The 57671-nt window shown below is 40.7% G+C and carries 55 protein-coding genes (1 of these 55 running past the window's edge); 26 read left to right on the forward strand and 29 right to left on the reverse strand.

Annotated elements, in window-relative coordinates; genetic code table 11:
- Nucleotides 1-437 precede the first annotated feature (437 nt).
- A complete protein-coding gene (locus ACH8JV_RS10085; protein ID WP_396521052.1) occupies nucleotides 438-1916 on the forward strand; it encodes a sodium-dependent transporter in 1479 nt (492 codons plus the stop codon).
- 12 nt (nucleotides 1917-1928) lie between these two features.
- Nucleotides 1929-2072: a methionine/alanine import family NSS transporter small subunit gene (locus ACH8JV_RS10090; RefSeq protein WP_151762191.1), complete on the forward strand. Its 144-nt coding sequence runs from the start codon at nucleotides 1929-1931 to the stop codon at nucleotides 2070-2072.
- A 43-nt stretch (nucleotides 2073-2115) separates the two neighbouring features.
- Here the strand turns inward: ACH8JV_RS10090 and rsmB are convergent, their stop codons facing one another.
- Together rsmB and fmt are read right to left on the reverse strand one after the other, a co-directional pair.
- Nucleotides 2116-3420, reverse strand: coding sequence for a 16S rRNA (cytosine(967)-C(5))-methyltransferase RsmB (gene rsmB / locus ACH8JV_RS10095; protein WP_396521054.1), 1305 nt, complete (start codon nucleotides 3418-3420; stop codon nucleotides 2116-2118).
- A complete protein-coding gene (gene fmt, locus ACH8JV_RS10100; protein WP_396521056.1) occupies nucleotides 3417-4379 on the reverse strand; it encodes a methionyl-tRNA formyltransferase in 963 nt (320 codons plus the stop codon). Before fmt ends, rsmB begins: the two co-directional genes overlap by 4 nt.
- A gap of 348 nt (nucleotides 4380-4727) precedes the next feature.
- On the opposite strand from fmt, the gene ilvD reads away from it, so the two are divergent.
- The 3 genes from ilvD to ACH8JV_RS10115 all read left to right on the forward strand — a co-directional run bounded on the left by ilvD (nucleotide 4728) and on the right by ACH8JV_RS10115 (nucleotide 8972).
- Nucleotides 4728-6557, forward strand: coding sequence for a dihydroxy-acid dehydratase (gene ilvD / locus ACH8JV_RS10105; protein ID WP_022576132.1), 1830 nt, complete (start codon nucleotides 4728-4730; stop codon nucleotides 6555-6557).
- A gap of 314 nt (nucleotides 6558-6871) precedes the next feature.
- Nucleotides 6872-8161, forward strand: coding sequence for a hypothetical protein (locus tag ACH8JV_RS10110; protein ID WP_396521058.1), 1290 nt, complete (start codon nucleotides 6872-6874; stop codon nucleotides 8159-8161).
- Nucleotides 8162-8240: 79 nt separating this feature from the next.
- A complete protein-coding gene (locus ACH8JV_RS10115; protein WP_019458620.1) occupies nucleotides 8241-8972 on the forward strand; it encodes a sulfite exporter TauE/SafE family protein in 732 nt (243 codons plus the stop codon).
- Between the two features lie 9 nt (nucleotides 8973-8981).
- On the opposite strand, the gene ACH8JV_RS10120 is transcribed toward ACH8JV_RS10115, so the two are convergent.
- The 4 genes from ACH8JV_RS10120 to ACH8JV_RS10135 form a co-directional block, all read right to left on the reverse strand.
- Nucleotides 8982-9872 (reverse strand): LysR family transcriptional regulator, encoded by an 891-nt coding sequence (locus ACH8JV_RS10120; protein WP_396521060.1) that lies wholly within the window; start codon nucleotides 9870-9872, stop codon nucleotides 8982-8984.
- Nucleotides 9873-9951: 79 nt separating this feature from the next.
- Nucleotides 9952-11247 carry a solute carrier family 23 protein gene (locus tag ACH8JV_RS10125; protein ID WP_343570350.1) on the reverse strand — a complete coding sequence of 432 codons (1296 nt, stop codon included), beginning with the start codon at nucleotides 11245-11247 and terminating at the stop codon, nucleotides 9952-9954.
- Nucleotides 11248-11545: 298 nt separating this feature from the next.
- The gene (ppc, locus tag ACH8JV_RS10130; RefSeq protein ID WP_396481592.1) at nucleotides 11546-14230 is read right to left on the reverse strand and encodes a phosphoenolpyruvate carboxylase; all 2685 of its coding nucleotides are present in this window, start codon (nucleotides 14228-14230) and stop codon (nucleotides 11546-11548) included.
- Nucleotides 14231-14401: 171 nt separating this feature from the next.
- Complete coding sequence (locus ACH8JV_RS10135; RefSeq protein WP_209045381.1) at nucleotides 14402-15025, reverse strand: TetR/AcrR family transcriptional regulator; 624 nt, start codon at nucleotides 15023-15025, stop codon at nucleotides 14402-14404.
- 149 nt (nucleotides 15026-15174) lie between these two features.
- Between ACH8JV_RS10135 and ACH8JV_RS10140 the strand changes: the two genes are divergently transcribed.
- The 4 genes from ACH8JV_RS10140 to dnaJ all read left to right on the forward strand — a co-directional run bounded on the left by ACH8JV_RS10140 (nucleotide 15175) and on the right by dnaJ (nucleotide 21137).
- On the forward strand, nucleotides 15175-16281 hold the full coding sequence (locus ACH8JV_RS10140) for an efflux RND transporter periplasmic adaptor subunit (RefSeq protein WP_396481590.1): 1107 nt from the start codon (nucleotides 15175-15177) through the stop codon (nucleotides 16279-16281).
- Entirely contained in the window at nucleotides 16278-19403 is a 3126-nt protein-coding gene (locus tag ACH8JV_RS10145) for an efflux RND transporter permease subunit (protein WP_396521063.1), read from the forward strand. Before ACH8JV_RS10140 ends, ACH8JV_RS10145 begins: the two co-directional genes overlap by 4 nt.
- Nucleotides 19404-19542: 139 nt before the next feature.
- Complete coding sequence (locus ACH8JV_RS10150) at nucleotides 19543-19920, forward strand: hypothetical protein (protein ID WP_002053984.1); 378 nt, start codon at nucleotides 19543-19545, stop codon at nucleotides 19918-19920.
- 104 nt (nucleotides 19921-20024) lie between these two features.
- Nucleotides 20025-21137, forward strand: coding sequence for a molecular chaperone DnaJ (gene dnaJ, locus ACH8JV_RS10155; protein ID WP_263612597.1), 1113 nt, complete (start codon nucleotides 20025-20027; stop codon nucleotides 21135-21137).
- Nucleotides 21138-21249: 112 nt separating this feature from the next.
- On the opposite strand, the gene ACH8JV_RS10160 is transcribed toward dnaJ, so the two are convergent.
- Entirely contained in the window at nucleotides 21250-21615 is a 366-nt protein-coding gene (locus tag ACH8JV_RS10160) for a hypothetical protein (protein ID WP_396521065.1), read from the reverse strand.
- 184 nt (nucleotides 21616-21799) lie between these two features.
- Here ACH8JV_RS10160 and dapB point away from each other — a divergent pair, with 184 nt between their 5' ends.
- Nucleotides 21800-22621, forward strand: a complete 822-nt coding sequence (gene dapB, locus ACH8JV_RS10165; protein WP_396521067.1) for a 4-hydroxy-tetrahydrodipicolinate reductase — start codon at nucleotides 21800-21802, stop codon at nucleotides 22619-22621.
- A gap of 51 nt (nucleotides 22622-22672) precedes the next feature.
- Nucleotides 22673-23326: an START domain-containing protein gene (locus tag ACH8JV_RS10170; RefSeq protein WP_396521069.1), complete on the forward strand. Its 654-nt coding sequence runs from the start codon at nucleotides 22673-22675 to the stop codon at nucleotides 23324-23326.
- Nucleotides 23327-23365: 39 nt separating this feature from the next.
- On the opposite strand, the gene ACH8JV_RS10175 is transcribed toward ACH8JV_RS10170, so the two are convergent.
- Together ACH8JV_RS10175 and dkgB are read right to left on the reverse strand one after the other, a co-directional pair.
- Nucleotides 23366-24556: an MFS transporter gene (locus ACH8JV_RS10175; RefSeq protein WP_396521071.1), complete on the reverse strand. Its 1191-nt coding sequence runs from the start codon at nucleotides 24554-24556 to the stop codon at nucleotides 23366-23368.
- Nucleotides 24557-24560: 4 nt separating this feature from the next.
- Nucleotides 24561-25364, reverse strand: coding sequence for a 2,5-didehydrogluconate reductase DkgB (gene dkgB, locus ACH8JV_RS10180; protein WP_396521073.1), 804 nt, complete (start codon nucleotides 25362-25364; stop codon nucleotides 24561-24563).
- Between the two features lie 120 nt (nucleotides 25365-25484).
- Between dkgB and ACH8JV_RS10185 the strand changes: the two genes are divergently transcribed.
- Entirely contained in the window at nucleotides 25485-26387 is a 903-nt protein-coding gene (locus ACH8JV_RS10185; RefSeq protein ID WP_396521075.1) for a LysR family transcriptional regulator, read from the forward strand.
- Here the strand turns inward: ACH8JV_RS10185 and ACH8JV_RS10190 are convergent.
- Entirely contained in the window at nucleotides 26371-26745 is a 375-nt protein-coding gene (locus ACH8JV_RS10190) for a hypothetical protein (protein ID WP_396521077.1), read from the reverse strand. The genes ACH8JV_RS10185 and ACH8JV_RS10190 overlap by 17 nt on opposite strands.
- Before the next feature lie 90 nt (nucleotides 26746-26835).
- Between ACH8JV_RS10190 and ACH8JV_RS10195 the strand changes: the two genes are divergently transcribed.
- Nucleotides 26836-28260 (forward strand): PLP-dependent aminotransferase family protein, encoded by a 1425-nt coding sequence (locus ACH8JV_RS10195; protein WP_396521079.1) that lies wholly within the window; start codon nucleotides 26836-26838, stop codon nucleotides 28258-28260.
- 2 nt (nucleotides 28261-28262) lie between these two features.
- Here ACH8JV_RS10195 and ACH8JV_RS10200 read toward each other — a convergent pair whose 3' ends face one another.
- The 8 genes from ACH8JV_RS10200 to ACH8JV_RS10235 form a co-directional block, all read right to left on the reverse strand.
- Nucleotides 28263-29291 (reverse strand): NAD(P)-dependent alcohol dehydrogenase, encoded by a 1029-nt coding sequence (locus tag ACH8JV_RS10200; RefSeq protein ID WP_111855314.1) that lies wholly within the window; start codon nucleotides 29289-29291, stop codon nucleotides 28263-28265.
- A 38-nt stretch (nucleotides 29292-29329) separates the two neighbouring features.
- A complete protein-coding gene (locus ACH8JV_RS10205; protein ID WP_396521081.1) occupies nucleotides 29330-29890 on the reverse strand; it encodes a DNA-3-methyladenine glycosylase I in 561 nt (186 codons plus the stop codon).
- Between the two features lie 30 nt (nucleotides 29891-29920).
- Nucleotides 29921-30166 carry a hypothetical protein gene (locus ACH8JV_RS10210; protein WP_001287364.1) on the reverse strand — a complete coding sequence of 82 codons (246 nt, stop codon included), beginning with the start codon at nucleotides 30164-30166 and terminating at the stop codon, nucleotides 29921-29923.
- Nucleotides 30167-30175: 9 nt separating this feature from the next.
- The gene (locus ACH8JV_RS10215) at nucleotides 30176-30712 is read right to left on the reverse strand and encodes a M23 family metallopeptidase (protein WP_396521083.1); all 537 of its coding nucleotides are present in this window, start codon (nucleotides 30710-30712) and stop codon (nucleotides 30176-30178) included.
- Nucleotides 30713-30759: 47 nt separating this feature from the next.
- Complete coding sequence (gene mutY, locus ACH8JV_RS10220; protein WP_396521085.1) at nucleotides 30760-31794, reverse strand: A/G-specific adenine glycosylase; 1035 nt, start codon at nucleotides 31792-31794, stop codon at nucleotides 30760-30762.
- A gap of 141 nt (nucleotides 31795-31935) precedes the next feature.
- The gene (locus ACH8JV_RS10225; protein WP_311087303.1) at nucleotides 31936-32298 is read right to left on the reverse strand and encodes an HIT family protein; all 363 of its coding nucleotides are present in this window, start codon (nucleotides 32296-32298) and stop codon (nucleotides 31936-31938) included.
- A gap of 187 nt (nucleotides 32299-32485) precedes the next feature.
- Nucleotides 32486-33223 (reverse strand): dienelactone hydrolase family protein, encoded by a 738-nt coding sequence (locus ACH8JV_RS10230; protein ID WP_311087302.1) that lies wholly within the window; start codon nucleotides 33221-33223, stop codon nucleotides 32486-32488.
- Nucleotides 33224-33393: 170 nt separating this feature from the next.
- Nucleotides 33394-33552, reverse strand: coding sequence for a DUF1328 domain-containing protein (locus ACH8JV_RS10235; protein WP_000490267.1), 159 nt, complete (start codon nucleotides 33550-33552; stop codon nucleotides 33394-33396).
- A 194-nt stretch (nucleotides 33553-33746) separates the two neighbouring features.
- Here ACH8JV_RS10235 and ACH8JV_RS10240 point away from each other — a divergent pair, with 194 nt between their 5' ends.
- The 3 genes from ACH8JV_RS10240 (at nucleotide 33747) to ACH8JV_RS10250 (ending at nucleotide 36857) form a co-directional block, all read left to right on the forward strand.
- Nucleotides 33747-34205 (forward strand): YcgN family cysteine cluster protein, encoded by a 459-nt coding sequence (locus ACH8JV_RS10240; RefSeq protein WP_396521087.1) that lies wholly within the window; start codon nucleotides 33747-33749, stop codon nucleotides 34203-34205.
- A 108-nt stretch (nucleotides 34206-34313) separates the two neighbouring features.
- On the forward strand, nucleotides 34314-35486 hold the full coding sequence (locus tag ACH8JV_RS10245; RefSeq protein ID WP_396521089.1) for a PQQ-dependent sugar dehydrogenase: 1173 nt from the start codon (nucleotides 34314-34316) through the stop codon (nucleotides 35484-35486).
- Between the two features lie 105 nt (nucleotides 35487-35591).
- Entirely contained in the window at nucleotides 35592-36857 is a 1266-nt protein-coding gene (locus tag ACH8JV_RS10250; RefSeq protein WP_396521091.1) for a replication-associated recombination protein A, read from the forward strand.
- Nucleotides 36858-36873: 16 nt separating this feature from the next.
- Here ACH8JV_RS10250 and ACH8JV_RS10255 read toward each other — a convergent pair whose 3' ends face one another.
- The 5 genes from ACH8JV_RS10255 to dapA all read right to left on the reverse strand — a co-directional run bounded on the left by ACH8JV_RS10255 (nucleotide 36874) and on the right by dapA (nucleotide 40680).
- Nucleotides 36874-37710, reverse strand: coding sequence for a formate/nitrite transporter family protein (locus ACH8JV_RS10255; protein ID WP_209045348.1), 837 nt, complete (start codon nucleotides 37708-37710; stop codon nucleotides 36874-36876).
- A gap of 312 nt (nucleotides 37711-38022) precedes the next feature.
- Nucleotides 38023-38226, reverse strand: coding sequence for a hypothetical protein (locus tag ACH8JV_RS10260; protein ID WP_263614885.1), 204 nt, complete (start codon nucleotides 38224-38226; stop codon nucleotides 38023-38025).
- A 189-nt stretch (nucleotides 38227-38415) separates the two neighbouring features.
- Entirely contained in the window at nucleotides 38416-39135 is a 720-nt protein-coding gene (purC, locus tag ACH8JV_RS10265) for a phosphoribosylaminoimidazolesuccinocarboxamide synthase (protein WP_108679651.1), read from the reverse strand.
- A gap of 36 nt (nucleotides 39136-39171) precedes the next feature.
- Nucleotides 39172-39771 (reverse strand): lipoprotein-34 precursor (NlpB), encoded by a 600-nt coding sequence (locus ACH8JV_RS10270; protein ID WP_209045401.1) that lies wholly within the window; start codon nucleotides 39769-39771, stop codon nucleotides 39172-39174.
- 15 nt (nucleotides 39772-39786) lie between these two features.
- Nucleotides 39787-40680 carry a 4-hydroxy-tetrahydrodipicolinate synthase gene (gene dapA / locus ACH8JV_RS10275; RefSeq protein WP_006581543.1) on the reverse strand — a complete coding sequence of 298 codons (894 nt, stop codon included), beginning with the start codon at nucleotides 40678-40680 and terminating at the stop codon, nucleotides 39787-39789.
- 329 nt (nucleotides 40681-41009) lie between these two features.
- Here dapA and pncA point away from each other — a divergent pair, with 329 nt between their 5' ends.
- The gene (gene pncA / locus ACH8JV_RS10280; RefSeq protein WP_396521093.1) at nucleotides 41010-41654 is read left to right on the forward strand and encodes a bifunctional nicotinamidase/pyrazinamidase; all 645 of its coding nucleotides are present in this window, start codon (nucleotides 41010-41012) and stop codon (nucleotides 41652-41654) included.
- Between the two features lie 54 nt (nucleotides 41655-41708).
- A complete protein-coding gene (locus tag ACH8JV_RS10285) occupies nucleotides 41709-42671 on the forward strand; it encodes a bile acid:sodium symporter family protein (protein ID WP_396521095.1) in 963 nt (320 codons plus the stop codon).
- A 4-nt stretch (nucleotides 42672-42675) separates the two neighbouring features.
- Here ACH8JV_RS10285 and ACH8JV_RS10290 read toward each other — a convergent pair whose 3' ends face one another.
- Nucleotides 42676-43146 (reverse strand): DUF523 domain-containing protein, encoded by a 471-nt coding sequence (locus ACH8JV_RS10290; protein ID WP_343570375.1) that lies wholly within the window; start codon nucleotides 43144-43146, stop codon nucleotides 42676-42678.
- Nucleotides 43147-43668: 522 nt separating this feature from the next.
- Between ACH8JV_RS10290 and hppD the strand changes: the two genes are divergently transcribed.
- Nucleotides 43669-44724 (forward strand): 4-hydroxyphenylpyruvate dioxygenase, encoded by a 1056-nt coding sequence (hppD, locus tag ACH8JV_RS10295; protein ID WP_396521097.1) that lies wholly within the window; start codon nucleotides 43669-43671, stop codon nucleotides 44722-44724.
- A gap of 65 nt (nucleotides 44725-44789) precedes the next feature.
- Here the strand turns inward: hppD and ACH8JV_RS10300 are convergent, their stop codons facing one another.
- The 4 genes from ACH8JV_RS10300 to fahA form a co-directional block, all read right to left on the reverse strand.
- The gene (locus ACH8JV_RS10300) at nucleotides 44790-45569 is read right to left on the reverse strand and encodes an IclR family transcriptional regulator (RefSeq protein ID WP_396521099.1); all 780 of its coding nucleotides are present in this window, start codon (nucleotides 45567-45569) and stop codon (nucleotides 44790-44792) included.
- Nucleotides 45570-45867: 298 nt separating this feature from the next.
- On the reverse strand, nucleotides 45868-46416 hold the full coding sequence (locus ACH8JV_RS10305) for a VOC family protein (protein WP_209045337.1): 549 nt from the start codon (nucleotides 46414-46416) through the stop codon (nucleotides 45868-45870).
- 16 nt (nucleotides 46417-46432) lie between these two features.
- Nucleotides 46433-47065 (reverse strand): maleylacetoacetate isomerase, encoded by a 633-nt coding sequence (maiA, locus tag ACH8JV_RS10310; RefSeq protein ID WP_396521101.1) that lies wholly within the window; start codon nucleotides 47063-47065, stop codon nucleotides 46433-46435.
- On the reverse strand, nucleotides 47052-48359 hold the full coding sequence (fahA, locus tag ACH8JV_RS10315; RefSeq protein ID WP_396481551.1) for a fumarylacetoacetase: 1308 nt from the start codon (nucleotides 48357-48359) through the stop codon (nucleotides 47052-47054). Before fahA ends, maiA begins: the two co-directional genes overlap by 14 nt.
- A 358-nt stretch (nucleotides 48360-48717) precedes the next feature.
- Between fahA and ACH8JV_RS10320 the strand changes: the two genes are divergently transcribed.
- The 3 genes from ACH8JV_RS10320 to zigA all read left to right on the forward strand — a co-directional run bounded on the left by ACH8JV_RS10320 (nucleotide 48718) and on the right by zigA (nucleotide 52363).
- Nucleotides 48718-50106 carry an amino acid permease gene (locus ACH8JV_RS10320; protein ID WP_396521103.1) on the forward strand — a complete coding sequence of 463 codons (1389 nt, stop codon included), beginning with the start codon at nucleotides 48718-48720 and terminating at the stop codon, nucleotides 50104-50106.
- A gap of 157 nt (nucleotides 50107-50263) precedes the next feature.
- A complete protein-coding gene (locus ACH8JV_RS10325; RefSeq protein ID WP_396521105.1) occupies nucleotides 50264-50944 on the forward strand; it encodes a YcbK family protein in 681 nt (226 codons plus the stop codon).
- 153 nt (nucleotides 50945-51097) lie between these two features.
- Nucleotides 51098-52363: a zinc metallochaperone GTPase ZigA gene (gene zigA, locus ACH8JV_RS10330; protein WP_396521107.1), complete on the forward strand. Its 1266-nt coding sequence runs from the start codon at nucleotides 51098-51100 to the stop codon at nucleotides 52361-52363.
- A 33-nt stretch (nucleotides 52364-52396) separates the two neighbouring features.
- Here zigA and ACH8JV_RS10335 read toward each other — a convergent pair whose 3' ends face one another.
- Entirely contained in the window at nucleotides 52397-53509 is a 1113-nt protein-coding gene (locus ACH8JV_RS10335) for an acyltransferase family protein (RefSeq protein WP_396521109.1), read from the reverse strand.
- 354 nt (nucleotides 53510-53863) lie between these two features.
- On the opposite strand from ACH8JV_RS10335, the gene hutC reads away from it, so the two are divergent.
- The 4 genes from hutC to hutH all read left to right on the forward strand — a co-directional run.
- Nucleotides 53864-54616 (forward strand): histidine utilization repressor, encoded by a 753-nt coding sequence (gene hutC / locus ACH8JV_RS10340; protein ID WP_005300446.1) that lies wholly within the window; start codon nucleotides 53864-53866, stop codon nucleotides 54614-54616.
- Nucleotides 54613-55188: a HutD family protein gene (locus ACH8JV_RS10345; RefSeq protein ID WP_396521111.1), complete on the forward strand. Its 576-nt coding sequence runs from the start codon at nucleotides 54613-54615 to the stop codon at nucleotides 55186-55188. The genes hutC and ACH8JV_RS10345 overlap by 4 nt, the downstream gene beginning before the upstream one ends.
- Before the next feature lie 252 nt (nucleotides 55189-55440).
- A complete protein-coding gene (gene hutU / locus ACH8JV_RS10350) occupies nucleotides 55441-57117 on the forward strand; it encodes a urocanate hydratase (protein ID WP_002054061.1) in 1677 nt (558 codons plus the stop codon).
- 87 nt (nucleotides 57118-57204) lie between these two features.
- A protein-coding gene (hutH, locus tag ACH8JV_RS10355) for a histidine ammonia-lyase (protein WP_039245890.1) crosses the window boundary here: on the forward strand, nucleotides 57205-57671 show its beginning. Its footprint extends 1072 nt past the window's final position; only the first 467 of its 1539 coding nucleotides appear in the window; the start codon lies at nucleotides 57205-57207; the stop codon falls past the right edge of the window.

Genomic DNA, 57671 nt, shown 5'->3' on the forward strand with positions numbered 1-57671 from the left:
AAGTGATCGATAATACTTTAATATTTTACTCATCTACAAATTAGTTGATATATCTATTTTATGAATGGGAATAAAACTTTAATGGTAGAAAATATCATTGAATGTAAGAAGGTAATAATATGCTTTAAAACAGGAATATTAGCTAAAAAATAACCAATCTAGATAAGAATCTCTAAAAAAACGTAAATTTTCAGACGGAAATTACAGTAAAAAGAAATAAAAACAGGTATTGTTCAGTTATATAGGAGCAAAAAATGGACAAAAATCTTTAAGGAAGAATTTTCTATTTTTGCTTGTTTGTTAAGGGAATAAAAATACTCAAAAGGTGCATTTTATTTTCTACAAACACAAAAGTATTTTTTGGTTCTTTTTTTGCATGCGGAATAACAATCAACAATAGCAGTAAAAATAAGTAATCTTTTAACATTAGGTGTTCTATGACAGATACTCGTGAAAACTGGACGTCACGATCTGGTTTTATTATTGCAGCCGTTGGTTCGGCTGTAGGCTTAGGTAATATTTGGCGCTTTCCGTACGTTGCGTATGAAAATGGCGGTGGTGCGTTTCTTATTCCCTATCTATTAGCACTCATTACTGCTGGTTTACCGTTATTATTTTTAGATTATGCGGTAGGCCATCGTAGTACTGGTTCACCTCCTAAGGCATATCGTGCCTTATTTAAAGGTGGTGAAACATTAGGGTGGTGGCAGGTTTGTGTCTGTATCATCATTGGTTTGTACTATGCAAGTGTACTTACATGGGCTGGTAGCTATGTTTACTTCTCTATTGGCCAAATGTGGGGAAGTGATCCGGAAGGTTTCTTCTTTAATACCTATTTACAGACCACAAAAGCAACCGGCTTTGATTTACAGTTTGTAGGTCATTTATTCTGGCCGATTGTTGGGATTTGGGCACTTACTCTCATCATTCTTTATGGTGGTGTGAAAAAAGGTGTGGAATTATCAAATAAGATTTTCATGCCTTTATTATTCATTCTCTTCACTATTTTAGTTATTCAATCGTTACGTTTACCAGGTGCGGTACAAGGTTTAAATGCATTCTTTACACCGAACTGGTCTGCAATGATGGATTATAAAGTTTGGTTAGCTGCCTATGGCCATACTTTCTTTTCACTCTCAGTTGGTTTCGGGATCATGGTCACCTATGCATCCTATTTAAAACCAAAAACGAATTTAACTGGTTCTGGTTTAATCGTTGGTTTTGCAAATGCATCAACAGAGATTTTAGCGGGTATTGGTATCTTCGCAGCGCTTGGTTTTATGGCACATGCCGCAGGTACTGAAGTTAAGGATGTTGTGAGTGGTGGTATCGGACTCGCATTTATTGCTTTCCCTAAAATTATTTCAAGTTTAGGTTCTGGTGCTGATCTATTCGGTCTTTTGTTCTTCTCTTCATTATTTGTTGCTGGTATTTCTTCAATGGTCAGTATTTTGGAAGTGCCTATTGCAGCAATGCAAGATAAGTTAAAGTGGGGACGCAAGAAAGCTGTAACCATTATTGGTGGTGGTAGTGCACTGGTTTCAATTATTTTATTCTCAAGTGTAAATGCAATTAAGCTTGTTGATATTGTCGATCACTTTATTAATAACATTGGAATTATTGGTGGTGCATTGATCTCAATTATTAGCGTAGCTTGGTTTAAACGTTCAGCACTTAAAGAGCTTCGTGACCATGTAAACCGAATTTCAACCATTCAATTGGGTAAAGGTTGGGACTTCACTTTAACAGTCATCACTTCTTTAATCTTATTAACAACACTCTCTATGACTGTTTTTAATTTGATCAAAAATGGCTATGATACTTATAGTATGAGCTTACAAGGTATATTCGGCTGGGGCAGTGTGATTTTCTGTGCAGTCGTAGCTATCGTGTTAAGTAAAATGAAAGATCGCTAGGAGGATAAAATAATGAATACTTCGGCAATCGTGATGTTAATAATTTCGATGGTGTTTGTATGGGGTGGACTGGCTTTATCCATCTTACATTTAGCAAAGCATCCTGAAGAATTAGATGAAGTTTTAGATGAAGTAAAAGATCAGCATACACTTTAAGATACTGATCTAGTAAAAAAGCAGGCATAACGCCTGCTTTTTTTTATGCAATTTTTTGGATTCTACAATAATAAAATCCATCACCAGATTGTGCTTGTGGCAATAATTGTCTGCCATGGGTTTGTTCAATTCCCCAAGCTGCTTCGATTTTCACTTCTTTTGCATCGGTATGTTCTGCAAAGAAGTCGATCATCTGTTGCTCATTTTCAGCTTTTAAAATTGAACAGGTGATGTAGAGCAATGTGCCGCCAACTTTAAGTTGTTGCCACATGTGTTCCAAAATTTGCTTTTGTAGTTCAATGGTTTGCGCTATATCGGTAGATTGACGCAATAGGCGTATGTCTGGATGACGACGAATTACACCTGTCGCAGAGCATGGTGCATCAAGCACGATACAATCTACTGGTTCAGCCGGAGTCCACTTGGTTGCATCCGCAGCCAGAATTTCAGTATGGCTTTGGTCTAGCTGTAGTCGGTTTAAGTTTTCAGTCACACGGACTAAACGACTTGGATCCTGATCAATGGCAATTAACTGTGCTGGTTTAAATTTTTCCAGTAAGTGAGCTGTTTTACCACCCGGAGCAGCACACGCATCAATCACTGTTTTATTGTTTAAATCAGGCAATAGGGTTGCACATAACTGCGCATGTTCATCTTGTACAGAAAACCAGCCCTGTTCAAAACCAGGTAACTGAGTGATTTGTACAGATTGCTCAAGAACAATACCTGCTTCAGACAGAGTACACGCACGTGCCTGAATATCGAGACTTTGTAGTTTTGCTAAATAAGCATCTCGACCAATGTGTCGCTGGTTCACTCGTAAGGTTAAAGGTGCAACTTGTTTTAGCGATTGGCAGAGCGCTTCGGTTTGTTCTCCCCAATCCTTTTTTAAGCGTTTAAAAAGCCAACTTGGTAAGCCATGTGCTTGTTGTAAACCTTGCTCAAACTCATCAGTTTCACGAGTAGCTCGGCGCAAAATAGCATTTACAATGCCACTGAGTGCAGGGAACCCAAGTTGTTTAGTCGCATCTACTGTTTCCGAGATGGCAGCGTGCGCTGCAATACGCGTACATAAAACTTGATAAAGACCAACGTATAGGCAGGTTTCTACTGTCTCATTATTTAAAGGTTTGCTGAGCAAAGGTAAGCTAATTGATTTAAGTGCAAACCATTGGCGCAATGTACCTAAAACAAGTTCATGAAATAGTGCGCGATCACGTTCTGCAACTTGATTCAGCTGTGTATTTAAAATACTAGCCAACGATTGACCTTGCTGAACTTTTAGTAACGTTTGGACGACTTGAGCACGTAGGTTAAAACGTGAAGAATTTGAAGTAACCTGACTCATGGCAGAATCTGTCCTACGTGAAGTTTTTGAGTTTGTGCAATTTGTTGAGCATTTAATGCTTTACCACCCGGCCACTGTACACTCGTCAAACAAACAAATGTATTTTCACCGCAAGCAACATGTACGCCTTGTTTATCAATTGCAACAATTTCACCAGCTTGGGCATCTGCTTTGCTTTGGCTAGAAACTAAAGAGTTCCAAACACGCAGTGCGTTGTTTTCATCAAGCTGAACAAAAGCGACTGGCCAAGGGTTAAATGCACGGATATTTCGGTCAATTTGAGCAGCATCTATTAACCAATCAATACGAGCTTCTGACTTTACGAGTTTATGAGCATAGACCGTTAAGCTTTCATCTTGGACTTCGCGTTCTGCCAAATATTTTTGTAGTGTTTCTTCTGACTCAAGTACCGCACAAATTGCTGTTGCACCTTGATCTGCAAGTTTGTCATGTAAAGTCGCAGAGGTATCTTCGGCAGTGATTGGGCAATAGGTTTTATACATCATATCGCCTGTATCTAAACCGGCAGCCATTTGCATGATGGTGATACCAGTTTCATCGTCACCTGTTGCAATCGCACGTTGAATTGGTGCTGCTCCACGCCAGCGTGGTAATAATGAACCGTGAATATTTAAACAGCCATATTTAGGTGTATCGAGTACAGCTTGTGGAAGAATCAAACCATAGGCTGCAACGACCATCACATCGGCACCTAAAGCAGCCAATTCTTGTTGAGCAGCCAAGCCTTCTTCGGTGGAAGCTTTGAAGTGGAGTGGTTGATAAACAGGAATATTGTGTTCAAGTGCAAGCTGTTTCACAGGGGATGGCGTTAGTTTTTGTCCACGACCTGCTTTACGGTCTGGTTGAGTATAAACCGCGATAATTTCATGGGAAGTTTTTAATAAAGCCGCCAATGCTGTTGCAGCAAATTCGGGGGTGCCAGCAAAAATAATTTTCACAAATGCAATCCAAAAAGAGTTTATGGGTAGTATACGTGAAAAACGTTTGAAGCCCTAAACTCATGGCAATTGAGCTTTTTAGTTTTTAAATAGTGAACAAAAAATTATTGAAAAAAATTTATTGATAAAAAAAGGTTATAAAAAAATAAAAAATTATTCATGTAAGTTTTGCTAAATATTGACTGAGTATTATCGTTCTTGGCTTTCCCTATATTATTTGCTTCTATAGAATGGAGAATGATCAAATTATGATGATGAGTCAATATTCCGACTGATCTAACGCTATATCAGTATCATTCAGCCAGAGTGGAAGTCATTTCACTCAAGCACAACTTGTTGGAAATACAAATGCCTGACTATCGTTCAAAAACATCGACACACGGAAGAAATATGGCTGGCGCACGTGGCTTATGGCGTGCAACAGGAATGAAAGATGAAGATTTCGGCAAACCAATTATTGCAGTGGTCAACTCATTTACCCAATTTGTTCCAGGCCATGTACATCTAAAAGATCTAGGGCAGCTTGTCGCAGCAGAAATTCAGGCAGCAGGTGGTGTTGCTAAAGAGTTCAATACAATTGCAGTGGACGATGGGATCGCAATGGGGCATGACGGCATGCTTTATTCATTACCATCACGTGATTTGATTGCAGACTCTGTTGAATACATGGTGAATGCACACTGTGCAGATGCCATGGTGTGTATTTCTAACTGTGACAAAATTACACCGGGAATGTTGATGGCTGCGATGCGCCTAAATATTCCAGTAGTTTTTGTGTCTGGCGGCCCAATGGAAGCAGGTAAGGTCAAATTCCGCGGTAATGAAAAAGCGATTGACCTTGTAGATGCAATGGTTGTTGCGGCTGATGAAAGTTACACAGACGAAGAAGTTGCAGAATTTGAACGTTCAGCATGTCCAACATGTGGTTCATGTTCAGGTATGTTCACTGCAAACTCAATGAACTGTTTAACCGAAGCTTTAGGCTTATCTTTACCGGGTAATGGTTCGATTGTTGCGACGCATGCAAACCGTAAAAAATTATTCTTAAAAGCGGGTCAGCTTATTGTTGAATTGGCTAAGCGCTATTACGAACAAGAAGATGCAAGTATTTTGCCTCGTTCAATTGCAACTAAGGCTGCATTTAAAAATGCCATGACCCTTGATATTGCAATGGGTGGTTCAACCAATACAGTTCTACATTTATTGGCTGCAGCAAGTGAAGCTGAAGTTGATTTTACTATGGACGATATTGACGAATTATCACGTCGAGTTCCTGTACTTTCAAAAGTTGCTCCTGCGAAACAAGACGTTCATATGGAAGATGTTCACCGTGCGGGTGGCATTATGGCTATTTTAGGTGAGCTTGATCGTGCGAATTTACTTGATGTATCTGTACCGACAGTGCACGAGAAAACTTTAAAAGATGCATTAGATAAGTGGGATATTATCCGTACTGAAGATGCCGATGTATATGAGTTCTATCGGTCATCTCCGGGTGGCGTACCAACTCAAGTGGCATTCTCTCAAAACCGTTACTACTCAACTTTAGATGGCGACCGTGAAAAAGGCGTGATTCGTAATGCAGAGCATGCATTCTCTAAAGATGGTGGTTTAGCAGTTCTATACGGCAACATCGCACTTGATGGTTGTATCGTGAAAACTGCAGGCGTTGATGAATCAATCTTGAAATTTACAGGCACAGCGCGAGTATTTGAAAGCCAAGATGCAGCCGTAGATGCAATTTTGGGTCATGACATTAAAGCTGGTGACGTCGTTGTTATTCGTTACGAAGGTCCACGTGGCGGTCCGGGCATGCAAGAAATGCTTTACCCAACCAGCTATCTTAAATCGAAAGGTTTAGGAAAAGACTGTGCATTGGTGACAGATGGTCGTTTCTCTGGCGGTTCATCAGGTCTTTCAATTGGACACGTTTCACCAGAGGCTGCTGAAGGCGGTGCAATTGGTTTGGTTGAAGATGGCGATACTATTGAAATTGATATTCCAAACCGTACGATTCACTTGAACGTTGATGATGCGACTATGGCGCACCGTCGTACAGTTCAAGAAGCGAAAGGCTGGCATCCGAAAGAAGAACGTAAACGTAAAGTATCAAAAGCGTTAAAAGTTTATGCAATGCATACAACAAGTGCGGCAAAAGGAGCTGTACGCGTTTTATAAAATATTCAATTTTAATAATTGAGTAGGAAACATGCACCCATTAACACGATGAATTGCTATCATGTTATGGGTGCATTTTTTATGTCTGGTAAAAAAAATCCGCTTGTAGGAAAAGGTGTTTTCAGATCATTCTATGGGTTTGCCATAAAATGGTGATAAAATCTTCACCTACGCAGAAACTCGCGAAATAACATGACATATTTTCTGCGCGAACTTAGGTAGTCATTTTTCTATCTCGACTACTGTTTAACCTTGCACTATGATCAAAATACCTTTTGATCTCGCTTAGGATTTATTTTTTAGAGGCACTACTCATGTCACTGCTACGCCGTTGGTTTGACCCTATCCGATCGAGCTGGTTTTACCAAAAGCCTTCTCGTCAAGCGGTGTTACCCACGGAAAATGGTTTAAGTATTTATTTACGACTTGATGATGTGTATAGCTATCTGGCTGTTCAGCAATTGTCTCAGCTAGATGAAATTTTAAGTGATGAGCTTAAACCTTTAAAAATTATTATTTCTCATACAGCTTCTGAACCTCCAAACAGCATGACGCATGAGGAGTGGCAGCATTACTGTTTAAATGATGCCAAGATTTTAGCAAATCAGCATCGGTTTGCTTTTGATGAGTTCCCAGAAATCCCAAGCCAAGAAGCTTTAAAACAAGCCGCTGTCATATTAAAAAGAACCCCATTACAAGGTCAGAACTTCTTACATTTACTTGAAGATATCTTTCACATGCTTTGGCAACAGCAATATGGAAAGTTGCGTACTTTACATGCCATGGCGGTAAAGCATCAGATGCCACAGCATTTCCCAGAACGTATTTTTACAGATGAACCTGTACAGGCAGCGTACTTTGAATTTGGTGGACGTAAATATCACGCAGTGGATGATTTATTACGTTTAACCCGTCGATTAAAGCAACAAAAGTTACTGACTGGTATTCCGATTTTTTTAATTAATCATATCGAATGGCGTGAACATTTGATTAATGATGCTGAAGCACTCAATGAAATTCAGGCTCTTCATCCTGAGCTTGATGTATTTATTGCTTTAGAAGACCCGATGAGCTGGTTGCTGCTTGCCTATATTAAAGAAGAACTCGCAGACTATTATGATATTCAGTTAAAAGTCTATCCGCTCAGTTACCAAGGTCGAGACTGGTTTGACTGGAGCTTGGCAACACGTGTTTCTAAACGTACTGAGGTGGCTTTTACACCTTTTTGTCGTCCTACAGAAGAAAGTACGCTTGAGATGGCAAAGCTTTTTTATAGCGTGCCGGAAAACCAGCAACTCGATACAATTTTTACTATTTTGCAGGCAGTTTGGACGAAAGGAAAAGACTTATCTTTCCAAAGACATTTCCAAGAGTTACAGCAGCAGCTCGGCATTGAGCAGTTAACTGAACAAGATGTCCCATCTGTCTTAGAACGAAATGATGCACTTTGCAAAGACAAGCATCAGCCTGATTTGCCAGTTTTAGAGTTGCGTATTGATGGGCAAAGTTATGTATTTAATAGCTTGTACCGAGTTTGGATGATTGAAAGTATTTTTAGTAATGTTTTAGAAGAAAAATACAAAACGGCCTCAACCTCTAATTGAGGCCTACTCCTAAAAACAAGAATAGGGCAAAACCTGTTTTTTTCCGTAGCATAACCATGTAGGGAATCGGAGATAAACAGTGACTTTTTTAGCAATTATTATGATGGTGTTTGCCTTTGCTGGCATGATCAAAGGCATGATTGGCCTAGGCTTGCCCGCAGTATCAATGGGCTTACTCACCATCGCAATGAGCCCTTTTCAGGCTGCATCTCTTTTAATTGTTCCTTCAATGGTCACCAATGTTTGGCAGCTTTTTGCTGAGGGGCATGTTTGGGCTTTTATTCGCCGTTTCTGGACTTTACTCGTAGGCATTGTGGTGGGCTCAATATGGAGCTTTCTACCCACTTTAAGTCAAAGTCATGGGCACAGTAGTGAGATTTTATTAGGCTGTATGTTGGCCTTATATGGGCTTTATGGACTATGCGTCAAAAAGCTTCCACATTTAGGGAAGCATGAGCGCTGGTTATCGCCGATTATTGGATATATTGGTGGGGCAGTCACCGTAGCCACAGGCGTCATTATTATTCCTATCGTGCCTTACTTACAGTCTTTACATTTAAAACGTGACGAGTTGGTTCAGGCTTTGGGATTAACATTTACCGTCTCTACCATTTGCCTTGCTGTTTTTTTACACCATAACCCGATGTCGGGAGTAACACTGGACTATCGTTTATCTTTTGCTGCGTTGTTGGCTGCACTGATTGGAATGTGGATCGGTAAAAAAATCCGTTATCGACTCAATGAGCAGTTATTTCGACGTATCTTTTTTATAGGGTTGGTGTCGTTAGGGCTTTATATGATTTTGCACTAAACCAAATTTCTAAGGGCGATGTTCTAATAGAAAATCTGCAAATTGCTTATAACTGCTAGGCAGCTGGCTGAAATTTTGTGTTGCCAAAAGTAGTTTTCGGTTTGCCCATGCGCCGAGTAATTGGATGGAATGGAAATCATAGTCCGATTGCAAGCGCTGTGCCGCACGGGCAGGCATAATTGCAATTCCAACGCCTTTGGCAACGACTTCAGCAATTGCGCTAAAGTTAGGTAAGCGCAAACGATACTGTATATTAAAGCCTAATAATTTAGCTTGAGTTTCAATGGACTGTTGCAAAGAGTGGTGGGCTTTAAGGCCAATAAAACCATAGCTTAAAGCCTCTATCAAATTTAGCTTTTGATATTGAGCTAACTCATGTGTAGCAGGACAAATCAAAACTAAAGGATCACTCGCAAATTCTTTAGTTTGCAAATGTCGGGTATCAAAAAAGCTTGAGACCAAGCCAAGGCTCGCAATTCCTTGGGTTAATGCATCTACAATTTCCGAACTTTCTGCTTCGTGCAAATCGATATTCATTTCAGGATGAAGCACTAAATATTGCGGTAATAACGGAGGCAAATATTCGCTTTGAGCTGAAGAGTTACACCAAAGCGTTAAGGCTTGTGTTGTAGAAGACTTAAAGCGCTGCATTTCTTGTTCGAGTTGATCTTTTTGTGCTAAAAGCTGACGAGCATGTTCGACAAAAGCATGTCCTGCTGTGGTGAGTTCTACACCTGTGGTTTGGCGAATAAATAAGGGTGTTTCAAAATACTGTTCGAGTTTTTTTATACGCTCACTCGCTGCTTGAAGAGAAATAGCAGAGCGGTCCGCACCTTTAGTTAGGCTACCTGTAGAGACAATATGAAGAACGAGCTGTAAATCAAAAAAATCAAAACGCATGATAGGAACGTATTGAAACGCAAAAATTCATCATACTAAATCGGAATGAAAAAAGGCAGCTTACGCTGCCTTTTTGAATTTAAGTTTTATCTTTTAAACTAAACAACCAATTTAGAATAATGGCCGCAAATGTTGCTGTACCAATACCGCCTAAATTGAAATTACCGAACAATAATTCAAAGTTACCGGCACCTAAAATAATCGTCACAGAAGCAACAATCAGATTTTTATTGTTAGAAAAATCAACTTTGTTTTCGATCCAGATTTTTGCACCAGCAATTGTAATTAAACCAAATACGACAATAGATGCACCTGTTAAAACTGCGCTTGGAATGGTACTAATCACCGCGCCAAATTTTGGAGATAGACCTAAAAAAATGGCGAAGACACCCGCAATCACAAAAACAATGGTTGAGTACACACGAGTGACTGCCATCACACCAATATTTTCACCATAAGTGGTCATCCCCGGCGCGCCAACACTACCAGAAAGCGTTGTTGCCAAACCATCTGCAACAAATGCTTTGCCTAATTGTGGTGTTAGGTTTTCGCCAGTCATTGCACCTACTGCTTTAATATGGCCTAAGTTCTCTGCCACTAAAATTAATGCAACTGGTGCAATAATTAGCATTGCTTTGGTATCAAAAGTAGGATGTGAAAAGCTTGGAATACCGAACCATGCAGCTTGAGAGATCTGGCTAAAATCGATTGGTTTACCTAAACCCAAACCATTGGTCGTGATGGCATAAATTGCATAAGCCAAAATCAAACCAACTAATAGAAGTAAACGTTGTAATAAACCACGCGTAAAGACCGCAATACTACCCATACAAAGTACAGTAATTAATGCCATCCACATTTCAAATGGTTGGCCTGCAACGCCTTTAATGGTAACAGGTGCAAGGTTTAGACCAATAATCATCACAATTGCGCCAGTTACTACAGGCGGCATGAGTTTTTCAATCCAGCGCGTACCCGTAAGCATCACAATAAAACCGATGAGTGCGTAAAAGATACCGCATGCTACGATTCCACCTAAAGCCATAGACAGATTTGGATTGGCGCCCGAACCTGTAATGTGCCCAGTCGCTGCTGCAACCACACCAATAAAGGCAAAACTCGATCCTAAGTAACTTGGAACGCGACCACCTGTAATTAAGAAGAACAGGATGGTACAGATACCGGACATTAAAATAGCGAGGTTAGGGTTAAAGCCCATAAGTAATGGCGCTAAAACGGTGGCTCCAAACATGGCAAATGCATGTTGGATGCCTAAAATGGCACTTTGAACTGGGGGGAGATATTCATTGGTAGAGACCGGTCGATGGTCAACATCACCTTGGTAAGGCTGCCATTTTGGAAACCAGTTGGACATAAAATGAGCTCATTATTCTTTAATTGGTGCAATGATACTCTTTCTTTGGAAAGCATTTAATCTCTGGTGAGCAGTATGTGAGTGAAAAGTAATTATTTTTTAACGATTGGTATAATTTTAAGAATTCTAAATATAAGGAATTAGTTATTTTTTTATAATAAAACTTAATTTTATGATTTTTAAAAAATATTTAAAAAAATATAAAATCAGGGAAAATTTATGAAAAATGGGGAACTTTGCAAGTAAAAAGCAGCACATCGGTGATGTACTGCTTTGTCAAACGATCGGTAAAAACAGCTTAGCCCGTATTACGTAAACCAGCAGCAATACCCGCAATACTCACCATAAGTGCATGGTCAACAGGCGTATGCTCTGCCTGACGTTCCGCTAGGTAATCGCGGCGGCGTTTCATGAGTTCAGCTTGTAAAAGATGCAAAGGAAGTAAGTATGGTTTACGAACCTGCATAGATTGATCAAGAACCTCGTTGTTGCTCAGAAGCTTTGATTCATCTTTCAATTTAAGTAATGTTTCAACAGCATCTTTTAGTCGCTGACGCAACTGGTTGCCGAGTACTTTTAAATCTTCATCTTCAGTTAAATGAGACTCGTAATAGAGAGCAATGTTGGCATCGGCTTTAGACAATACCATTTCCAGCATATCAATAAGCGTTTGGAAATAAGGCCATTGCTGGAGCATTTCATCAAGTGTTGCTTTTTGCTGATCGGCAATCACTTCATTAATGGCAGCACCTGTACCTAACCATGCAGGCAACATCAAACGGATTTGAGTCCATGCGAATACCCATGGGATGGCACGTAAAGACTCGATGCCACCACTGACTTTACGTTTTGCTGGACGCGAGCCTAGAGGCAACATTTGTAACTCAAGCTCAGGCGTGACAGTACGTAAATACTTCACAAAATGTGGGTTTTCACGCACTGTTTGACGATAAACCTTCACAGAATGATCTGTCATACGGTTCATAAGTTCACGCCATTCGGCTTTAGGTTCTGGTGGTGGCAACAATGTCGCTTCAAGTGTTGCTGCGGTATAGATTTCAAGGTTTTGCATTGCAATACCTTCTAAGCCGAATTTAAAGCGGATCATTTCACCTTGTTCTGTTACACGAATTGCGCCAGAGATTGAACCTGGTGGCTGTGAGAATAGTGCCTGTTGGGTTGGGGCGCCACCACGGCTAATTGAGCCACCACGACCGTGGAATAGAGTCAACTGTACGCCGTGTGTACGAGCAATTGCAGTCAGCTCTTCTTGAGCACGATATTGCGCCCAGTTGGCAGACATGAAACCAGCATCTTTTGCTGAGTCGGAGTAACCGATCATGACTTCGTGTTTGCCCTGAATGTGCTGCTTATACCAGTGCATATTGAACAGCGTATTCATGGTAGTTGCAGCGCCATCTAAATCTTTTAGAGTTTCAAACAGAGGCACGACACGTAAAGGATGCTGAATACCTGCTTCTTTTTGCAATAACAATACAGCCAAAACATCACTCGGATATTCAGCCATAGAAATAATATAAGCCCCTAACGACTCCGGTGGTTGGTCAGCCAAAGTACGCATAGTTGCAAATACTTCTTGGACATCTGGATGCCCAATCAAACTCCCTTCAGGTTCATTAATATATTTCGGTAGAAGTGGGCGTTTACTTTGTAGTTCCTGAATGAGAAAGTTTTGGCGCGCTTGCTCAGTCCATGACTCAAAATTACCTAAACCTAAATACTCAGTAATGGCTGAAATGGCTTGGCGATGGCGCCCTGATTCTTGGCGAATATCGAGTTTAAGTAATTCAATACCAAAACAGTTCACACGGTAGATAAAGTCGAGAAGTTGACCATTCGCAATTTCTGGAAGGTTACTGTCAATTAAAGAGCGATAGCACAACAATAATGGTTGTAACAGCTCATCTTTGCTTTTAATGACATTGCTGTCATCTGCTTCTAAACCTTGTAGACGCTGCGCTAACCAGTGACGAGTCGCTTTTAAACGCTCGCGTGTTGCACGTAAATACTCGCGATAAGGTTCTGCATGTTGGCTACCAATCGCTTGAATCATTTCTTCGGAACACGTCTGGATTGAAAGTTCCCAACGTAAGTTTTCAATATCTCTGAGGTAAAGGTCAGCAGCTTGCCAGCGTGATAACCACAGCACTTCTTGAGTGATTTGATGAGTAACGTTCGGGTTACCATCACGGTCTCCACCCATCCAAGATGCAAAGCGCACTGGTGCAATATTGAGTGGTAAGTTTTGTTGGCAATTGTCTTGAACTAATTCATTTAATTCACGAATGAATTTTGGTACAGCATTCCAAAGCGTTTGCTCAATGGTTGCAAAGCCCCATTTTGCCTCATCGACAGGAGTCGGGCGGTGCTGACGAATTTCATCAGTTTGCCAAGCCGAACTAATTTGTTGTTTTAAGTTAGCAAGAGCATTTTGACGTTCACGTGGAGTAAGTTTTTGCTGATCAAGTTGTGAAAGACAAGCATTGATATCGTCATATTTTTGAATGAGGGTGCGACGGCTTACCTCGGTTGGGTGCGCCGTAAGTACCAGTTCAATATTAAGGTCGCAAATTTGCTGGAACAGTTTTTCTGTCGAAATACTTTTATCTTTAAATTTTTGAAATAAGTGAACAAGTGGATTTGGAGAATTAGCCTCCGAATCAAACTCCGCCTGTCTGCGGCTACGCACGACATGGTATTGCTCGGCAATATTGGCAAAATTTAAAAAATGAGAAAAAGCGCGGGTGAGAGGTAATAGCTCTTCATCGGGCAGTTCTAAAAATAATTGTTCTAATTGCTTTTCGGCTTCAGCTTGACCATCACGTGCACCTTTGGCAAGCGCACGGATTTGCTCGATCTGATTAAACAGTTCTTGTCCTGCATGTTGTTTTAGGGTTTCACCTAACAAATTGCCAAGTAAGCGGACATCCTCACGCAGTGGCGCATCGATTTGCTGAACCATGCTATTTTTCTCCTGTTCTTATTCTTATCGAATATAGCGCGATTAACAAACATTCCAAGCTTTGAGCGTAAGAAAATGTGAATTTTTGCTTAAAAAATAACATTTAATTCGCTAATGGTGACTTAAAAGATGACATGCACTCAGTGCAACTTTTGGCAATCGGACTTTGGTTTAATTCCGATATTTGAGCAGGAATAAATGAATTGCATCTTGAATGATATGGTCTAACTCTTGCGCATTGGGTACAGCAATAATTCTAAGTAGAACCTTATGGTGACGTACACCAAGCAACAACGTTAAAAGAAGCTCTGTTTGATAAACGGGATCATCGGCTTGAATAAAACCTAGCTCAGCTGCTTTTTGGAAGAACGCAACTAACAGATTTTGAAGTCGGGTATGGGATGCCGTGAAAAATTGTTCAGCTAAAGGGCTTTGTTCTGCTGCGAGCTCAAATAACACATGTTCAAGCTTTAATGCTTCAGGTGAATAAATAATTTGTAAGGCACGTGAACACACCGTATAGAGTGTTTGATAAAAATCTGCCGATGCATCTAATTCAAATGGTTTAGTGCCTAGAGTCTCTTCGCAAGTTTCTGTAATTGCGCAGATAAACAGGTTTGCTTTGTCTTGAAAGTGGTTATAAACCGTGAGTTTAGTAACTCCGGCTTCCTGTGCAATCTGGTTCATGCTGGTACCGTGATAACCAGATTTTAAAAAAATAGCTTTAGCGGCTTGTAAGATACGGGCACGCTTTTCCAGATCTTTAGGGCGACCACTTTGATTAACTGTTTGCACAAAACCCTCTAATAAAAGTTTAAAAAAATAAATATTTATAAGTTTTTCTTTAATTAATGTACCCATGGGTATATTAATTAAAAAATAAACGAACTATGATGCAAACATATTGTGCCTTAAAAAACCAGTTTGAATAAGAGCGATAAGATATGAATCTGTTAAAACCTCTCATCATGAGTATGGTGATTGTTTGCACGGTCACATTAATGGGGTGTAGTAAAGAGGCTCCCAAAACAGAAGAAATACCCTATGTGATGGTGACGCAGCCTTCGACCACACTAAACGAATTAAAAAGCTATGCAGGAGATGTACAGGCTCGACAACAAACAGCCTTGGCATTTCGTGTGGGTGGACAAGTTACGGCTCGCTATGTCGATGTGGGCGACCGAGTTAAAGTTGGACAAGTATTAGCAAAACTCGATGTAGCAGATGCACAGCTACAATTAAATGCTGCCAAAGCTCAATTACAGAATGCACAAGCAGCAGCGAAAACAGCATCAGATGAACTTAAACGTTTTCAACAATTATTACCTGTCAATGCAGTAAGCCGTTCACAATTTGATACGGTTAAAAATCAGTACGACGCGGCGCAAGCAGCGTTACAACAAGCCCGCTCTAACTATGAAGTTTCTGCAAACCAAACTGGTTATAACCAACTCGTTTCTAATAAAAACGGGGTAATTACAGCGCGTAATATTGAAATTGGACAAGTCGTTTCAGCAGGACAAGCGGCTTATCAATTGGCGATTGATGGTGAACGTGAGGTGGTCATCGGTGTACCAGAACAAGCAGTTAGTGAGATTAAAGTTGGCCAAGCGGCATGGATAACTTTGTGGTCTAAACCGAATGAAAAATTTGCCGGATATGTACGTGAAGTTTCTCCTGCGGCTGATCAGTCTCGCACCTTTACAGTTAAGGTAGCTCTCAAAGAAGGCCAATCTGCTATTCAGCTTGGACAAAGTGCACGCGTATTTTTTAGCTCGACTCAAACTAATGTCATGAGTGTGCCACTTTCGAGTGTTTCAGCTACAGATAATCAAGCTTATGTATGGGTAGTCAATGCCAACCAAACTTTACGTAAAGTACCTGTAACAGTTGGGGCATATGGCAGAGATAGTGTACCCGTGTTAACTGGTTTAACACCAAATGATTGGGTTGTGATTGGTGGGGTTCATTTGCTACGCGATAAGCAGAAGATTCACCCGATTGACCGTGAAAACCGTGCGGTGAAAATTCAGGGAGCAACGAAGCCATGAAATTCAATCTCTCGGAATGGGCACTGAATAATAAAGGCATTATCCTTTATTTCATGCTGTTGCTTGGCATTATCGGTGCAATCTCTTATTCAAAACTGTCACAAAGTGAAGATCCGCCTTTTACCTTTAAAGTGATGGTCGTCAAAACCTACTGGCCTGGAGCGACTGCCAAAGAGGTTTCAACGCTGGTGACTGACCGGATTGAAAAGGAGCTGATGACAACAGGGCAGTATGAAAAGATTATGGCTTACTCCCGCCCAGGTGAGTCAATGGTTACTTTCTTTGCCAAGGATTCATTGAAGTCGGCACAGATTCCTGATGTTTGGTACAACGTTCGTAAAAAGGTCAATGACATTCGCACTGAAATGCCAAGCGGTGTGCAAGGCCCTTTTTTCAATGATGAGTTCGGTGATACTTTCGGTAATATTTATGTACTGACAGGCAAGGACTTTGACTATGCACTACTCAAAGAATATGCCGATCGTTTGCAATTACAGCTGCAACGCGTCAAGGATGTTAGCAAAGTCGAATTGGTTGGCTTACAAGACCAAAAAATCTGGATTGAGATTTCAAACACCAAAGCAGTTCAGCTCGGTATTCCTCTTTCTGCAATTCAAGAAGCCTTACAAAAGCAAAATAGTATGGCAAGCGCTGGTTTCTTTGAAACTGGTACAGACCGTATTCAAATTCGTGTAAGTGGGCATTTACAAAGCGTTGATGAAATTAAGAAAACGCCGTTACTGGTAGGCAACAAAACCATTCAACTTGGTGATGTCGCTGATGTCTACCGCGGTTTTAGTCAACCAGCTCAGCCACGTATGCGTTTCATGGGTGAAAATGGTATTGGCCTTGCTGTATCAATGCGTAAGGGTGGTGACATTATTGCCTTGGGTAAAAACCTCGAAACGGAATTTGCCCAACTGCAAAAGACTTTGCCTTTAGGCATGAAACTACAGAAGGTGTCGGACCAACCTGTAGCAGTACAACGCAGTATTCATGAGTTTGTGAAAGTACTTGCTGAAGCTGTCATTATTGTTTTGTTAGTGAGCTTTTTCTCTTTAGGTTTCCGTACAGGTTTAGTGGTCGCTTTTTCCATTCCTTTGGTTTTAGCAATGACCTTTGCCGGTATGAATATATTCGATGTCGGGCTACATAAGATTTCTCTAGGTGCTCTGATTTTAGCTTTAGGCCTATTGGTCGACGACGCGATTATTGCCGTCGAGATGATGGCCATTAAGATGGAACAGGGGTATAGCCGAATTAAGGCTGCCGGATTTGCGTGGAAAACAACGGCCTTTCCAATGCTGACAGGGACACTGATTACTGCGGCAGGCTTTTTACCTATTGCTACGGCACAGTCTAGTACGGGTGAATACACGCGTTCGATCTTTCAGGTGGTGACTATTGCATTATTGGTGTCTTGGGTTGCCGCAGTTTTATTTGTGCCTTATTTGGGTGAAAAACTACTGCCTGATTTTACCAAGACTGGGCATCAAGCACCTTGGTATGTTCGTTTATGGGCAAGATTAACGAAAAAACCGCAACCACAAACGATCGAGATTTCACAGGACCATCATTACGATCCTTATCAATCTAGTTTCTATTTACGTTTTAGGAAAATGGTCGAGTTTTGCGTGACCTATCGTAAAACTGTAATTGCGACAACAGTTGGGATATTCGTACTCTCTGTACTGATGTTTAAAATGGTTCCTCAGCAGTTTTTCCCGCCTTCAAACCGTACCGAGATTTTAGTCGATTTAAAACTTGAAGAAGGCGCTTCGTTAACCGCTACAGAACAAGCGGTGAAAAAGGTTGAACAGTTCCTGTCTAAACAAAAAGGTATTGATAACTATGTGGCCTATGTGGGTACAGGTTCACCGCGTTTTTATTTACCGTTAGACCAACAATTACCACAAGCCAGCTTTGCACAATTTGTGGTTTTAGCCACTTCACTTGATGACCGTGATGAAATTCGTCGCTCGCTAGAAACCCAAATTAAGCAATTACTTCCACAAGTTCGTACTCGTGTGTCATTACTGGAAAATGGTCCACCTGTGGGTTATCCGTTGCAATATCGCGTGTCAGGTGAAGATCTCAATCTGGTACGTAAAGAGGCGCAGCAGGTTGCTAAGGTCATTAGTGAAAACCCGAATACCACCAATGTGCATTTAGACTGGGGCGAGCCGAGCAAGATCATTGCAATTCAAATTGATCAAGACCGTGCTCGACAAATGGGTGTGTCTAGTGTGGATTTGGCAAATTTCTTGAACGCTTCAATTACAGGTAGCGCAATTGAACAGTATCGTGAAAAGCGTGAACTGATTGAGATCCGCTTACGTGGTGATCAAGCTGAGCGTGTTGAAGTCGCTTCTCTTGCAAGTTTAGCAGTACCAACAGCCAATGGAACCACAGTGCCTTTAGCCCAGATTGCGAAAATTGAATATAAATTTGAAGATGGCCTGATCTGGCATCGTAACCGTTTACCAACGATTACCGTGCGTGCAGATATTCGTACCAAATTGCAGCCAGCAACTGTTGTGGGCGAGTTAGCGGAATCAATGGATAAATTACGCGCTGAGCTACCAAGTGGTTACCTCGTTGAAGTCGGGGGAACTGTAGAAGAGTCAGCACGTGGGCAAAGTTCGGTCAATGCCGGTATGCCACTGTTTTTAGCGGTTGTCATGACATTACTCATGATTCAGCTGAAGAGTTTGTCGAGAGCAACGATTGTGTTCTTGACCGCACCATTAGGCTTAATTGGGGTGGTTCTGTTCTTACTTTTATTCAATAAGCCATTTGGTTTTGTGGCCATGTTGGGAACCATTGCCTTGTCCGGCATGATTATGCGTAACTCGCTTATTTTGATTGATCAGATCGAACAAGATCGGCAAGCAGGGCATCCAACGTGGGAAGCGATTATTGATGCAACGGTACGCCGTTTCCGTCCAATTATTCTGACGGCCTTGGCAGCAGTGCTAGCCATGATTCCACTTTCGCGAAGTATTTTCTTCGGTCCAATGGCTGTTGCAATTATGGGTGGATTGATTGTAGCGACCTTGCTGACATTGTTTTTCCTACCTGCATTGTATGCTGCGTGGTTTAAGGTGAAAAAAACAGCATAAAATACATAAATTTTTTGTGAATAAAGGTGCGAAATATTGAAAAGTCCAATATAGTAGCACCTGTCTTTACACAAAAAATACAGGATTATTTCACTGCATAAAAAATAGGCAAAGTGCAGTGAATTGAGGTGAAATACAGATGGGGCAAGACCATATCGAACAGCATCGCCGTTATATTGTAATTTCTTATGCGTTCATGTTTCTTGCATTGTTTACGGTTATTTTTGCGGCCTTTGCTTATCTGGTCGCTCGTAAAGTAGCTGTTGTGGATGATGCGGAAGTTTGGATTCATGCTCATGCGCTCTGGATTATGCGCAATGGTATTCTATTCCTCTTCATGTCAGTTTTTGCTGTTGTTTGGTTTATTCCTCTCTTCTTTTTTGCATGGAACAGCAACCTTTGGGTAACTGCATCAACAGTTGCTGGTGTTGTTTTTAGCGCTATTGCTTGGTTATTTTTATTAAATGCATGGTTAAAAGGCTTGTCTAAATATTTAAAAAATAAGGCAGTTTTTTAATATATCTGTTTTTTGAAAGTTTTCCCCTTGTAAATTCGGCTAAAGCCCCCCATTTAGTCGGCAATAGAGTATTGATAAAATTTCCGTGAGGAGCACCGCCAAACATGGCTAAACGTGATTATTATGAGGTTTTAGGCGTTTCAAAAACCGCAAGTGATGATGAGATCAAAAAAGCCTATCGTAAATTGGCGATGAAATATCATCCTGACAGAAACCCTGACAATGCCGAAGCAGAAGAAAAGTTTAAAGAAGCTTCTGAAGCTTATGAGATTTTATCGGACAGCGAAAAGCGCAGCATGTATGACCGTATGGGACATAATGCGTTTGAAGGCGGCTTTGGTGGCGCTGGTGGTGGCTTTGGTGGTTTCAGTGCAGAAGATATTTTCAGCCAGTTCGGTGATATCTTTGGTGGAGCGTTTGGTGGCGGTGGACGTCAGCAACGCCAACGTCGCGGTTCAGACTTACGCTATGTCATGGAACTTACCCTTGAGGAAGCTGTAAAAGGGGTGAAAAAAACCATTACCTTTACTGCTCCGGCACCATGTGATGTGTGTGATGGTAAAGGCTCTCAAAATCCAAAAGATGTAGAAACTTGTAAAACTTGTCATGGTTCAGGACAAGTACGTATGCAGCAAGGTTTCTTCTCTGTACAACAAACTTGTGGCACATGTCGTGGCCAAGGCAAAATTATTAAAAACCCATGCCATGCATGTCATGGTTCAGGTGTAGCTGATCGCCAGCAAACATTGGAAGTTACTATTCCAGCGGGTGTAGATAATGGCGACCGCGTTCGTTTAAGTGGTAAAGGCGAGGCGATCCGTGATGGTCAAGCTGGTGACTTATACGTTGAAGTGGTTGTTCGTGAACACGAAATTTTCCAACGTGATGGCGCCGATTTATATATGGACGTACCAGTAAGCATTGCTGATGCTGCACTTGGTAAAGAAATTGAAATTCCGACTTTGGAAGGTCGCGTTAGCTTGAAGATCCCTGAGGGAACTCAAACAGGTAAATTATTCCGTTTACGTGGTAAGGGCGTTCGCCCTGTACGTAGCAGCATGGTGGGTGATTTACTTTGCCGTATTGTGGTAGAGACACCAGTTAATTTAACGTCTCGTCAACGCGAGTTACTCAAAGAATTACAAGCATCTTTCGATGGCGAAGACAGTGCTTCTTCACCAAAGAAAAAATCATTCTTTGATCGTTTATTCGATTAATGCTTGATTAGATCGTAAATTAAAAAGAAGGCGGATATTCAAAATATCCGCCTTTTTATTGCGCTGATTCATCTTATTATTTTTATTCTGCTTAAAAGAAAATGCCTACCGATTACTCTGTCGGGTGAGCGACATCAATATCATCAACACTTACAATAAGTTCACTTGATGCAACTGGAGCTACTACAGCTTCGACAGTAGCTTGAGTAACTGGTTTTACAGTTACTTTTACTGTTTCTACTTCTGCGGCTTTTTCTCCAATGATCGGGTCGATATCTTCAACTTTAACTTCAGCAGTGGTATTGCTTGCTACGCTTGTTTGAGGTGTAGGTGTTGCTGCTTGAGTATTTACGTTCGTGGTAATGCGTGCTTTAGATAAGCTTTCTAATGTGTCCCCAGGTTGGATTGCAGGCTCTGCAAATGCTACTGAACTCATCATCCCCATAACGGCTATTAAGCCCATAATTTTCGAATGCATGCTGAACTCCTTATAGTCATCTTTTTTTCATTCGTGGGTCCGTAGTGTGCAGATCAATTCTTTAACTTTTGTGAAAACTGATTAAATTTCAGTTCATCTTAAAAAATATTTTTTACTTTTTATTGTGAGCAAAGAGTTTTGATATAGTAGGCCAATTACGTAAAACACAAGATTGGGAAGGATTATGTCAGCAGCTCCACGCATTGGTATTTTGGGTGCAGGTGGCCGTATGGGTCGTATACTTATTCAGGCAGTTCAACAAGCAGGTTATCAATTGGGAGCCGCTGTTGTACGCCCAGAAAGTACTTTAATCGGTGCTGATGCTGGTGAACTTGCAGGAATTGGTTCAATTGGAGTGAAGCTTACGGGAAGCTTGGCTGAGGTTCTTAAAGACTGTGACGTTGTAATTGACTTTTCGACTCCTGCTGCAACATCTGAGCATCTAAAGCTATGTCGTGAAGCTGGGGTAGCTATCGTGATCGGGACAACGGGAATGTCCGATGAACAAAAAGCTGAGCTTGATGAAACGGCAAAACATATACCTGTTGTATATGCGGCAAACTATTCTGTTGGCGTAAATGTATCAATCAAGTTACTTGAGCTTGCAGCAAAAGTATTTGGCGATACAGTAGATATTGAAGTGATTGAGGCTCACCACCGTCATAAAGTAGATGCGCCATCAGGTACAGCACTCATGATGGGTGAAGCGATTGCTGATACTTTAGGCCGTAACTTAAAAGAAGTTGCTGTTTATGGTCGTGAAGGGCATACCGGTCCACGTGAACGTCAAACGATTGGTTTTGAAACCATCCGTGGTGGCGATATTGTAGGTGAACATACTGTCATGTTTATTGGTGAGGGTGAGCGTGTTGAAGTCACTCACAAAGCCACGAATCGTATGAACTTTGCTGCTGGTGCAGTACGAGCTGCTGCATGGGTTGTAGGTCGCGAAGCGCACAAATACGACATGAAAGATGTTTTAGGATTGAACGACGTACAGGTGTAAACCATCTGTATACGTCGCATATGTGGCGAGAAAAACAAGATAGAGCAGAACATGAATAAAAAACAAATTGCTTTGACCACTCTTCTTTGCTTAAGCAGCCTCTATGCAGGGGCTGGCTCTACAGACAAGGCGAAACTTAGCCTTGACCGTAATCATATTAAAGTGTGGACCTATCAAAAGGCTGATAACCCAGTCTTTCAATACAAAGCTGAAACAACCTTTGATGTACCCATTGAGCGTGCTGTGGCGGTGATTTTAGATGTAAAACGCGCAGCGCAATGGGTGCCTTATATGGGTAAAGTTGAAATGCTGTCTCAGGATGAGAAAAAGGGTGAATTTACATTATATATGGTTTTAGATTTTCCTTTTCCGCTAAAAGACCGCGATGTTGTGGTGAAAGGAAAAATGAGTAAAGCTGCTAATGGCGTTATTACGATTAAGAACACAGCAATTAATAGTAATTATCCGATTCAACCCGATGTGGTTCGTTTAACTCGTTATGAAGGTGAATGGACATTCCAGAAACTAGCGAACAACAAAGTTAAAGTAACCACGAGTGGCTATGCGGACCCAGCGGGTTCAATTCCTTTAAGCTTTGTAAATATGTTTGTTCAGCAGCAACCGTATCAAATGCTGCTTAAAATGAAGCGGGAAGTAATGAACCCGATTTATGAGCAACCTAAATTGCCCGATATTTTAAAATAATAAGCAATAAAAAAGCGCCTGAGATGAGGCGCTTTTTTATTAATCTGAACATTGCTGTAAAGTTCGAGCTGGGCTACTTTCACGTTTGATTTGAAATAAAACCAGTAACAAACCTAACCCCGCCAGTAATGCACCAGCAAATGATACTGCGCTATAACCCCAACCTAAATCGAGCACTAACGCACCTGCGGCTGCACCGACTGCGTTACCTAGGTTAAACGCACCGATATTTACTGAAGAGGCAAGCCCTGGTGCTTCATGAGCAACTGACATTACACGCATTTGCAAAGGCGGTACTAAAGCAAAGGTTGCGGCACCCCAGATCACTAAGGCAATCGCTGCTCCAATCTGACTTTGTGCAAGGATTGGGAAAATTACCATCATCACAATCAACAGGACCAAGAAACCAATCAGAGTTTTGTTGATGGACAAGTCTGCAAAGCGACCACCTAAATGGTTACCAATTGAGAAGCCGACACCAATCAACACCAACATAAAAGTAATAAAGGTAGGTGAAGCATGAGTAAACTCAGTCAAACTTGGCGCGATATAGGTATAAAGCGTAAACATTGCACCTGCACCGAGTACGGTGGTAAGTAATGCAAGTACCACAGGGCCACGCGTTAATACTTTCAACTCAGCTTTCACATTTGGTTTTTGGGCAACCATACCTTGCGGTAATGCTTTCCATAAAGCGAGCATGGTAATCACACCAAGCAATGAAATCGCAAGGAACGACATACGCCAGCCAATATTTTGCCCAACCCATGTTGCTAACGGTACACCACCAATATTGGCAATGGTTAAACCCATAAACATGGTTGCCACAGCACTGGCTTGTTTGTGCGCGGGTACAATACTCGCTGCTACAACAGAGCCAATCCCGAAGAAGGCACCATGGTTAAGGCTTGTGATGAGACGTGCACCTAATAAGCTCATATAGCTTGGTGAAAACGCTGCGATCAGGTTACCCACCGTAAAGATCGCCATCAGCAAAATAAGCGCATTACGCCTAGCAAAACCACCAAACCAAAGTGTCATGAAAGGCGCACCTAGCATGACGCCAAGTGCATAGCCCGTAATTAACATTCCGGCTGTTGGAATTGAAATACCTAAATCATTAGCGATATTCGGCAACAGCCCCATTGGTGAGAATTCTGTGGTGCCAATGGCAAAGGCACCAATTGCCAATGCCAGTAACGAGAACGCCGTATTTGATTGAGTGTTCATGAGTTTAGTCCCAAACTGGTGCCCATGGCTCTGGGCTAACTTCACGACTGTTACGGTCAAGTTCGGCAATCATTTGCATTTCAGCTGAAGTTAACTCGATATCCTGTGCTTTTAAGTTGCTAATCAGGTTTTCACGTTTAGTCGAAGATGGAATGACTGCAAAACCACGTTGCAATGCCCACGCAAGTGCAATTTGTGCTGTCGTTGCTTTATGAGCTGCTGCAATTTCAGCTAAAACAGGGTCTTGAAGCACTTTGCCGTACGCAAGCGTCATATATGAAGTGACATCAATCTTCTTCTCTTGTAAGAAATTTACAAGTTTATGGTTTTGAAGATAAGGACTTAGTTCAATCTGGTTTGTTGCAATATGCTCTACACCAATTGTGTCAATTGCTTGTTGAGTAAGTGCAATATTGAAGTTTGAAATACCAATTTGTTTAGTTAAGCCCTGTTGTTTTGCTTCAAGTAAAAGCTGCATGATTTCAGGAATCGAAACGCCTAAATCTGGTGCTGGCCAGTGAATCAAAGTTAAATCGACATGGTCAGTACGAAGCTTTTCTAAGCTCTCTTTTAAGCTTGGAATAAACTTATCTTGAGCAAAATTATCTACCCAGATTTTTGTAGTTAAAAACAAGTCCTGACGTGATACACCGCTTTCAGCAATCGCTTGACCAATCGCTGCTTCATTATCATAAATTTGAGCAGTATCAATGACACGGTAACCTACGTCTAAAGCAGTTTTAACAGAATCAATGACTGCTTGTTCTTTAAGACGGAAAGTACCTAGACCAAAACGTGGGATATTCATGTGTTCACCTAAATTTGAATAATCATTTAACTTGAGGTGCATTTTGCTTTTTTTATTGTTGCGAAAAAATAGATGAATAAGCAAAATATCTTTGATGATTAGTCAATAATAGAATAAGCCATGAAATCAACAATTGAAGAACTGGTTGCCTTTATCACAATTGTTGATACAGGCTCCTTTGTAGCCGCAGCAGAACATTTAAAACAAACACCTTCAGGAATAAGCCGCTCTCTGACACGTTTGGAAGCAAAGTTAGGTGTGACCTTGTTGGAGCGAACAACACGTAAGTTAAAACTCACCCAAGAAGGGCAGCAGTTTCTGATGAAGGCTCGTAAAATTTTAAATGAGCTGAATGCTGCTGAAGAAGAGTTACAAAAGTCTGATCAGGGTACTGCGGGACTGATTCGTATTGATTCGGCAACGCCATTTGTCTTACATGTCATTGCACCATTAATGCATAAGTTTCGTGAGTGTTATCCCGACATTGAAATCGAAATAAATAGTAATGATCAGGTGATTGATCTGTTACAACATAAGACCGATGTGGCATTTCGATTTGGGGAACTCAATGATTCGAGTCTTCATGCCAAGTTAGTGTGCAAGAGTCGTTTATATATTGTGGCAAGTCCAGAGTATTTAGCGATTAAGGGAATACCGACACAACCTGAACAACTTGAACATCATGATTTAATTGGTTTTACCAGACCTGATTATATTAATAGCTGGCCAATTAAAGTGGGAGATGAATATTTTTTCGCACAAGCAAACATTAAAGCTTCAAGTGGTGAGACTGTACGCCAGCTCACAATTAGAGGACATGGTATTGCACGGCTATCTGAATTTGAAATTTGGAAAGATATTCAAGAAGGGCGATTGATTGCGTTATTTGAAGATCAAATCGAACATCAATATCAAAGCATCCATGCTGTGTATTATCAACAAGAGCATCTACCAAAACGAATCCGTTTATTTATTGAGTTTTTGGCAGATCAATTAAAAGATGGTTTTAAAACCTGTCTCTAAACTTACCATAAGCATCACTTGGAAAATGAACTTCTAAAATAGGTGTCGTTTGTCCTTGTGATGAATGTTGAGATAAGAAATAGTTTTGTTGTTGTTCTCGGCAACTAAAATATAATTTTGAATAGACCGAATTCACCATGACAACTTCGTTTGAGCTATTACGTTTATATTCATAATGAGAAATCGTATAGGTCTCATCATCAGTGCGCTGTTCTAATTTATAGTCCTGTTGGTTGGTCATTTTTAAATAGCCTTCTATGAGGCTTTGGCAAACCGTGTGTCTGTGCTGCTCATTTTTGGGCTGTGGTTGGCAACCCGCTAAAACAATAGTAAATAACAATATAACTTTTAATTTCATGATCTTGCTACTCTTTGAGTTGATTTCCATAGCCTAAAGGTGTTCTATAAACCAGTACAGATACAGAAATTTTTAAAAAAGCAGCACAGAATGACTTTTCAATATCAGGTTCTTGCCAATCAATTAGCACATCGTATTTATCAAGATGAACTTAAACCTCATCAGAAGCTTATTTCTTTACGAGATTTCGCTCGTCAGCACAGCATTAGCTTAAGTACGGCAAAAAGTTGCTATGAATTGCTTGAAGCGAGGGGACTCATTTATGTAAAGCCGAAGTCGGGTTATTTTGTGGTTGCTCGTAGTCAATCTAGTCCTATTCCGGATAGTCCGGATTTTTTATCTTTGCCTCGACATGTCTCAAATCTGGAGTTACATAACCAAATTCAGGAAGCTGCTTTACAAAGTCATCTTGTACCGTTGGGTTCGATCCAGTTAACGCCGCACTTTATTCCTGTAGAAGGTTTACGTCGTTCTATTCAACGGGCTTTAAAAAATTGTCAGCCACAAGATTTTCTTTATTGTAATAAACAAGGGCACGAGCAATTAAGAAAAGCGCTTTCTGATCATTGGCGTGAAGATGGTATTTATATCGCGCCGGAAGATATTTTTGTTACCAATGGCTGTATGCCTGCTTTGTCTTTGGTGATTCAGAAGCTCACTGAAGTAGGCGATAGTATTCTTATTCCTACACCTACCTATAATGGTCATTTACAGTTATTAGCAAGTTTAAAACGACAGATTGTTGAGATTCCTGCCGATCATCGTGGCATTGATCTTGAGCGTTTAGAGTCATTAATGCAGCAAGGTTTGGCTAAGGTTTGTTTAATGACAGCGAACTACCAGAACCCTTTAGGATATTGTTTTAGCAATGCAGAGAAACAAAAGATTGCTGAATTAGCCGCAAAGTATCAGTGTTTTATTATTGAAGACGATATTTTTGGTGAATGTGGCTACAGTAGTGAGCGACCATTGCCTATTCGATATTGGGACCACGAAGGTTATGTGATTTGGTGTGGTTCAGTTTCTAAGTCTTTGTCGAGTGCGTATCGCGTAGGGTGGTTCTGTTTAAGTGCGAAGCTACAACATTTAAGGCTTGAGCTGGTAGCCAGTAATATTGGGGTTAATACACCGCTACAACTAGGCCTAGCTGATTTTATTTATAGTCGTGGTTACAGGGAGCATTTAGAGCAGTTAAGACCGAATTTGATGCGGCAAGTCGAGGAATATCGTAGTTGTATTTTAAATGCCTTTGAAGGTATTCCAATTGCACTGAGTCAACCAGAAGGCGGCTATGCACTCTGGATGCAGTTACCTAAAACTGTAGATAGTTTGGCGCTCTATTACACTGCAAAATCTCACGGAATTACCGTAGTTCCCGGGCATGTTTTTGGTGAGGATGAACGCTATCGGCATTTTATTCGTTTAAATGCAGGTCATGAGTTAACAGCAGATGTCCGCCAAGCAATTAAAGACTTAGCGGACTGGTCACGGCAACAGATTAAAACAGCGAGTTAGTTTTATTCTGCAAAGTCTGCTTTAAGTACAATGCGGTAGCGTGCCTGACCTGAGTGTAGACGTTCAATTGCTTCATTGAGCTGTGACATTGGAAACAGCTCAATTTGAGGCGCAATTTTTTTGCGTGCAGCAAACTTCAAAAGTTGACGTAGTGCAGCAGGTGAGCCTGTAGGTGAGCCAGTTACTGATTTAGCACCGCTAATAAGTGAACCTACAGAAACAGGAACAGGTTCTAGGGTGAGACCCAAGAAGTGCAAAGAACCATTGGGTGCTAGCGTAGAAATGAAAGCACGCCAGTTTAGCGTCACGTTTACTGTGCTGAGCAATAAATCAAATTTCCCTTTTTGTGCTGTTACCGCGTCTGTATCACGGCTATTCACGACATGATCTGCTCCCATTGCTTTAAGTTCCTCTGTTTTATCAGGGTTGGAACTAAATGCAGTGATCTCACAGCCCCAAGCTTTGAGTAGCTTAATGGCGATATGCCCTAAGCCACCAATGCCAATCACACCGACATGATGTGTTGCTTGAATCTTATGTTTAAGTAGTGGGTCAAAAACGGTAATTCCGCCACAAAGTAAAGGACCAGCACTTTCAGCGTCTAAATCGTCAGGGAGGGGAATAGCCCACTGCCAACCTGCACGGACTTTATCGGCAAAGCCACCAGCATGCCCCACGATTGTTGCAACACTTCCGCCTGTACAAAGTACTTGCTGACCACCAATACACTCATCACAGGCTTGGCAACTTTCAGCTGTCCAGCCAATACCGACACGTTGTCCAATTTGTAGACCTTTGGCTTCTGAACCCAAAGCAACAATTCGTCCAATAATTTCATGGCCTGCTACCACAGGGTAGACAGTCGATCGCCATTCATTGTTTAAAACAGAAATATCAGAATGACATAAACCGCAGTATTCAACTTTTACTTCAACCTGATGCGGTTGCAATTCACCTGCGTCAAATTGGTAAGGAACCAGTTTTTCACCTGCTTGCATTGCAGCATAGGCCTGAATCGTATTATTGCTCATCGGAAACTCCTTAAGCGGATTTGAACCGTTCTGGTAGGTTATGAAGCTTTAAATTGACAATCGTTTTCATGATCATCGACCATGCCTACTGCCTGCATAAATGCATAGCAGGTGGTTGGGCCGACAAATTTGAAACCATTCTTTTTAAGCGTTTTAGAAAGTTTTACGCTCAGTTCAGTTTGAGCAGGGGCCTTACGATAATCTACAACATCATTATGTTGAGGAGCTGCATCTACAAACTGCCAAAGCCATGTAGAGACATCACCAACTTGTGCTTTGAGTGCTTGCCAAGCAATCGCATTGTCACGAATGGCTTTAAGTTTACCTAAGTGACGAATTAAACCAGCATCAGATAATTTTAGTTCTAAAAAATCATCTGTGAATGAAGCAATTTCTGCAATTGGATGATTAAAAAAGTGCTGACGGTAGCTTTCTCTTTTTTTCAGTACGGTAATCCAAGATAAACCAGCTTGCTGACCTTCGAGGCAAAGCATTTCAAATAAACGTGCTTCGTCGTGTTCGGGTTTACCCCATTCTTCGTCATGGTAAGCAATATAAAGTGGATCGTCGGAACACCATCCGCAGCGTTGAGTTTTCATGATGATGCTCCTTATATTTATCTTGGAATTTTAAAGTTTAAATAGCACCCATTCATTTGGGCGAGTATCCCAATAATACAGTTCAGCTTGAGTTAAGTCTTCAAACTTTAGCCAAAAATCTTTGCCAACTTTATCTGAAAAACCGGTACTGATCAGTAGGGCATCATCGCTGATTTCCATGATCCAGCCTTGATAGCTATTGCCATTTAAAATGATCTTTTGCTGGTTGCCAGACTCGGCAAACTCTACTAAGCGATTGATCAGCGCTTCCGACATAAAATGTTCCTAGCGTAAATATGAATAAGGATTAACAGCACCACGTCCTTTACCATTTAGGTAAAGACCATAGTGGAGATGAGGTGAAGTATAACGTGCATTGCCCGTATTGCCGACATAGCCAATTAAATCGCCTTTTTTGACATAGTCACCAACACTTAAGCCACGTTTGTGACCATCAAGATGAGCATAATAATGCCATGTTCCTGCTGGGCCTAAAATCCAGATGACTTTGCCACCCAAGTTATTATTACGAAGATCGGCAACTAGTCCTTCGGTTGTGCTATACACTTTGGTTCCACGTGGAGCCAAAATATCAATGCCTTCGTGACTACGGCCCTGACTGCGTGCTGCACCCCACGTGTCTTTTAGTTCGTCTCGATCGACACCTTTTACCGGAACCGGGAATCGATTTGGAAGCTGCATACTCTCGAGCTTACTAATTTGAGCGGGTGACAGTGGTGTAGGTTTTTTAGGTGCGCTGGCACAGGCAGCCAATAGAATAATAAGAAAGCCAAGTGAGAAACGAGAAACAAAACGTCGCACGAAATACTCCCTGTCATAGTTATATCAAAATTATTTTGACCACTATGTCATGAACGGCTTGTCGAGATCAATTTTTTCATAGCGGTTGGTATACCTTTGGCAATGGCCTGTTCCGGACTTAGCCACTGGCCTTCAAGTTCAATCGCCAAATGTTCTTTTTGATCAGGTTCCACGTGGAACACGTGAGCATTAAGTAACCATGTGAAGTGAGTGAAGCTATGGCTGATCTGAAAAATTTGCGATTGAGGCTGTAGTTTAAATTGCTGACTTATGCTCAGTCGTTCATGTTCATTTTCTAAAATAGGTAAACAAAATAAACCACCCCATAGGCCATGAGCTGGGCGTTGTTGCCAGAACCACTCATCTTCACACTGAATAATAAGAACATCTGCTGTTTTAACAGGTGGTGTTTTTTTCGGTTTTTTAAAAGGTAATTCTTGTTCTAAACCTTGCTGGTAAGCCTGACAATGAGCTTGCATTGGACAATATAAACACAGCGGTTTTTTAGGCGTACAGATGGTTGCACCCAAGTCCATAATCGCTTGAGTGTAGTCATGATTACGATATGTCGGGCAAAGTTCTTCAGCGAGTTTCCACATTTCACGTTCGTGTTGTGGCTTACTTAAGTCATCTTCAATGGCAAAGAAACGAGCTAAAACACGTTTCACGTTGCCATCCATAATCACGCCGTACTGACGTAAACCTAAAGACATGAGTGCACCTGCGGTCGAGCGACCAATGCCAGGTAGTGCAATCCATTCTTCTAGGGTTTCAGGAAATTTACCTTGCTGTGCTACAAGACCAGCGGCTTTATGTAAATTGCGGGCACGAGCGTAATAGCCAAGACCTGCCCAATAAGGGGCGACTTCATCCCAAGTTGCATGACCTAAAGCTTCTACCGTTGGAAAGCGCTCCATAAAGCGGTCAAAATATTGCAGAACTGTTTTTACCTGAGTCTGCTGTAGCATAATTTCGGAAACCCAAACTTTGTATGGATCATCTGCGACTTGCCATGGCAAATCATGACGACCATGTTGATCGAACCATTTTAAGAGGGCATCAGAAAAAGAAAATTCAGGCATGAACAGCTATAGAAGAAAAGTAAGGGCTAAATTATAGCTGAAATTGGGGAGAAGTTTTGTTTAAAGCAAGCAATCAGAACGAGCCTGTTAAAACAGAGACTACTTTAAAACGAGTAGTCTCTGTTTCCAGCATAAAAAGGATTAATCCGCTTTTACGCCCCAACGTTGATCAAGTTTCAACGGTTGGTTTTTATAGTAAGGAATGACATGAATGTGGAAGTGGTCGGAAGTCTGGCCAAATACTTCACCATCATTAAAGCCAATATGGAAACCAGCTGGTTGATGACGAAGCTGTGTTTCATGACGGGCAATTTCAAGAAGTGTCAGTAAGCTTTCATGCTCTTTAGAGGTAATATCAAAAAACGAGCTTACATGGCGCAGTGGCGTTACAACACAATGGCCTTTAGACAACGGATTTGGGTCAGGTAAAATTACAGCAAATTCATTCTTATCAATGATGTCATATTCATCAAAATTGCAATACGGACATTTCTTGTCAGTCATTGTTGTATCCTCTCATGTTATTCCATTAAACCCCGAGTGCGGGAAATAAGACTAGGCTTTGCTCTAGCTCAACGGGAGTATATTTATTGAAGTATGGTTTAAAAAATACAGGAAAAATATTGCAAAGTCATAAAGATTTAAGGGAGCAAATGCGAAAAAAGAACCATTTGCTCCAAATTTGCTTCTTTTATTTTAAAGTACGTTCTAATAAAGCGTACATTTTAGCAAGGCCTTGTTTTTCCGCTTCGCTGTTGTAGCCAAGGTCGACACCATTCGCTTTAGCTCTTTCATCTGCAAGCGGGTTACTAAAGCCATGTTTAGCATCCTTTAAAACCACTACTTCATGTTTAACCTCAGCAGCTTGCATCTCTTTTTCAAAATTAGCAACATCTTCTAAGGTGACCATGCTGTCTAGTTCACCATGTAGAACTAAAACTTCACCTTGAATGTTGCCTTTTTGAGCAGGTGCCTTAGGTGTTAATGTGCCATGGAATGTCGCAATTGCTTTGAGAGGAGCACCAGAGCGAGCTAGATCGAGTACTACTTTGCCACCATAGCAAAACCCTACCGCTGCAAGTTTTTCACTATTCACTTCTGGTTGAGCAGCTAAAGTTTGAAGCCCTGCATTAGCGCGGTCAGTCACCGTGTCTAACTCTTCAAATGTCTGCATCATCCATTCGTAAGCTTGAGCTGCAGTCGTAGTCACTTTTTTATCGCCATACATATCGATTGCAAGCGCAGCATAACCGTGTTCAGCAAGTTCACGCGCACGTTGTTCAGTGTATTCGTTACGACCCCACCACTCAGGACCAATAATGACACCAGCTACAGGGCTTTCACTCTCTGGAGCTGCAAAGTAACCAATTAAATGGCTGCCATCTGGTGCAGTATATTGAATTTCACGGGTTTTAATTGCTGTACTCATGACATTAATCCTGAAATTTAACTTGATTTAAATACGCTTGATTAAAGCATAAAAAATAAAAGTCATATGAATAACTATGTAAAAATCTACATCAAAAGAAAAACATAGAAATAATCAGCCAATAAAAAAGAAGGAACGAGTTCCTTCTTTTTGATATGGTCATAATTAAATTAGGTTCGGCCTCGCGAAATAAAACCAATAACAGCGAGAATTACAGCGATCACTAATAAAATCACGGCAAAGTCTTTAGATAACCCTGCAACACCACCAAACCCTAATAGACTGGCAATGAGTGCAATCACTGCAAAAATTATTGCCCAACGGAACATATGCTGTCCTCCTTATTTTTCATTGTCTTTTTACTATATAGCGTGTTTTTTGCACGAAATGTGTCGTTTATGTGGTTGAAATGTATATTAAACAATCATTTTGTGATGCCAAAAATACGGCTTATTTTCTTAAGCCCAGTGTAGTTCAATGCTATAATCTCACTTTGCTTTATCTATATAGCTGTTAAAAACTTATGTCTACCGAGACCTCACTTCGTCCAATGTTTTGGAAAAATTACACGCTAGAGCAGCTGACACAGGCTGAGTGGGAAGCTTTGTGTGATGGGTGTGGTTTATGCTGTTTGGTTAAGCTAGAAGATGAAGATACCCATGAGGTGGCTTATACCAAGGTAGCGTGTAAGTTACTCGATTGCAGCACAGGGCGTTGCTCGGATTATTCAAACCGTCAGCAGCAAGTACCTGACTGTTTGCAACTGACGCCAGAAAGCTTGAAAACCATTCATTGGTTACCATCGAGCTGTGCCTATAAACGCTTGAACGAAGGCAAGAATTTACCTTCTTGGCACTATTTAAATACGGGTACGAGACAAAGCGTCGTTAAGGCGAAAAAGTCGGTTGCAGGACGTTGTATTCCTGAAAGTGATGTACATGAAGATGATTTAGAAGATTATGTAGTACGTTGGGTGCGTTAATACGCTCCCGATGGGCATTTTAATTACAGCGTATAATAAAGTAACACTTTTATCGTAAATTTTTTAATGATCTCCGTTATATAAAAATAAAAGCAAAAGGAGATAAAAATGATGAGACGACTAGCAGCCCCCTTGTTATGCAGTAGCTTCTTATTATTAATGGCCTGTGGCTCCAATAATACTAATTCAAAAAATCCTGAACAAAATACAACTGCAAAAACAGAGCAAACCAATGCTGCCAAACAAACTTATCAGATAGAGGCAATTGGACATTTTAATGAACCTTGGGCGATTACCAGCTTGCCAGACCAACGTTTACTCGTCACTGAACGACAAGGCAAATTAAAAATTTTTAATCCCCAAAATAAACAAGTGCTAGATGTTCAGGGTGTTCCAGCGGTGAACTATGGCGGACAGGGTGGTTTAGGGGATGTTGCTCTACATCCAGACTTTGCCAAAAATCACTGGATATATCTCAGTTATGCAGCCAAAGGGCAAGGCGGATCTGGGGCAGTGATTTCGCGTGCGCAATTAGATTTATCTAACCCCAATCAGCCAAAACTTACCAATATAAAGCAAATTTGGCAGCAGGTGCCTAAAGTCTCAGGGCAAGGCCATTATGGGCATCGTATGCTTTTTGGCGCAGATGGTAAGCTTTGGGTCAGTTCAGGTGAGCGCCAAAAGTTTGACCCTGCCCAAAATATGAAAAGTAACTTGGGCAAAATCTTGCGTTTAAATGATGATGGCACCGCGGCTGTAGGTAACCCTTTTTATAAGCAAGGCGGGGTCACTGCTGAAATATGGTCACTGGGACACCGTAACCCGTTAGGTATGGCTTTTGACCGCCAAGGACAGCTGTGGGTGGTTGAGATGGGGCCTAAAGGTGGTGATGAGCTTAATATTATTACCAAAGGTGAAAATTATGGTTATCCAATCGTTTCAAATGGAGACCACTATTCGGGCCAACCTATTCCAGATCATCACACTCGGCCAGAGTTTAAAGCACCCGAAATTGACTGGACTCCTGTTATCTCTCCATCGAGTATGATCATTTATCGTGGTCAGCAATTTCCTGGATGGCAAAATAAAGCCTTAATTGGCGGGTTATCTTCTGAAGCCATTGTCGTTGTAGATTTAGAGCATAAGCCCGTAAAAGAAGTGCAGAGATTAGAAATGAAGCAACGTATTCGTGGGTTACATGAAGCACAAGACGGTTCAATTTGGGTAATTGAAGACGGTCCAAAAGCCCGTCTATTGAAGCTGAGTAAGAAACTCTCTTAAGGCCTCGAGTTAGCCTATAAATAAAGGATGTGTCTCATAGATTCAAATTGTAGATTTCTGTGAGACACAATAGACTATAGTGAAAAGACGATAAAGCTATTTGAGATGTCAGACACCCATATTCCACTTCCTGAACGCCTGCGCCCGAGAGACTTGTCTGAAATTATTGGGCAAGATCATTTGTTAGGTGAACATGCACCTCTACGTCAAATGATTGATCAGGGGCATTTGCCTTCTATTATTTTTTGGGGGCCGCCAGGCGTTGGTAAAACGACGATTGCTTTACTTTTGGCTCAAGCGATAGATCGTCCGTTTGTAAGCTTATCTGCGCTTAATACGGGTGTAAAAGAATTACGTGAAGTGATTGCAGAGAGTGGTGATTTACTGACACCTGTGGTTTTTATTGATGAAATTCATCGCTTTAATAAATCTCAGCAAGATGCATTATTAGGTGCGGTAGAAAAAGGCAAAATTACCTTAATTGGCGCGACGACTGAGAACCCGTCTTTTGAAGTCAATAGTGCGCTTTTATCACGTTGTCAGGTCTATACCTTAAATAGCTTAGACAGTGTTGCAATTCAGACGCTGCTCAACAATGCACTTCAAGCCGATAAATTCTTAAAAGAACGTTACATTCATATAGAAGAATATGATGCGCTGATTCAGTTCGCAGCAGGTGATGCCCGTAAAGCGCTTAATTTACTGGACTTAATTGCGAGTACTTTTGAGCCAGAAATTGAAAATACCATTACCAATGCTGTGGTGGTAAAAGTCGCTCAGCAAAATATTGCGCGTTATGACAAATCGGGTGAGCAGCATTACGACCTCGTTTCTGCATTTATTAAATCAATTCGTGGTAGTGATCCAGACGCAGCCTTGTACTGGATGGCGCGGATGCTTAAAGGCGGGGAAGATCCGGTTTTTATTGCAAGACGTATGCTGATTGCAGCTTCAGAAGACATTGGGAACTCGAATCCAAATGCGCTATTGCTTGCAGGTGAATGTTTCCGCTCTGTACAAGCGGTGGGTATGCCTGAGGGTCGAATTATTCTGGGCCAAACAGCGGTTTATTTAGCAACAAGTGCAAAAAGTAATAGTACCTATTTAGCGATTAATCGAGCTTTAGAACTTGCTGAGAAAACGGCAAATTTACCAGTGCCGTTACACTTGAGAAATGCACCGACCAAGCTGATGAAACAGCAAGGTTATGGAATTAATTATCTCTATCCTCATGACTACCCAGAGCACTTTGTGTTGCAAGACTATTTGCCGCCTGAGTTGAAAGGTACCAAACTCTATGAGTCAGCAAGAAATAAGCGTGAGGTTGAAGGCGAGCGCTTACAGCAACGCAGATGGCAGCAGGAGCAATAGTTTTTATTGCTTCTTGTTATTCCAACTCTTCAGTGACCTGACCGTAAATCAGTAGCGTGAACACGCCTGTACCACCAATAATATTTCCAATGGTGGTTGGGATCAGGAAATTAAATAGATATTCGCCAATAGAAGCCTCTCCTTGCCAGACCAGATAGGACATTTCGGTAGAGCCAACAACAACGTGGGTAAAGTCGCCTAGTCCTATCAGATAAGTCATGAAAAAGATGACTAGGAATTTATTGCTAACAGAGGGTAACATCCAGACCAATGCGGCAATTAAAAGTCCTGACATAACCCCTTTAAGCAGGTTCTGGATTGCAGAAAAAGACGCAACATGATGTGCGAGCTCATCTAGTGCTTTGTCAATGTCTGGAGTAAACAGGTCAGTGGTCAGGAAGAATAAACTCGCCAAAGCTGTTCCAATGATATTGCATAGAATCACAATCCCCCATAAACGGCCTACGGCTCTTAATTTGTCCAAGGTAAAGGGCTTAAATAAGGGCACAACTGTAGTAATGGTATTTTCAGTAAAGAGCTGCATGTGGCCCAAAATGGCAATTAGAAAGCCAATGGTATAACCGAAATTGGTGATTAAGTCGGTCCAGATCGCATCAGTTGGGATATAAGAGGCAATAATCGCTTTAAATACAAATGAAAAACTGATGACCAGACCTGCTGCAATGCCTGAAAAGATCAGTGCAGCTGTTGGGCGATCCAGTTCTTCTGCACCATCACGGCGGATAATTTCATAGACCAAACGGGGTGACAGTTTCTCATGTTCTTCTACTGCCATTTTTTCACGCCAGCTTAAGGTTTGCTCGACCTTTTTTTCCTCTATTTCATGATCCATCAGGTTTGCTCCTCACTGAATAAATATTTTCTACTTATTATTTTTATTTATTGTTAAGGCAGCATTCGGGATAAATCCAGTTTATTCCTAACAGCTTTATGTGTCTTTTTATAAATTGAATGATACGGTGGTAAACAAAATAATATGCAAATAAAAGCAATTAACCAGATAGGACGGTTAAATATAAACAGAGATAGAGAGTACTTTGCATAATAAGACTATTTGTCGCTTGAGTTAAAGGCGAGCAAGTTCTATAAACGAGTTCGAAACCGGCGAGAAGTTGGTTATGTGTGCTTATAGTCATGTAGATGATTAAAGCAAGGTATATGTTCTCAATGTGCGTATGAGTTTCATATAGTCACCTTGAGAAGCTTCAGAAATGACGGTTTCTACTTCAGCTTCGCTCCAACCTTGTTTCAAAGCGGAATCGCTAAAATTAGATAAAATCACTAATGGATTTTCACCAAAATGTATCGAGTGATTCATTAATCTCTTTTCAGGCTTAAATAGTTCCATAAATTCACCATACTTTAAATTTAATTATTGTGATGCAATTAGTGTTTTTTTAGATTTTAGTGCTTTGTTTTTAGATTATGCAAGTCATAATTTAATTAAATATACAAATCTGTCTACTTTCCCAAAATTTAGGGACCTGAAAATAAAAAACCGAGCGGAAATGCTCGGTTTTTTAATGAAGCTGGCGAATTAGATGTCAGATAAATCTACACCTAAACGAGAAGCAACTTCTTCATAAGCTTCAACAACACCGCCTAAACCTTGACGGAAACGGTCTTTGTCGAGTTTCTTCTTAGTGTCTTTATCCCATAAACGGCAACCGTCTGGAGAGAATTCATCACCAAGTACGATACGGTCATGGAAAACACCAAATTCAAGTTTGAAGTCCACCAAGATCATGTTGCCTTCAGCAAATAATGCTTTCAATACATCATTTACTTTATAAGTTAACACTTTCATTTGTTCTAACTGTTCAGCAGTCGCCCAACCTAAAGCAATCGCTTGAGATTCGTTAACCATTGGATCGCCTAGGCCATCATCTTTGTAGAACAATTCAAATGTAGGAGGAGTAAGTTCTTTACCTTCTTCAACACCTAAACGACGGCATAAAGAACCCGCTGCGTAGTTACGAATTACGCATTCAACAGGAATCATTTGAAGTTTCTTAACAAGAACTTCAGTTGGAGAAAGCAATTTTTCAAAATGCGTTTCGATACCTGCTTCAGCAAGTTTTTCCATGATGAAGGCGTTAAAACGGTTGTTCACCTTGCCTTTACGATCTAGTTGTTCGATTTTTTCGCCATTGAACGCAGAGGCATCATCACGAAAGACTAAAATCAGATGGTCGGCATTGTCTGTTTCATATACAGATTTTGCTTTACCAGTATAGAGCAAGGTTTGTTTTAACATGAGGGAACCTTTTAAAAAAAAATGCCTAGTAAACGACTAGGCTGGCCAATTTTGGTAAATCTGGTTTAACACTTCCGCAGCAACATCAGGGCTTGCAAAAGTGTTGTCTGGATTAAAGAGAGCAAGGCTATGACTAGAGCCAACACCAGTCAGTTTAAGCACATAAGTTTTGTCATTTACTTTAATCGTCGCTTGATTACTGCCTTGAGCGATGATGTTGTAATTTAACGTGCTTAGGGTTGCTTTGGTGTATTGCCAAATTTCAGCAGTACTTCCATCAATTTTTAATAGTGGGTTTTTATTACCATCTGTCACAAGTTGAGGGCGACTAAGCGCGCTACCTGATTGAGCAGATGTATCTGCTGAATCATCTTTCGTTTGTTCAGGGCGTGGCAATGCAAAACGGTTGCCACGCTTGTTTTCAAACTTCGGTGCGTGATCGATAGCGAGCTGGTCTACTGTTGGTGCAGGATACAAAGGCGTCGCTGGTCGTACAGTTGCATCGGCAGGATACTCAAGCGGGGCGAGTTGCTTTGCTTTTTTATAATCTAAAGAGTGATTATTGAGTGCGAAGCGACCACAGCCAGCTAAACTTAAGGCTGAAACTGCAAGGACTAAACCAAGACGTAATTGCATCATAAATTGCTCTTATTAAATAATTCCCGCATCTTTTAGGGCATTGCGGAGAGGTTCGCGATATTGCTCAGCGAGAGGAGTGAGTGGTAAACGAATACCAGTATCAATCAGTCCCATCTCATGTAGTGCCCATTTCACAGGAATTGGGTTAGATTCGCAAAATAGAATATTGTGTAAATTTGCAATCTTATTGTTAAGCGTCTTCGCTTGTGGCTCATCTTTAGCAATTGCAACCGCACATACTTCGCTCATTGCCTTAGGTGCAATGTTTGCAGTAACCGAGATATTACCGTCTGCGCCAAGAAGCATAAGTTCCCATGCAGTTTCATCGTCACCCGAGTAAACAGCCATCTTGCCGTTTAAAGCATCGATTAAAGCTTTACCACGAGGTACATCACCTGTTGCGTCTTTAATACCGACAATATTAGGAATTTCTGCTAAACGTACCGCTGTATCGTTTGACAAATCTACGCCAGTACGACCTGGTACGTTATAAAGAATAAGAGGTAATTCAACAGCTTCAGCAACCGCTTTATAGTGCTGGTAAAGGCCTTCTTGGGTTGGTTTGTTATAGTATGGTGTTACAAGTAAAGCTGCATCAGCACCGAGGTCTTTAGCTGCTTTAGTTAATTCGATTGCTTCACGGGTTGAGTTTGCACCAGTACCGGCAATAATTGGAATACGTTTATTGGCTACACGAATAATTTCTTTAATAACCTGTGTGTGCTCTTCCATGCTCAATGTTGAGGCTTCGCCGGTTGTACCGACGGCTACAATACTGTTTGTACCTTGTTCTATGTGCCACTCAACCAGCTTCTCAAGACTCTTCCAATCTACACCGCCATCTTTCAACATGGGAGTGACAATTGCGACGATTGAGCCTTGAATGGTCTGTGCTTGCTGAGTCATTTTAAAAAATATCCTATTTATCCATCCGAATCTGAGGTAAGAAAAACAAAATGTGGGATGGTTGCAGTATTTTGATTGTCCAGTTCTAACAATAACAGATTGTTGAATGACAATTATGCAAATTATGACTGATCAGACGCATAAGAACAATATGCTTAACTGATAAACCCTATGTAAACTTGAGCAAAACATAGAATGCCAATTTGATCATTTCAAGTAAAAGACAGTAAATATGACAATATGGTGCAATTCTGCGAATCCCTACTTGATACAGTCTTTTTTATGGCAAGATAAAATGCATATTTTTCCCGAATGGGACTTAAGATGGCATGAAAATGAAGAAACAACCACAAAATTCGGCTTTAGTCGTAGTTGATGTACAAAATGGTTTTACGCCGGGCGGAAACCTGGCAGTTGTCGACGCCGATACAATTATTCCAACCATTAATCAATTGGCAGGTTGTTTTGAAAATGTCGTTCTGACGCAAGATTGGCATCCGGATAATCATATTTCTTTTGCAGTCAACCATGCGGGGAAGCAGCCATTTGAAACCATTGAACTCGACTATGGACCGCAAGTGCTTTGGCCTAAGCATTGTGTACAAGGCACCCAAGATGCCGAATTTCATCCAGATTTAAATATTCCGACAGCTCAGCTGATTATCCGAAAAGGCTTTCATGCTCATATTGATAGCTACTCGGCTTTTATGGAAGCAGACCACGCCACAATGACGGGCTTAACGGGTTACTTAAAAGAACGCGGTATTGATACGGTCTATGTGGTCGGTATAGCTACCGACTTTTGTGTTGCATGGACTGCTTTAGATGCCATTCAACTCGGCTTTAAAACTCTAGTGATTGAAGATGCCTGTAAGGGTATTAATCTCAACGGCTCTTTAGAGCAGGCATGGCAAACCATGCAGCAACAAGGGGTTGTCCGTATGCAATCGACTGATTTGTTAAATGAATGCTAGATATAGTGCCCATGATGTTTGGGCTTTAATTGCGATTTGGTATGGATGAACAGCATGTCTGCATTATTACGTTTTACTCAATTTGTTCAGAAAACGTTTGCTTTATGGGTCATCGTTTTTGCGGCATTGGCACTCTGGCAACCTGAATTTTTTGTCTGGCTTAAAGCTTATATTCCATGGATCTTGGGTATTATTATGCTCGGTATGGGAATGACCATGACCGTAGACGACTTTAAAGGGGTATTACAAAGCCCTAAAGCGGTGTTGATCGGGGTGGTAGCACAGTTTGTGGTGATGCCGGGTTTGGCATTTGTTCTGTGTAAATTATTTAATTTACCGCCGGAAATCGCTGTTGGGGTTATTTTGGTGGGGTGTTGCCCCGGTGGAACTGCTTCAAACGTGATTACCTATATGGCCAAAGGTAATGTGGCCTTATCGGTCGCTTGTACATCGGTATCAACACTTTTAGCACCTGTGTTAACGCCTACTATTTTTTATCTGCTTGCTAGCCAATGGTTAAAGATAGATGCAGCTTCGATGTTTATTTCGATTTTGCAGGTTGTACTACTGCCTATAGTGGTTGGTCTGATTTTAAGAACATGGCTTAAACGTCAAGTCGAATCCTATATTCAAGTCATGCCGTTAGTTTCGGTCATTGCGATTGTCGCGATTGTGGCAGCCATTATTGGTGGAAGCAAAGCGGCTATTTTACAGTCAGGTTTGCTTATTTTGGCGGTAGTGATATTGCATAATGGATTTGGATATTTATTAGGTTTTGCAGCAGCTCGGTTCTTTAAACTACCGTATGCGGACAGTAAAGCAATTGCTGTAGAAGTCGGTATGCAAAATTCAGGTTTAGGCGTGGCGCTTGCAGCAGTGCATTTTGCGGCTTCCCCGATTACTGCCGTACCAAGCGCAATTTTCAGCCTTTGGCATAATATTTCTGGTCCTGCGCTTGCGACTTATTGGGCACGGCGTACAGGTGAAGATAAATCTACTCAAGTAAAAGCAGAGTAATGTACTAAAGAGGATGTGCTGCTAACCAATCTTCAATTTCGTTTTCAGAAATGACATTAAAACCATGGCGCTGTAATAGTGCTGTGGTAATCCCAACACCCGTAATCTTCTCGCCTTGAAAAGTACCGTTATAAATTTTTTGACTGCCGCAAGATGGGCTATTTTCTTTTAAAACCACACAACTTGCTTTTATTTGCTGTGCAATTTCCAAAGTGCGGTGAGCACCTTTTAAATAGAGCGCTGTCACATCTAAACCAGATGAATCAGTAATTTTTGCCTTCCCATCAAGCACATCTTGACCTGTTCCTCCCACAATTTCTGCGGGTAAACGAGGCGTGCTAAAACCGCCTAATAACTCTGGGCAAAGTGCATGGGCTTTTTTATTTAAAAATAACTGCTGAAGCGTAGTGTGCAAGCATGATCGGCCGTCATAACGTACAGGTTCACCAATTAAACAAGCACTGATTAAAAGCATGAGTTTTCCGCCGTTAGAACTTTAAAAGCCATGTGAGTGTACCCAATGATTTATAAAATATGAAATCTAAAACAGGCACAAACAAACGGTGTAATTTGATTAATAAATTACACAATTCATAATTAAATTATGTATTGCATAATTTAATTGTTTTTAGTAGCATCTGTTTTAAGGTAAATGGCCATTGGAGGTCCAACAAGGATGTTGGCCTCCATAAATCTAGGAATGACTTTAGGAAAAGGCGATTTTTAAAGGTTTATTGAAAAATCTCAATCGTACTTTTAGATAAGAAAGGACTGTGTGTATGGAAAATAAACACCATATAGAAGGGAAATTAATCATCGGCTTTGTGCTCACTCAATCTTCGTTTTAGTTATTGGTTTTTTTCTCATAGGATGCGTTGGGCTAAGGCATTTTGACGGTTCAAACACTCTCCCAGCAAATGCGTATTCTATAGAGAAAGGAGCTGACCAGATCAGCATGAGAAATAAACGGATCAGGTAATCACCAGAGGGAAACTAGATGGATATTTTAGAGAACCCATTAGAACTATGCGGTTTTGCATTTATTGAGTTTGTTTCAAAAGAAAATGAATTAGATACAATTTTTGAAACAATCGGCTTTTCAAAAGTAGCCAAGCATAAATCGAAAAAAGTGTACTTATGGCGTCAAGGAAATATCAATATTATCCTGAATTATCAGCCAGAATCTTATGCTTCATTCTTTTTCAATGAGCATGGTCCATCTGCTTGCGCGATGGGATTCAAAACACGCGATGCGGCAAAAGCTTATAAACGGGCTGTTGAGCTTGGTGCAGAACCAATGCAATCTAATGTTGGGCCAATGGAGCTTAACATTCCGGCAATTAAAGGTATTGGTGGCATGCCAATCTTCTTGGTTGACCGTGACATTTATGAAAATGACTTTATTTTCTTTGACGATGCGCAGCGTAACCCTGAAGGCGCTGGTTTAAAAGAAATTGACCACTTAACTCACAACGTCTACAAAGGCCGTATGGAGTACTGGGCAAACTTCTACGAGAAGATTTTTAACTTCCAAGAAATTCGTTACTTTGACATTAAAGGCGAATATACAGGTTTAACATCTAAAGCGTTAACTGCTCCAGATGGCATGATCCGTATTCCTTTAAATGAAGACTCAGACAAGGGTAACGGTCAAATTGCAGAATTCTTAGCTGATTTTAATGGCGAAGGTATTCAACATATTGCGTTTATTTGTGATGACTTAATTTCGACTTGGGATAAGTTAAAAGGCTTGGGTCTACAATTTATGACTCCACCGCCAAACACTTATTATGAAATGTTGGAAGACCGTTTACCTGAGCATGGTGAACCGACTGATGAACTACAGCAGCGCGGTATTTTGCTTGACGGTAATACGAAAGATGGTCAGAAGAAGCTTTTATTGCAAATCTTCTCTCAAAATATGATTGGGCCAGTTTTCTTCGAATTCATTCAACGTAAAGATGACGACGGTTTTGGTGAGGGTAACTTCAAGGCACTGTTTGAATCGATTGAACGTGACCAAATTCGCCGTGGCGTTCTCGAAGCAAAATAAGTTTTGCTTTGTCTCTAATCTAAAAAAACCAAGAGCAGTGCTCTTGGTTTTTTTATGGCTATTGATTAGCGGCTTTTAATATATTGATTAATTAAATTAATCTCATTTTTAAGCGTTTCGATAATTTTACTTTGTGGGTCGACGGGTAAAAACATTTCGCTATCAAGCGCCACAATACAAAACTCAATCCCTTGATTTGAGTTAAATACTGGTAGACCGACTGCGTTAATCCCCGTAAGTAAGTCACCTTTAGCTGCCGACATTTGTTGCTGGCGGATCGTATCTTTAAGTTCTAAAAATTCTTGCCAGTTGTGTGGTGCAATGTTTAGACCAAGCTCTTGATGTTTTTGCCATTCAGCTTCTAATAAAGGACGAATAAAATGCTCAGGAAGGTAAGAGGCAAATAAACGTCCCGCAGCAGAATTGACTAAAGGCATAATTGAGCCAACTTTTGTCACAATCGAAATAGGGTGGTTAGATTCAATAGACTGAACTACAACAGGGCCTTTCGGTGACCACTTACTAATTTGAATACCACAGCCAATTTTGCTGTGTAGGTCATAAATTAGATGCTGTACCAGCTGTAAAGTGTCACTGTGCTGAATGCAGTTTAAGCCTAAACGCCATGCCTGATCGCCTAGGGCATATTGCCCATCTTCAAGTTGTTTGGCGTAATCCATACGAATTAAGCTCACCAAATAACGGTGTACTTTGGCAGGATGCATCTCGAGCTTACTCGATAAGTCTTTGAGAATAATCGGTTGATTGTGCTCTAACAGGGCATTTAGTACGGATAAACCAACTTCAAGTGATTGAACCCCCCCAGATACTTTTTCTTCAATCATTTAAATACCCTTAATCGATTTACTTCAGCAGTTAAACAGTTATGTATAAACATAAATTGGAATTGATGCGTTTTACATCATGCCTGAGCCTATAGAAAAATAGAAATCACCTTTTTCTATTAGCAAAATTCACATGTTTAATAATCAACAATTCTTACAATGACCTTCATCTTTTATTTATAGCGTAAATTGAGAGAAGTTTAGTAGATTTAAACAATATAAATCGGCATTGATATAGAACAGTTCATTCAAACTATTCCCACCAATGCCGACTTTTGAAACGATTGCTTTGAAAGAATTATGCGCCTAATTCTTCTTCATGCAAGAAATGAGTATGGTGTGGAGCACGTTTAGTTTTGCTCCATTCATCTAACATTTCAGTTTTCATTTCTTCAGTAATTTTTGCAATTTTTTCTTCTGCATGGATATCGTTATAAGTCAGTTCTAAACGGTGTCCATTTGGATCAAAGAAATAAATTGAGTGGAAGATACCGTGGTTAGTAATACCTAACACTTTAACGCCGTTTTCTTCCAAATGTTTTTTGGCAGCTAACAGGGCATTTAAATCTTCGACTTCAAAGGCAATATGTTGTACCCATTGAGGCGTGTTTTCATCTCGGCCCATTTCTGGTTGGGTTGGCAATTCAAAAAATGCCAAAACGTTGCCTTGACCAGCATCTAGGAATAAATGCATATAAGGGTCAAAGGCTTTGGTTGAAGGCACATGGTCTTCAGCAAAAGCTAAGATAAAGTCCATGTTGAGCATTTTTTTATACCACTCAACAGTCTCTTTCGCATCCTTACAGCGATATGCAACGTGATGTATTTTTTTAATGGCAAATGTCATGTTGAAACTCCTTTTACTATTCCCAATCTGGTTGTTGTTCTGGCGCCGCGTTATAGAAGGCTGGGATAGACAAACAATGTTGATAAATTGATTCAATTTTTGGAAACGCAGATAAATCTATCTTGAAGCGTTTCGCGTTGTAGACCTGTGGAATTAGGCAGCAATCGGCAATCGTTGCTTGTTGTCCAAAGCAAAATTGCCCATTTGAATCTTGAAGTTGCTGTTCAAGACTTTGAAAGCCTTCAATAATCCAGTGCTGATACCAATAATTTTTTTGTTCGTCTGAAACGTTTAAGTCATTTTTTAAATATTTCAGAACGCGTAAGTTGTTTAACGGGTGAATATCACAGGCAATCGCCTGTGCAAAAGCACGGATTTTGGCTCTCTCTTTCACATCATTTGGAAGTAATTTGGTTTCTGAATATTGTTCATCTAGATATTCCAAAATACTTAAGGACTGTGACAAGGTTAAATCGCCGTCCACTAAAGTTGGCACTAGGGCACTGCGATTTAACTTTAAATAGTCTTCACTTTGCTGCTCATTTTTAACTAAATGAACTGGTGCAGTTTCATAAGCGAGACTTTTTAGGTTGAGGCCAATCCGTACTCTGTAAGCTGCAGAGCTACGAAAGTAACTATACAGCTTCATAGTCAGGCTCCGAAGTCTCTGCAAAGTCAAAAGCTAATGCAGGAAGTACAGTATTTCGAACTTCACCAAAACCAATGCGGATACCATTTTTCTCACAGTGACCTTTCATAATGAGCGTATCGCCGTCTTGTAAGAAACCACGAGTTTCGCCGTTAGCAAGGGTCAAAGGTTTAGTGGTGTTCCAAGTCAGTTCAAGCAAGCTGCCATAAGAGTCCGGTGTAGAACCTGAAATAGTACCTGAACCCATTAAGTCACCGACCTGAACGTTACAGCCTCCAATGGTATGGTGAGTCAGCTGCTGAGCCATAGACCAGTACATATATTTGAAGTTGGTTTTACAGATGACATCAGTTTGTGCTGATTTTGGTGTTTGAATTTCAACACTCAAATTAATGTCGTAACTGTTGGCGATATTTTCTTGTAAATAAGCCAGTGGTTTCGGTTCTTGTTTCGGGCCTTCAACTTTAAATGGTTCAAGTGCTTCAAGCGTTACCACCCAAGGTGAAATAGCGCTAGCAAACGATTTTGAGTTGAATGGGCCTAGAGGAACGTATTCCCATTGCTGGATATCACGTGCTGACCAGTCGTTTAGCAGAACCATTCCAAAAATATGGTCCCAAGCATTTTCAATCGAGATCGGCTGCCCCAATTGAGTTGGTTTACCTACAATAAATGCTGTTTCAAGTTCGAAATCGAGTTTACGCGTTGCTGAGAAAACTGGACGTTCTTCATTTGGAAGTTTGATTTGACCTGATGGGCGTACCACTTGAGTTCCGCTGACTACAACAGAGCTAGCACGACCGTTATAACCTACAGGTAATTCGGTCCAGTTTGGCAGCAAGGCATTTTTAGGGTCGCGGAACATACAGCCGACATTGGTCGCGTGTTCTTTAGAAGAATAGAAATCGGTATAGCCAGGTACGCGAACAGGTAAATGTAAAGTTACGCTGTCTTGCTTAACTAGAACTTCCTGACGTAATGCTTCGTTTTCTTGAAGCGTTAAATTTTCAACTGAAAGAAGAGACTGTAATGTTTTACGAACTTTAGACCAGTTGGCTTTGCCTGATTCAATAAATTTATTCAGTGTAGGCTGGTTAAAGTAAGTGTCTTGATCTGAAAGTTTTAAAAGACCATGCTTTTCAAGAGCAGCGAGATCAATGACCCAATCACCGATAGCTACACCGACCTGACGCTCGCCTTCGGCTGTTCTACTAAAAATACCATAAGGCAAATTATGAATAGTGAAATCAGATTGAGGTGAAACTTCAATAAAAGAGTTTAGTTTTTGTTCCATTTTCGCTTCCTTGTCTTCATCTCGCGTCTTATACAAATAAAAGTTCGGTCTAGGGACTGAGCTACTCAATAAGTTTTAACCTTTAGTGAGATCATCTTTTTACTTATGAGTTTGATATAGACCGAGAACAACCAATTGCTTCATGGTTCTTATAATACTGAATTCATCAAATTACGCAATACATAATTTAATTACACATTGCATAATAATTGTTATTTCTTGCATTTTCTGCTTACATGCGCGGTTGTGAGAAAAGTAACGCAATTATTTTTTCACCAATCTCTATGAAAATCTGATCAATTTATGATATACGTAATTTATTGGAAAAAAATTACGTGACAAGGATGAGAATAATCATATGTCAACACAAGAGCAAGGAAACCTGAAACACGGTTTGAGTAATCGTCACATCCAGCTGATTGCATTGGGTGGAGCGATTGGTACAGGGCTGTTTCTTGGTATATCACAATCGATTAAATTGGCAGGTCCATCGGTAATCTTGGGTTATGCGATTGCAGGATTTATTGCTTTTTTAATGATGCGCCAGCTCGGTGAAATGGTGGTAGAAGAACCAGTAAGTGGTTCTTTTAGTCATTTTGCTTACAAATATTGGGGACCTTTTGCAGGCTTCATGTCAGGATGGAACTACTGGGTACTCAACGTACTGGTATGTATGGCGGAGTTAAGTGCAATTGGTCTGTATATTCAATATTGGTGGCCGCAAATCCCAACGTGGGCATCCGCTCTAACGTTCTTTATTCTCATTAATGGTATTAATTTATTGCATGTTAAGTTTTTTGGCGAAATGGAATTTTGGTTTTCCATTGTCAAAATCTTAGCCATTTTAGCCATGATCGGTTTTGGGTCGTATTTACTTGCAACCGGTACGGCAGGGCCACAAGCCAGCATTTCTAACCTTTGGGCATTAGGTGGTTTCTTCCCATATGGTATTAAAGGTTTAGTGATGGCTATGGCAGTCATTATTTTTGCTTTTGGTGGTATTGAGCTTTTCGGTATTACTGCGGCTGAAGCACGTGACCCAGACAAAACCTTACCTAAAGCGGTAAACCAGATTATCTATCGTATTTTGATTTTCTATATTGCGACGCTTCTTGTTTTATTCTCATTATTTCCTTGGAATCAAATGGCACAAGGCGGTAGCCCTTTTGTAATGGTGTTTGCTTCTTTAGACAGCCAAGGTGTTGCGACTTTACTTAACTTCGTTATTTTGACCGCTGCGGTTTCAGTTTATAACGGTACAAGCTATTGCAGTAGCCGTATGTTGCTAGGCCTTGCTCAGCAAGGAAATGCACCAAAATTATTTGCACGTATTAATAAGCGCGGTATCCCAACGAATGCAGTGATTCTTTCTGCGGCAGTCACTATTTTATGTGTGTTGTTAAATTACATTTTCCCTGAAAAAGCATTTGGTTTACTCATGATGCTTGTGGTTGCAGCGATCGTGATTAACTGGGTAGTCATTTCATGGACACATTTAAAATTCCGTAAATTCATGATCCGCCAAGGTCAAACCACTAAATTCCCAAGCTTTATGTATCCATTTAGCAACTATCTTTGCATGGTGTTCATGCTTGGAATTTTAGTTGTCATGTCTTTAACGCCAGATATGCGTGTGGCGGTGATGATGATTCCGGGTTGGATTTTGTGCTTGATGGTGGCTTATCAATTTAAACGCCGTAAATTAAAAGCTGAGCAGCCTGTACATGCTTTAGAAGCAGATATGTAATCAGGTCTGAGTTAGAAACTAAAAGGACGTATTGATACGTCCTTTTTTATTTTTAAAATTTACAACAGAAATTAAAGGACTTTATAATTGTTATATTATAACATCTCTTGCATGAATAACTAAGGCTTCCCGATGTTTAGGGAGGAACAACATATTTATGAAATATTCCTATTTAGGTTTAATCTTACTTTCTCTTGCCGCGTGTACGACTCAAACACCTAAGCCAACGGTTTCTAAGCATCCACACTCTTTGCCTCAGCCATCTAAAACAGTGGTAAGAATAAAACAACAACCCGAAGATTATACTGCTTGGATCGCAACCGCAGATCACGCGCAGTCTGTACAAGCTTATAAGCAATTTCTTAAGCAGAAAGGACTTGCCAATGTAGTGCCAGATTATGAGTTATTACGTTCAGCTCGAGATTGGCAAAAATGTGGAGTGGAGCCTTATGCGGTGCCGCCGAGAGAGATTTGGTCCAACATCGTTCCGACGCTTAGCATTTTAAAAGCATTAGTTGACGATGGTGTGATTAACGATTTTGAAGTGACATCGGCTTATCGAGCTTTATCTTTAAACCGCTGTGCAGGTGGGGCTGATGCTTCCCGACATGTCTTTAATGCAGCGCTTGATTTTCGAATTGGGCCAGAACAGCCTACCGATTTAGACCAGTTTAATATTCAACAAACCAAGTCTAAACTTTGTCAGTTCTGGGAAACCAAAGGCCAAGCTCTTAATATGGGTCTTGGTGTGTATGCTTCGGGACAAATTCATATTGATAGCCAAGGGTTCCGTTCATGGGGACCTGACCATCACTATAGAACCTCGATTTGTCAGTAACTATAAAAGCAATTTTTTCAAAGACTAAATAAATTGGCTTGAATAAAACTAGAATAAAAACTTGATCAATGGTTATGTTATAACGTAACATAACATTATTATGGTTTAGAAATAGATTACGCCTGTGATCTGGCCATATTTAAATGGCCAGCCATGATCAGTTTAAATATTATTCAAAGAGATCAAGCCATGCGCACTGCAATCGCCAACTCATTTGCCAAGCTTCCCGTCACTGTTTTATCGGGCTTTTTGGGTGCAGGAAAGACCACATTACTCAACCATATTTTAAATAATCGTGAAGGTCGCCGTATTGCCGTGATTGTTAATGATATGTCTGAGGTGAATATTGACGCGGCATTAGTACGCGAAGGTGGGGCGGAGCTTTCAAGAACAGATGAAAAACTGGTTGAAATGAGCAATGGCTGTATCTGTTGCACGCTACGAGAAGATTTACTGGTTGAGGTGAGACGCTTAGCCGATGAAGGGCGCTTTGACCAATTGGTGATTGAGTCAACAGGCATTTCAGAACCGCTGCCTGTTGCAGAAACTTTTACCTTTGAAGATGAAGATGGAAACTCTCTCAATGAGTTTGCTCGACTCGATACTATGGTCACGGTAGTAGATGCTTTTAACTTTCTTAAAGATTACAGTTCAGTCGACTCACTGCAACAACGTGGTGAGTCCTTGGGTGAACAAGATGAGAGAACCGTAGTCGACTTACTTATTGATCAGATTGAGTTTTGTGATGTGATGGTGCTGAATAAAATTGATTTGATTGACCAAGCCCAGCAAGACCAGCTCATCGCGATTTTAAAAACGCTAAACCCGCGTGCTCGAATTGAAATTGCTCAATTTGGAAAGATCACTTTAGATAAAATTTTAAATACACAGCTATTTGACTTTGATGAAGCTGCGCAAGCACCGGGTTGGTTAAAAGAGTTACGCGGCGAACATACGCCAGAGACTGAAGAGTATGGAATCAGTAGCTTTGTTTACCGTGCCCGCCGACCTTTCCATCCAGAACGTTTTTATGATTTGGTTCAGGCTGAATGGCCGGGAGTCGTGCGTTCCAAAGGCTTTTTCTGGTTGGCTGCCGAACCGACATTGGCTTATTCATGGTCACAAGCGGGTGCAATGGCTCGACATGGCCTAGCAGGTTATTGGTGGGCGGCTGTTGCAGAAGAAGACTGGCCGAGTGACTTGGACAGCATCGAACAAATTAAGAAAAACTGGGATGCCCGCACAGGTGATGCGCGTCAGGAGCTGGTGTTAATTGGTATGCAAATGGATGAGCAAGCCTTAATACAACGCTTAGACCGTTGTTTATTAAGTGATGAAGAAATGGCTTTAGGACCACAAGTTTGGCAGAACTGGTCGAACCCTTTTAAGCAAGATGATGAAACCATGTTGATCGCTTAATTAAAAAAGCCCCTATTTTAAAGGGGCTTATTTTTATGACTTGTCTTTAATAAAAATCCTTCGAATATAGCTGTTAAGCGGTGTCGAATAATATTTTTCAATAGCAGCGCTAATGATGAAAGTCAGAACCAAATAGCCAATTAAAAGCATAATTTTGATGCTAGCGTCGGTTTGAGCTGGAATAAACGCAACCTTTATAAGGCCTAGTACTACCAGATGGAACAGATAAGTCTCATAACTTCGTTGCCCCAACCAGACCATCACTTTGGTAAATACATTATGCGCCTGTGTTTCGGAAGGATGCTGAAAACACAAAATCAGTAAGCCTGTGGCAAGAGCAAATAAGCTAATACTCCATGTGCTGACTTCTTTTATTGGCGCATATAAATATAGAGCGGTCATGCTCAAAATAAGCAACCACGAAAGAGGTTTTTTATAGGCCCAATTTGGCTGGTATTTATGAGAAAAGATAGCTGTTAAACAGCCGATAGCTATACCATCAAAACTTGAAAAATAATGATATAAATAGGCGCCGCTTTCTTCTCCAAAATGGAGAGACCTAAAATAAGGCCCGTATAAAATGACTCCAACAAGTACAGCAATAAAGAACTTATTACTACGCGTGAACAGGCACAATAATGGAAAAACAAAGTAAAAAACTTCTTCTACAGAGAGCGACCACAATACGCCCAAAGCATAGTTTACCCAACCAAATTTAATAATCAGGATGTTCATCCAGAAGGTTAAAGCTGCAAATATGGTTAAAGGATAAGAGACCTCAATGCCATTGGGTGCTTGGTTCATAAAGGGTTTTAAGTCAAATGAACCAAGTATGCTTACACCTAAAATGAGTAATATCAGACACGGCAAAATACGCGCTGCCCGTCGGATATAAAAATGCTTGAGGTTAATTGCGGAAAATTGTTTGTCTCGTTTTAAAGTGTGATGGGTAATTAAAAAACCCGAAATCACAAAAAACATGGTGACGCCATAATTTCCGTTTCTTGCGATGACTGTGCTAAATGCTTCACCTAAAAAATCAAAACCTAACCATGTATCTTTAAGTTTATAAGGAATATTAAAATGATGTAAAAGAACCAATAGGATAGACATTCCTCGAAGAATATCTATTTTATAATTACGCATTCGATGTGCTTCCAGTTTTATTAATATACTGTGTGGCAGAAGAATACTATCGATCAGTTATTTTAAATAAAAATTTTAAGCAGCATTTCGTAAACCCAAAAAGACTACTTTTTTGCTTCTTTGAATTGAGCTAAGGCATAGCAGAAATAATTATTAAATAAATATTTATAAAGCATTTATATATTTGAATTTTTCTACATAAAACTTTAAATTAGCTCTTATTGAGCGATGTTTGTTTTTTAAACTTTTTAAAATCTATTTAATTCATAAATTAACATGTTGTATGTGGTTGTATATACATAGCATGTCAACTAAAATACTGTTTTGCCTGCTGCCTTTTTTGAGTAATTAGTTATGCCCAGAACATCAAAACAAGAACATACTGAGCTTTCGATTGAAGCTGATAGTCCAGTTCCTTTATATCAACGCGTAAAACAGCTGATTTCACAAAAAATTTATGAAGGTACTTGGGCTGTAAATAAAAAAATTCCTTCTGAAAGTGAACTGGTTAATCAACTCGGCTGTAGCCGTATGACGGTAAACCGTGCGCTACGTGAATTAACAACTGAAGGTTTATTGGTACGTATTCAAGGTGTTGGTTCTTTCGTTGCCGAAGGGCAAGGCCGAACTGCACTTTTTCAAATTAATAATATCGCTGATGAGATTATTGCACGAAACCATAAGCACCACGCTGAAGTTTTAGTCTTAGAACAAATTTATGCAAATGCAGAGCAAAGCGTGTTAATGCAGACTCGTGAAGGGCAAAGATTATTTCACTCGATTATTGTGCATTATGAAAATGATGTGCCTGTTCAGGTCGAAGATCGTTTGGTTGATGCAGCGCTTATTCCAGATTATCTACAACAAGATTTTAAAACCATTACCCCAAATGCTTACCTCATGGCGAAAGCACCTGTGTCAGAGGGTGAACATATTGTTGAGGCAGTTTTAGCATCACCGCAAGAGTGTAAATGGTTGAAGATTACCAAAGCTGAACCATGCTTACTGATCCGTCGCCGTACATGGTCAAACAAACAACTCATTTCAAGTGCGCGTCTGATTTATCCGGGTAGCCGCTACTATCTCGAAGGGAAATTTAACCCATGATTGAATTGATCAGGGCCGATCAATATACAAAAATGCTTTGGAAAAATGGTGCAGGCTTTACTTTAGAAATTGCTAGAAGCCAAGGTGAAGGCGACTTTGACTGGCGCATTTCGATGGCAGACGTGACCACTTCTGGGCCATTTTCGTTATTTCCCAATAAGCAGCGTATTATTAGCGTACTTGATGGACAGGGCATGGTGTTGCATGTCGATGATCTTCCTGCCAAAACGCTGAACCAAGGCGATATTTTTGCTTTTCATGGTGAGAGTCAGGTTCAAAGTCAACTGGTGAATGGGGCAATTCGAGATTTAAATTTAATTTATGATTCTGCAAAGTTTCATGCCCGTTTTCAGTGGTTGAATGATGCAGCGGAGCAGGCATTTATCAGCTCGGCAGACCTGATTTTCATTTTTAATCAGGGTAGTGAAACACAAGTAAACGTTGAGGGTGATCTCTTTCAGCTTGCTGCTCAAGAGACGCTAAAAATTGAGAAAAAATGTGGTATCACATCAATCAATTTTCCCAAAAAACAACTCAAAAGCTGCTATGTCATTGAGTTAATTCAACGATAAAAAGACATCATTTACGTCTTAAAAAGTACATGTCTTCTTAGAAGATATGTGCTTTTTTTTATGCTAAATATAAAAATAAATTAATTTAATTCATATGCTTATTCAATTTTTTTAAAAAAATATGAGTCACCCTCTTCACGCCGGAAAATATTTGTGTAGTATATAGATGTATATACAAGTTAATACATTACTATACAAATGCAGAAACAAGTGATGTTCTGCTGATGTAAGCTCAAAGGAAGGAGTCCGACTGTGACAACAACGACAACAAAATTTCGTGATGTAGAAATTCGTGCACCACGCGGCACTGAATTAACGGCTAAGAGTTGGTTAACTGAAGCCCCATTACGTATGTTGATGAATAACCTTGATCCGGACGTTGCAGAAAACCCGAAAGAGTTAGTTGTATACGGCGGTATTGGTCGTGCAGCACGAAACTGGGAATGTTTCGACAAAATTGTAGATACGTTAAAAAATCTTGAAACTGACGAAACTTTATTGGTTCAATCAGGCAAACCAGTTGGTGTGTTTAAAACTCATAAAGATGCACCACGCGTTTTAATTGCAAACTCAAACCTTGTACCACACTGGGCAAACTGGGAACACTTCAACGAGTTAGACGCAAAAGCTCTTGCAATGTACGGTCAAATGACAGCAGGTTCATGGATCTACATTGGTAGCCAAGGCATTGTACAAGGTACTTATGAAACTTTCGTTGAAGCAGGCCGCCAACACTACAACGGTGACTTAAAAGGTCGTTGGGTGCTGACTGCTGGTTTAGGTGGTATGGGTGGTGCTCAACCTCTAGCTGCAACACTTGCAGGTGCGTGTTCTTTAAACATTGAATGCCAACAAGCAAGTATCGATTTCCGTTTACGTACCCGTTATGTAGACGAACAAGCAACTGATTTAGACGACGCTTTAGCGCGTATTGACCGCTATACAAAAGAAGGTAAAGCAATTTCAATTGCGCTTCATGGTAACGCTGCTGAAATTTTACCTGAGCTTGTTCGCCGTGGTGTACGTCCAGACATGGTGACTGACCAAACAAGTGCACACGATCCACTTAACGGTTACTTACCAGTAGGCTGGACTTGGGACGAATACCGTGAACGTGCGAAAACTGAACCGGAAGCTGTTGTAAAAGCTGCAAAACAGTCAATGGCGAAGCACGTACAAGCAATGCTTGATTTCCAAAAAATGGGTGTTCCAACATTTGACTATGGCAACAACATTCGTCAAATGGCGAAAGATGAAGGCGTAGCAAATGCTTTTGATTTCCCAGGCTTCGTACCTGCTTATATCCGTCCATTGTTCTGTCGTGGTATTGGTCCATTCCGTTGGGCAGCGCTTTCTGGTGACCCAGAAGACATTTATAAAACAGATGCCAAAGTTAAAGAATTAATTCCTGATGATGAACATTTACATCACTGGTTAGACATGGCGCGTGAACGCATTAGCTTCCAAGGTTTACCAGCGCGTATTTGCTGGGTAGGTTTAGGTTTACGTGCAAAACTTGGTTTGGCATTTAACGAAATGGTTCGTAGCGGTGAATTGTCTGCACCAGTTGTGATTGGTCGTGACCATTTAGACTCAGGTTCGGTTGCAAGTCCAAACCGTGAAACTGAAGCAATGCAAGACGGCTCAGACGCAGTATCAGACTGGCCTTTATTAAACGCGTTGTTAAATACAGCAGGCGGCGCAACTTGGGTGTCTTTACATCACGGTGGTGGTGTAGGTATGGGCTTCTCTCAACACTCAGGCGTTGTAATTGTGTGTGATGGTACAGATGAAGCTGCTGCACGTATTGCTCGCGTACTGACCAATGACCCTGCAACAGGTGTTATGCGTCACGCCGATGCCGGTTATGAAATTGCGATTAACTGTGCCAAAGAGCAAGGCTTACACTTGCCAATGATCACGCAATAAAAATACATGGAAGAACTAGCGGTGCTTTTTGCAATTGTGAAAAGCACCGTCTCAGCAGAATATAGTGCAAAAAATTAGGAAGCCAACATGGAATTACTTATCCAACCGGGAAAATTGACCTTAGCCGATTTACGTCAAGCGTACCTCAACCCGATCAAAGTTAAATTGGATGAAAGTGCTTCATCTGCAATTGATGCAAGTGTGGCTTGCGTTGAGAAAATTGTAAATGAAGGGCGTACAGCTTACGGTATTAACACGGGCTTTGGCTTACTCGCGTCAACCAAAATCGCTCCTGAAGATTTAGAAAAGTTACAACGTTCATTGGTTCTTTCGCATGCAGCAGGTGTAGGTGAAGCACTTGATGATGCAATGGTTCGTTTAATTATTCTATTAAAAGCAAATAGCTTGGCGCGTGGTTTCTCTGGTATTCGTCGTAAAGTAATTGATGCTTTGTTGGCTTTAATTAATGCCGAAGTTTATCCACACATTCCACTTAAAGGTTCAGTAGGCGCTTCAGGTGACTTGGCACCACTAGCACACATGTCTTTAGTGTT

The sequence above is a fragment of the Acinetobacter sp. ABJ_C5_2 genome (assembly GCF_044538485.1).
Taxonomy (GTDB): domain Bacteria; phylum Pseudomonadota; class Gammaproteobacteria; order Pseudomonadales; family Moraxellaceae; genus Acinetobacter; species Acinetobacter nosocomialis_A.

What these genes read in the sequence shown, in the direction of transcription:
- ACH8JV_RS10085 (WP_396521052.1), top strand. Translation starts at nt 438, where the DNA reads ATGACAGATACTCGTGAAAACTGGACGTCACGATCTGGTTTTATTATT.
- ACH8JV_RS10090 (WP_151762191.1), top strand. Translation starts at nt 1,929, where the DNA reads ATGAATACTTCGGCAATCGTGATGTTAATAATTTCGATGGTGTTTGTA.
- rsmB (WP_396521054.1), bottom strand. Translation starts at nt 3,420, where the DNA reads ATGAGTCAGGTTACTTCAAATTCTTCACGTTTTAACCTACGTGCTCAA.
- ilvD (WP_022576132.1), top strand. Translation starts at nt 4,728, where the DNA reads ATGCCTGACTATCGTTCAAAAACATCGACACACGGAAGAAATATGGCT.
- ACH8JV_RS10110 (WP_396521058.1), top strand. Translation starts at nt 6,872, where the DNA reads ATGTCACTGCTACGCCGTTGGTTTGACCCTATCCGATCGAGCTGGTTT.
- ACH8JV_RS10120 (WP_396521060.1), bottom strand. Translation starts at nt 9,872, where the DNA reads ATGCGTTTTGATTTTTTTGATTTACAGCTCGTTCTTCATATTGTCTCT.
- ACH8JV_RS10125 (WP_343570350.1), bottom strand. Translation starts at nt 11,247, where the DNA reads ATGTCCAACTGGTTTCCAAAATGGCAGCCTTACCAAGGTGATGTTGAC.
- ppc (WP_396481592.1), bottom strand. Translation starts at nt 14,230, where the DNA reads ATGGTTCAGCAAATCGATGCGCCACTGCGTGAGGATGTCCGCTTACTT.
- ACH8JV_RS10140 (WP_396481590.1), top strand. Translation starts at nt 15,175, where the DNA reads ATGAATCTGTTAAAACCTCTCATCATGAGTATGGTGATTGTTTGCACG.
- ACH8JV_RS10145 (WP_396521063.1), top strand. Translation starts at nt 16,278, where the DNA reads ATGAAATTCAATCTCTCGGAATGGGCACTGAATAATAAAGGCATTATC.
- ACH8JV_RS10150 (WP_002053984.1), top strand. Translation starts at nt 19,543, where the DNA reads ATGGGGCAAGACCATATCGAACAGCATCGCCGTTATATTGTAATTTCT.
- dnaJ (WP_263612597.1), top strand. Translation starts at nt 20,025, where the DNA reads ATGGCTAAACGTGATTATTATGAGGTTTTAGGCGTTTCAAAAACCGCA.
- ACH8JV_RS10160 (WP_396521065.1), bottom strand. Translation starts at nt 21,615, where the DNA reads ATGCATTCGAAAATTATGGGCTTAATAGCCGTTATGGGGATGATGAGT.
- dapB (WP_396521067.1), top strand. Translation starts at nt 21,800, where the DNA reads ATGTCAGCAGCTCCACGCATTGGTATTTTGGGTGCAGGTGGCCGTATG.
- ACH8JV_RS10170 (WP_396521069.1), top strand. Translation starts at nt 22,673, where the DNA reads ATGAATAAAAAACAAATTGCTTTGACCACTCTTCTTTGCTTAAGCAGC.
- ACH8JV_RS10175 (WP_396521071.1), bottom strand. Translation starts at nt 24,556, where the DNA reads ATGAACACTCAATCAAATACGGCGTTCTCGTTACTGGCATTGGCAATT.
- dkgB (WP_396521073.1), bottom strand. Translation starts at nt 25,364, where the DNA reads ATGAATATCCCACGTTTTGGTCTAGGTACTTTCCGTCTTAAAGAACAA.
- ACH8JV_RS10185 (WP_396521075.1), top strand. Translation starts at nt 25,485, where the DNA reads ATGAAATCAACAATTGAAGAACTGGTTGCCTTTATCACAATTGTTGAT.
- ACH8JV_RS10190 (WP_396521077.1), bottom strand. Translation starts at nt 26,745, where the DNA reads ATGAAATTAAAAGTTATATTGTTATTTACTATTGTTTTAGCGGGTTGC.
- ACH8JV_RS10195 (WP_396521079.1), top strand. Translation starts at nt 26,836, where the DNA reads ATGACTTTTCAATATCAGGTTCTTGCCAATCAATTAGCACATCGTATT.
- ACH8JV_RS10200 (WP_111855314.1), bottom strand. Translation starts at nt 29,291, where the DNA reads ATGAGCAATAATACGATTCAGGCCTATGCTGCAATGCAAGCAGGTGAA.
- ACH8JV_RS10205 (WP_396521081.1), bottom strand. Translation starts at nt 29,890, where the DNA reads ATGAAAACTCAACGCTGCGGATGGTGTTCCGACGATCCACTTTATATT.
- ACH8JV_RS10210 (WP_001287364.1), bottom strand. Translation starts at nt 30,166, where the DNA reads ATGTCGGAAGCGCTGATCAATCGCTTAGTAGAGTTTGCCGAGTCTGGC.
- mutY (WP_396521085.1), bottom strand. Translation starts at nt 31,794, where the DNA reads ATGCCTGAATTTTCTTTTTCTGATGCCCTCTTAAAATGGTTCGATCAA.
- ACH8JV_RS10225 (WP_311087303.1), bottom strand. Translation starts at nt 32,298, where the DNA reads ATGACTGACAAGAAATGTCCGTATTGCAATTTTGATGAATATGACATC.
- ACH8JV_RS10230 (WP_311087302.1), bottom strand. Translation starts at nt 33,223, where the DNA reads ATGAGTACAGCAATTAAAACCCGTGAAATTCAATATACTGCACCAGAT.
- ACH8JV_RS10235 (WP_000490267.1), bottom strand. Translation starts at nt 33,552, where the DNA reads ATGTTCCGTTGGGCAATAATTTTTGCAGTGATTGCACTCATTGCCAGT.
- ACH8JV_RS10240 (WP_396521087.1), top strand. Translation starts at nt 33,747, where the DNA reads ATGTCTACCGAGACCTCACTTCGTCCAATGTTTTGGAAAAATTACACG.
- ACH8JV_RS10245 (WP_396521089.1), top strand. Translation starts at nt 34,314, where the DNA reads ATGATGAGACGACTAGCAGCCCCCTTGTTATGCAGTAGCTTCTTATTA.
- ACH8JV_RS10250 (WP_396521091.1), top strand. Translation starts at nt 35,592, where the DNA reads ATGTCAGACACCCATATTCCACTTCCTGAACGCCTGCGCCCGAGAGAC.
- ACH8JV_RS10255 (WP_209045348.1), bottom strand. Translation starts at nt 37,710, where the DNA reads ATGGATCATGAAATAGAGGAAAAAAAGGTCGAGCAAACCTTAAGCTGG.
- ACH8JV_RS10260 (WP_263614885.1), bottom strand. Translation starts at nt 38,226, where the DNA reads ATGGAACTATTTAAGCCTGAAAAGAGATTAATGAATCACTCGATACAT.
- purC (WP_108679651.1), bottom strand. Translation starts at nt 39,135, where the DNA reads ATGTTAAAACAAACCTTGCTCTATACTGGTAAAGCAAAATCTGTATAT.
- ACH8JV_RS10270 (WP_209045401.1), bottom strand. Translation starts at nt 39,771, where the DNA reads ATGCAATTACGTCTTGGTTTAGTCCTTGCAGTTTCAGCCTTAAGTTTA.
- dapA (WP_006581543.1), bottom strand. Translation starts at nt 40,680, where the DNA reads ATGACTCAGCAAGCACAGACCATTCAAGGCTCAATCGTCGCAATTGTC.
- pncA (WP_396521093.1), top strand. Translation starts at nt 41,010, where the DNA reads ATGAAAATGAAGAAACAACCACAAAATTCGGCTTTAGTCGTAGTTGAT.
- ACH8JV_RS10285 (WP_396521095.1), top strand. Translation starts at nt 41,709, where the DNA reads ATGTCTGCATTATTACGTTTTACTCAATTTGTTCAGAAAACGTTTGCT.
- ACH8JV_RS10290 (WP_343570375.1), bottom strand. Translation starts at nt 43,146, where the DNA reads ATGCTTTTAATCAGTGCTTGTTTAATTGGTGAACCTGTACGTTATGAC.
- hppD (WP_396521097.1), top strand. Translation starts at nt 43,669, where the DNA reads ATGGATATTTTAGAGAACCCATTAGAACTATGCGGTTTTGCATTTATT.
- ACH8JV_RS10300 (WP_396521099.1), bottom strand. Translation starts at nt 45,569, where the DNA reads ATGATTGAAGAAAAAGTATCTGGGGGGGTTCAATCACTTGAAGTTGGT.
- ACH8JV_RS10305 (WP_209045337.1), bottom strand. Translation starts at nt 46,416, where the DNA reads ATGACATTTGCCATTAAAAAAATACATCACGTTGCATATCGCTGTAAG.
- maiA (WP_396521101.1), bottom strand. Translation starts at nt 47,065, where the DNA reads ATGAAGCTGTATAGTTACTTTCGTAGCTCTGCAGCTTACAGAGTACGG.
- fahA (WP_396481551.1), bottom strand. Translation starts at nt 48,359, where the DNA reads ATGGAACAAAAACTAAACTCTTTTATTGAAGTTTCACCTCAATCTGAT.
- ACH8JV_RS10320 (WP_396521103.1), top strand. Translation starts at nt 48,718, where the DNA reads ATGTCAACACAAGAGCAAGGAAACCTGAAACACGGTTTGAGTAATCGT.
- ACH8JV_RS10325 (WP_396521105.1), top strand. Translation starts at nt 50,264, where the DNA reads ATGAAATATTCCTATTTAGGTTTAATCTTACTTTCTCTTGCCGCGTGT.
- zigA (WP_396521107.1), top strand. Translation starts at nt 51,098, where the DNA reads ATGATCAGTTTAAATATTATTCAAAGAGATCAAGCCATGCGCACTGCA.
- ACH8JV_RS10335 (WP_396521109.1), bottom strand. Translation starts at nt 53,509, where the DNA reads ATGCGTAATTATAAAATAGATATTCTTCGAGGAATGTCTATCCTATTG.
- hutC (WP_005300446.1), top strand. Translation starts at nt 53,864, where the DNA reads ATGCCCAGAACATCAAAACAAGAACATACTGAGCTTTCGATTGAAGCT.
- ACH8JV_RS10345 (WP_396521111.1), top strand. Translation starts at nt 54,613, where the DNA reads ATGATTGAATTGATCAGGGCCGATCAATATACAAAAATGCTTTGGAAA.